Origin of the sequence: Halomonas sp. XH26 (genome assembly GCF_024138895.1) — a bacterium.
Taxonomy (GTDB): Bacteria; Pseudomonadota; Gammaproteobacteria; order Pseudomonadales; family Halomonadaceae; genus Vreelandella; species Vreelandella alkaliphila.
On record NZ_CP071889.1, the window covers coordinates 1,382,658 to 1,440,328 of the forward strand.

Consider the following 57,671-nt stretch of genomic DNA (forward strand, 5'->3'; position numbering starts at 1 on the left):
CGAATTTCACAGCCTTTTTGACAAAGGCGAAGAGTATCTCGTCGAGATGAACCTTAAGGTTCACGACATCTTCAATGCGATTGAAGACCTGCCTTTTCCAACCGTGACGGCCATTAATGGCTTGGCACTGGGTGGCGGCTGCGAAGTACTGTTGACGACCGATTTCCGAGTAATGAGTGAGAAAGCCAAAATTGGCTTGCCTGAAACCAAGCTAGGCATTCTGCCCGGTTGGGGTGGATGTGTACGTTTACCCCGCTTGATTGGTGCGGATAACGCCATTGAGTGGATTGCTGGCGGCACTGAAAATCGTGCTAACGCAGCACTTAAAGTCGGCGCAGTCGATGCTGTCGTTACTCACGAGCTGCTTGAAGAAGCCGCGCTGGACATTCTAGACCGTGCCAATGCCGGTGAGTTGGATTACCAAGCGCGTCGCGAAGAGAAGAAATCACCGCTTAATCTCAACGCCATTGAGCAAATGATGGCGTTTGAAACCGCCAAAGGGTTTGTCGCTGGCAAGGCCGGCCCTCACTACCCCGCGCCGGTAGCATCGATTAAGGTGATTCAGAAAGGCGCTGGCGAGACGCGTGCCCGTGCCCAGGCGATTGAAGCGAAAGCATTTGCCAAGCTAGCACTCAGCAGTGTTGCCTTTAACTTGGTTGGCTTGTTCCTTAACGACCAGGTCGTGAAGAAAAAAGGTAGCAAATACGAGAAGCAGTCGCAGCCCGTTAAGCAGACCGCTGTGCTGGGCGCTGGCATTATGGGTGGTGGTATCGCCTATCAGAGCGCCAGCAAAGGCACGCCCATCATAATGAAAGATATTAACGATGAGGCGATTGAGCTGGGTCTGAAAGAGGCGCGTAAGCTATTTGCTAAGCAGGTAGAGCGTAAAAAGCTGACGACTGAGCAGATGGCTGAAAAACTGACCAACATTCGTCCCACGCTTTCTTACGGTGATTTCGGTAATGTTGATCTAGTGGTTGAAGCTGTCGTTGAAAATCCCAAGGTCAAAGACGCCGTGCTGACCGAAGTGGAAGGCATGGTGAGCGAAAACACCATCCTTACCTCCAACACCTCGACGATTTCTATCAATCGCCTAGCCAAAAACCTTAAGCGTCCAGAAAACTTTTGCGGTATGCACTTTTTTAACCCTGTGCATCGTATGCCGCTGGTGGAAGTTATTCGTGGCGAGAAGACATCAGATGCGGCGGTGGCCGCCACAGTTGCCTACGCTCGTGCAATGGGCAAAACCCCGATTGTTGTGAATGACTGCCCCGGCTTTTTGGTCAACCGCGTATTGTTCCCATATTTCGGTGGCTTTAGCTTCCTGGTAGAGCAGGGCGCTGATTTCCAACGCGTTGACAAAGTGATGGAAAAATTTGGCTGGCCCATGGGTCCTGCTTACCTGTTGGACGTAGTGGGTCTAGATACTGCAGTACACGCTAACGAAGTGATGGCGGAAGGCTTCCCGGATCGCATGGCGCGTGACGGCAAAACAGCTATTCAGGTGATGTACGACAATAAGCGCCTGGGCCAGAAGAACGATAAAGGCTTCTATGCCTATGAAGAAGATAAGAAAGGCAAACCTAAGAAAGTTACTGACGAACAAGCCTACGCACTGGTGAAAGACGTCGTGAAAGAGCAGAAAGAGTTTTCTGATGAAGACATTATCGCTCGCATGATGGTACCGCTTTGTCTGGAAACTGTTCGTTGCCTTGAAGATGGCATCGTGGAAACTCCCGCTGAAGCCGATATGGCATTAATCTACGGCATCGGTTTCCCTCCCTTCCGCGGTGGCGCACTGCGCTACATTGACGCGATGGGTGTTGCCGAATTCGTGAAGCTAGCCGAAAACCTTGCGGAAGAGTTAGGCCCGCTTTACGCGCCCACTGAGAAGCTGCGTCAGATGGCTCAAAATAACGAGCAATTTTATTCTGGCTCTCAGGCCTAACCACCACGCAAAGGAGATATAAGATGAGTTTGAACCCAAGAGATATCGTGGTGGTTGACGGTGTACGTACCGCCATGGCGAAAGCTAAAAATGGTGCATTCCGCAATGTGCGCGCTGAGAACCTGTCAGCAGCCGTCATGCAGGCGCTGTTTGATCGTAACGCGAATTTAGACCCGTCCGAAGTTGATGATGTTATCTGGGGCTGTGTTAACCAGACGCTTGAGCAGTCCATGAACATTGCGCGTAATGCGGCAATCATGACCGGTATTCCGCGCTCGGTGCCTGCGCAAACTGTTAACCGTCTGTGTGGTTCCTCGATGACGGCACTACATATTGCGGCGGCCAACATTAAAGCAGGCATGGGCGACTTTTACGTGATTGGTGGGGTGGAGCACATGGAGCACGTGCCCATGGCTCACGGTGTTGATGTTAACCCCGCTGCTAGCAAGTACGCCGCAAAAGCCGCCATGATGATGGGGTTGACTGCTGAGCTGCTGGGCAAAATGCACGGTATTTCTCGTGAAGACCAGGATAAGTTTGGCGTGCGTTCCCACCAGCGTGCCCAGGCTGCGATGGAAAAAGGCTACTTCGATAACGAAATCATTGGTGTTGAAGGCCACGATCAGCGCGGTTTTAAAATTCTGTTCAAGAACGATGAAGTGATTCGTCCTGAGGCCAGTATCGAGTCAATGGCCAGCCTCAAGCCGGTATTTGATCCTCGTAACGGTACCGTTACTGCGGGCACGTCATCTGCATTGTCGGTAGGGGCTTCGGCGATGGCTGTTATGAGCTACGAGCGCGCTCAGGCGCTGGGGCTTGAGCCGATTGCAAAAGTGCTTTCAACAGGTGTTGCAGGCTGTGATGCCTCTATCATGGGTTACGGCCCAGTGCCTGCGTCTAAAAAAGCGCTGAAAGCCGCTGGCTTGTCGGCAGCCGATATTCAAACGGTTGAGCTTAACGAAGCGTTCGCTGCACAAGGTCTGCCCGTTTTGAAAGATCTGGGCTTCCTAGATGCCATGGATGAAAAAGTAAACCTCAATGGTGGTGCTATTGCGCTAGGCCACCCGCTAGGCTGTTCGGGCTCGCGGATCTGTACGACGCTGCTTAACGTTATGCAGCAGCGCGATACTACTCTCGGCCTTGCCACTATGTGTATCGGCATGGGGCAAGGGGTTGCGACCGTGTTTGAACGACTCAAATAAACACAGCGTTTACCCACAAAACGGCACCCATGCGGTGCCGTTTTTGCGTTCAGAGCGGCATTAAAATAAACCGTTATCCAGTCCCGCTGCCATGTAAAGGCCTAGCTCTTCTACTTGGTCGGCAAAAGTGTCCTGCCATTGACCACGTAACGTTAGTGGTTCCTGAACCCAGCGCCAACGTAGTCCTGTCACAATACTTTCTACTGCCCGCCGGGTGCCGGTGCCGTCGTGTCCAGCGCGAATATAGAGCGCGCATGGAAGCCCTTGTTTCTCTTCCAATATGCTGTAGTAACTGCGATCAAAAAAATCCTTAAGTGCACCGCTCATGTAGCCCAGGTTTTCTGTTGTGCCCAGCAAGATGCCATCGCAGGCGCGAATATCATCAGGGCCAGCCTCGAAAGGCGTTTTTACTATGCAGGCAACCTGCTCAACAACTTTTTGGCTCGCGCCCCGCTGGGCGGCATCACGCAGAGTGCGTGTATTAACTGATGGAGCATGGGCAACGATTAATAGCTGTTTCATTGTAGTGCCCCTGTTAGCTGGAAATTTGCGTAGTAAGCGTAAAGTGTCACACTGCTAAGTACGACTACGATGAGAGCCTATATGCCTGATAATGCCTCTATCAATGTTTTCTACGATGCTGTTTGCCCTATTTGTCGGAAGGATCGACGTCTTTTTGAGCGTTGGGCTGGCAAGCATGGTAACGGGATTAACTGGTGTGATGTGACTGAGCATCAGCGACAATTGCGTGAAAAAGGGGTAACACCAGAAGCTGCTTTACGCTCGCTGCATATCGAAAAAGCTGATGGCACGCTTATCGAAGGTATTGATGCCTACCGTTTGCTGATGATGCGTATTCCTCTACTTGTGCCAATCGCATGGCTGATTGGCCTGCCAGGGATCAAAAAAGCGTTACGCTGGTATTATGATCGCTGGGTGAGAAAGCGCCTAAAGCGGGAAGGGCGTTGGTCTGAATAAGTATGGATATTGATATAGGGAATTTATCATGAAGCAGCGTCTTCAGTGGTTAGCGCCAGCATGCGCAATGTTTACTATGTTAGTGGGGTGCGCTGGTCAGCCAACCTCCTCTCAAGCACCTGATGCCGCCGTTGCTCAGAAGGTTTCACCTGGCGTGGCTCAGGTATCTTCAGGAGCGGCGCAGCCAGGTTACGTAACTAACCGCCAAGTAACCGACTGGGTGCCGCCGCTGTTAACGAGCCCTGAAGAGAAGGCGGCCTACTATGTTAGCCGATTGGCAGACAGGCGGTTTGTCTCGCAGTACGGCGGACAAGACAATCCCCGTACTTGGTATATTGCGGCAGAGCGGTTAGGAGAAATCGGCTTGCCCGCTGTGCCTTTGCTGTTTACGCGCCTCAATACAACCGATGACTATGAGTTGATGTTAGCCCTGTATGCGCTTCAGCTTGCCACCCAAGATCCGCTATTGATGGCAAAAACTCGAGGTGACTATATACAGTTGCCCACCGTGTTAGATGCGACGGCAAATGCTGAAAATGTGCGCATCGCGCGTCAGTGGTGGCAGCAGCATTCAGCACAGTTAGGTGAGTAGTAATGCGCTGTGTTGATAGCGCAAATTGGCGTATCCAACTGGAGTATTGTGCTCAAGCCGTGTAGGCTCCATCGCTTTCTAAGTTCTGTGAATGACTAAGTCCTGTGTATTAGCCTGATGCGTTGGAGCCTATCATGAGTGATCTACCCAATTGTCCTGCCTGTGCCTCTGAGTTTACCTACGATGATGGTATCCAGTATGTCTGCCCGGAATGCGGCAATGAATGGTCAAAAGTAGCAGAAGAGGGCGCTGAAGAAGCTAGCTCTGGTATTCGTGATGCTAACGGCAATATGCTGGCAGATGGTGACAGCGTCACTGTCATAAAAGACCTCAAGGTCAAAGGCAGTTCACTAGTGGTTAAGGTAGGCACTAAAGTTAAAAATATCCGTTTAGTCGATGGTGATCACGATATTGATTGTAAGGTCGACGGTATTGGGCCCATGAAGCTTAAGTCAGAGTTCGTCAAAAAAGCCTAGTACTCAAAGACATAGTACTTAAAGATATAGTACCCAAAGACATAGTACCCAAAGACATAGTACCCAAAGACATAGTACTCAAAGGCATAGTATTCAAAGGCATAGCGCCTTCGCCACAAGGTGCTGCTCTTTAAAAAAAACCTGCGAAATCCTCGCAGGTTTTTTTCGTTTAGCGCGTCGATAGTTTTTTCAAATGATAATGATTGTTGTTTTTGATGCTATCAGAGCCGAACGTGCTGTTATTTTGCACAAATTGATAACGATTTTGCTCTAGGGCTTCACATCAAATTTATACAGGACTAAAATGGTACCCATTAACGGGCAAGCCAACTGTAACGGCGAATGGGAGTCAACATGCTCAAGCTTTCTCGGCTGACAGACTATGCCGCTGTCGTGATGGCACAAATTGCTCGCCATCCACAGGTGTCGCATGCGGCGGCTGATTTAGCAGATGCAGTGCAGTTACCACATCCCACTGTTAGTAAGACGCTAAAGATGCTGGTGAAAGCCGGCCTTCTGGAGTCACAACGCGGTGTCCAGGGTGGTTATCGTCTGGCGCGACCAGCATCACACATTACTGCTGCCGATATTATTGCCGCTATTGAAGGGCCCGTGGCAATGACCGAGTGTAGCCAAGCTGAGGGTGAGTGCGACCTGGCTGCTACCTGCGGTGTCGCTGATAACTGGCAGCGAGTCTCACTGGCGATTCGCACGTTACTGGAAAGCGTTACGCTGGCGCACCTGGCCGATACGACGCCAATCAAGCTACCCGTTCAGCTACCGATTCAAAGCATTAGCCTGGCATCTGCTTAGGCAATGCAACATAGACTAACCCTATTGACGGCGAGCTAGGCTCGCCACCCAACTGCCCGGAGGGTATCACCATGGCAAGCGAAGAAATGGAACAGTTGGTTCGTCGCGAATACAAAGATGGTTTTATAACCGATATTGAAAGCGACACCCTGCCACCTGGCCTTGATGAAAACACCATTGCCTTTATCTCTAATAAGAAAGGCGAGCCGGAATGGATGCTGGAGTGGCGCCTAGATGCATACCGTCAGTGGTTGAAAATGAAAGAGCCGTCCTGGGCGCATCTTGATTATCCACCCATTGATTATCAATCGATCTCTTATTTCAGTGCGCCAAAGCGCCCTGAAGATCGCCCTCAGAGCCTGGATGAAGTCGATCCTAAGCTTCTCGAAACATATGAGAAGCTTGGTATTCCTTTGCATGAGCGTGCGGCGCTTGCCGGTGTGGCCGTCGACGCCGTATTCGATTCTGTTTCCGTGGCAACCACGTTCAAAAAACAGCTAGGCGAAGCGGGCGTTATTTTCTGCTCGATTTCTGAAGCAATTCGCGATTACCCAGACCTCATCAAACAGTATCTCGGTACGGTCGTTCCGGTGGCTGATAACTATTTTGCCGCACTAAACTCGGCTGTATTTACCGATGGGTCGTTTGTGTTTGTTCCTGAAGGCGTGACTTGCCCTATGGAACTGTCGACCTACTTCCGGATTAACGCGGCCAACACCGGCCAGTTCGAGCGCACTCTGATTATCTGCGAGAGCCGGGCTCAGGTGTCTTACTTGGAAGGCTGTACGGCGCCAATGCGTGATGAAAACCAGCTTCACGCGGCAGTTGTAGAACTCGTTGCGCTGGATGATGCCTACATCAAGTATTCCACCGTTCAGAACTGGTATCCCGGTGATGAGAACGGCAAGGGCGGGATTTACAACTTCGTTACCAAACGTGGCGATTGCCGCGGTGAGCGTTCGCGCATCAGTTGGACACAGGTAGAAACCGGTTCGGCGATCACCTGGAAATATCCTTCTTGTGTTTTGCGTGGCAAAGACAGTATCGGCGAGTTCTACTCCGTGGCGGTGACGAACGGCCGTCAGCAAGCGGATACTGGCACCAAAATGATTCACATTGGCGAAGGCACCCGTTCCTATATTGTTGCCAAAGGCATTTCGGCAGGTAAGAGCGATCAATCTTACCGTGGCCTGGTCAAAATTGGCCCTCGTGCCAAAGGGGCACGTAATTTCACTCAGTGTGATTCGTTGTTAATTGGCGACAAGTGCGGTGCCCATACCTTTCCTTACCAAGAAATTGGCAACAGTACCGCCACGATTGAGCACGAAGCCACCACGTCTAAGATCGGCGAAGATCAGCTGTTCTACTGCCAAAGCCGTGGGATTTCTGAAGAAGATGCGGTCAGCATGATTGTGAACGGCTTCTGTAAAGACGTTTTCCAAGAGCTGCCGATGGAATTCGCGGTAGAGGCAGAAGCGCTGCTAAATGTGACGCTTGAAGGCGCAGTGGGTTAACCACTTCGGCCCCGACTTATTTTACGGGAGACGCGCAAGCGTCCCGCAAGAATTTAAAAGGTTATGACTATGTTGCAAGTTAAAGATTTACACGTCACCGTCGACGGCAAAGAAATTTTGAAAGGTTTAACGCTCACCATCAATGCAGGTGAAGTGCATGCCATTATGGGCCCGAACGGCGCGGGTAAATCCACATTGTCGGCAGTTATTGCCGGTAAAGATGGCTACGAAGTGACCCATGGTAGCGTTACCTTTGAGGGGCAGGACGTGCTGGAAATGGAAATTGAAGAGCGCGCTCAAGCGGGCTTGCTACTAGGTTTCCAATACCCAGTGGAAATTCCAGGGGTAAAAAATATTTATCTGCTCAAATCTGCGCTTAATGCACAGCGTGTCGCACGTGGTGAAGCAGAAATGCCCGCTCCTGAGTTTATGAAGCTCGTCAAAGAGAAGCTGGGCTTTATGAAGATGGATGCCAGTTTCCTGCAGCGTGCCGTCAATGAAGGTTTCTCTGGCGGTGAGAAAAAGCGCAACGAAATTCTTCAGATGCTGGTGCTTCAGCCAAAGCTTGCCATGCTTGATGAAATTGACTCTGGTCTCGATATCGACGCGATGAAAGTCGTTGCCGATGGCGTTAACAGCCTGCGGGCTGAAGAGCGAGCCATTCTGCTGGTCACTCACTATCAGCGCCTGCTTGACTATATCGTACCGGATAAAGTGCACGTCTTAGTCGACGGTCGTATTGTGAAGAGCGGCGACGCTGAGCTTGCTAAAGAGCTGGAAGCCAACGGCTATGAAGGCATTGAGGAGTCTGCGGCATGAGCGATACGCAAACGTTTTTGGACACGCTGAAAGCGCGTAGCCAACAGCGCGGAGTTGAGCCAACCTGGATCGCGGCTCGCCGCCAAGCGGGAGCTGCCCGCTTTGAAGCCATGGGGTTTCCTACTCGCCGCGATGAAGAGTGGAAATACACTGACGTACGCACGATTGCCCAGGGCAACTTTGCGCTGGCTGAGACTGCAGACTTTTCCCAGGCACAAGCAGCCGCGCTTACGCTGCCGTTGGATGCGTACCGACTGACCTTTGTGGATGGTGTTTTCTCAGCCGCATTGTCGGACTTAGAAGCACTGCCGAGTAGCGTTCAGGTAATGCCGCTTTCCAAAGCGCTAAGCGATAACCATGAAGCCGTGGGTGGGCCGCTGGGTCGCTTAACGGGAGTAGATTTCTCCCCGTTCGCAGCGCTGAACACCGCGTTTATGGAAGAGGGTGCTGTGGTGCGCATTGCACCGGGTACCGTGGTGGAAAAACCCATCCTACTGCAGTTTCTGTCCCGTGCGGGCGCGCCAGTAATGAGCCATCCGCGCATTTTGGTCGAGGCAGCAGGGCGCAGTGAAGCAACGTTAATTGAGCACTATATCGGTGAAGCCGATGCGGCTAACTTCACCAACGTGGTTGCAGAGCTGATGCTTGATCGCGGTGCGATTTTGAATCACTACAAATTGCAAGAAGCGCCCTTGGGTGATCTGCATGTCGCCAGTATTCATGTTGAACAGGGCCGAGACAGCCGCTACAGCTCCTACAATCTGAATTTGGGCGGTGCGCTGGTACGCAACGACCTTATTAGTGATTTAAACGGCCAAGGCGCAGAAACTAACTTCTATGGCCTGTTCTTTGGTCAAGGTCGCCAGCACGTGGATAACCACACCAAGGTTAATCACAATGCGCCGCTAACGTTCTCGAACGAGAACTACAAAGGCATTTTGGATGACCGTGCCCATGGCGTCTTTAACGGTAAAGTGTACGTTAAGCGCGATAGCCAGAAGATCGAAGGTTTCCAAAGTAACCAAAACTTATTGCTTTCCGATCGCGCGCATATCGATGCCAAGCCTGAGCTTGAGATTTATGCTGATGACGTGAAGTGTTCTCATGGCACCACCACGGGGCAGTTGGATGAAGACGCGATCTACGCGTTGCGTACCCGCGGTATCGACAAAGCGACAGCGCGAGGCTTGTTAACGCTTGCATTTGCTGGCGAGGTGCTTGAACAGGTTGCGCTAGATGTGATTGCTGAGCGGGTAGAGCTAGCGGTAGCGGGCAAGCTGCCGGAACGCTTCAATCTCGCTGGCTTGGTAGAAGCAGCGGCTGCGCTCAACGACTAACGCACTCAACGACTAGCCAAGGAGTCATCGATGCCCCATAGCGTGATTGAGAAACCCTCCGTGCTCGCCCCTGCAGCGTTTGATGTTGAAGCGTTGCGCAACGACTTCCCGATACTAAAACGGGAAGTGCACGGAAAGCCGTTGGTATATCTAGATAATGCCGCGACCAGCCAAACGCCCCAGCAGGTTATTGACGTATTCAGCGACTATTACTCGCGTTATAACGCCAATATCCACCGGGGGCTGCACACCTTGGCAGATGAGGCGACAACAGCGTTTGAAGCCACACGGCATCGCGTTAAGGCGTTTCTCAATGCGGAAGATGCGCGCCAGATTATCTTTACGCGGGGCACGACTGAAGCAATTAATCTAGTGGTTCAAAGTTGGGGGCGCTCCCAGCTTGCTGCGGGCGATGAAGTGCTAATTTCAATGTTGGAGCATCACTCCAATATTGTCCCTTGGCAGCTATTGGCGGCTGAGATCGGCTTTACCATTAAGGTCATTCCCGTTGAGGCTAATGGGGCGCTAGACATGGCTGCGTACCGCGCGCTGCTCAATGAGCGCACTAAACTAGTGGCAGTTAATCATGTCTCTAATGCGTTGGGCACCATTAACCCAGTGAAAGAGATGGCAACGCTTGCCCACCAGCACGGTGCGCTTATTCTGGTCGATGGTGCTCAGGCAACACCGCACCAGCAGGTTGATGTTCAGGATATTGATGCTGATTTCTATGCGTTCTCTGGGCATAAAATTTATGGCCCTACTGGCGTTGGCGTGCTGTACGGTAAGCAGACCTTATTAGAAGCGATGCCGCCTTGGCAGGGTGGTGGCGAGATGATTAAAACGGTCTCTTTTGACGTCGGCACCACCTTTGCGGAACTTCCGCATAAATTCGAAGCTGGCACTCCCGCTATTGCGGAAGTGATCGCTTTGGGGCGCGCTATTGAGTGGTTGGAAGGCGTTGGCGTGGAGGCGATTGGTGCTTGGGAAGCCGTACTGCTGGAACATGCCACTGCAGAGGTGAGCCAAATAGAGGGCCTGCGCATTCTTGGCACAGCGCCACATAAAGCTGGCGTGCTTTCGTTTGTGGTCGAAGGCGCCCATTCCCAGGACATTGGGCTGCTGATTGATCAGCTAGGCGTCGCTATTCGTACCGGGCATCACTGTGCGCAACCATTGCTACATCATTTTGGCGTAGATGCCACGTGTCGTGCATCATTTGCAGCGTATAATACGCTTCAAGAGATAGATACGTTTGTTGCAGCGCTAAAGCGTGTGATTGGAATGGTACGTTAAAGGCCGTCATTTAAGGACCGTTATGGATATTGAGCAAGTGGCCAGCCTTGAACGTGGTCAAAAACTGCCGCTTCAGCGTGATGTTGACGCCATTGCTATTCCGTTTGGCAAAACGGAGACACTGGCCGAAGACAGCGTTGTCAGCGTGATGCAAGCGAAGGGCAGCTCGGTAAGTGTTGGCTTTGAAGGACGGCTTTATCTTATTGAAGGGCGTAATTTGGATGCGTTAGGGCTCGAGCCATTGCCGCGTCCAACACTGCCTGAAAGTGCCAGCGATGTAGAAATTGAACAGTTTGTCTGGGAGCAGTTGCGTACCTGCTTCGATCCCGAAATACCGGTTAATATTGTTGATCTAGGGTTGGTCTATGGTTGCCGTCTTGAGCGCTTGATCAGCGGCGAGCGGATGGTCACTATTCGTATGACGCTGACCGCACCAGGCTGTGGAATGGGCGATGTCATTGCGGCGGATGCGCGGAATAAAATCCTAGGCGCACCTCAGATTAACAAGGTACATACTGAAATTGTCTTCAGCCCGCCCTGGAGCCGTGACATGATGAGCGACGAAGCCAAGCTTGAGCTCGGCATGTTTTAACCCCTGATGGGGAGCTGGATGCACAGCCTGCTATTACGTTACATAAAACGTTTTTTGATGTCGCTAGGAGCACTTATGCTGCTGGCGACATTGCTGTTTATAGTTGGTAATTTTTGGGTGGTTGCCAGTACGGCACGCTATATTGATGACAGCTTTGCGGAGTGTCGCCCAGCCGATGTGGCGATCGTGTTTGGTACCTCTAATTGGACACGCAGCGGCTTTCGCAACCCTCACTTTCAAGCCCGTATGCGAACCTCTGCGCGTCTGATTGCCGATCAGCGGGTCAGCCATTTATTAATCTCTGGGGATAATCGTACTCAAGCCTATAACGAGCCGCGCGCCATGTGGCGTGATCTTTATCGTCGCGGTGTGCCAGCAGACCAGCTCACCATGGATTTTGCTGGGTTCAGTACCTATGACACGCTTGCGCGCGCTAGAGATGTCTTTCAGTTAGATAAGGCGTTGCTGGTTACTCAGAGCTGGCATCTTCCCCGTGCAGTTTTTATTGGTCGCGCATTAGGAATGGATGTAACTGGCTGTGTGGCGGAAGAGAAATCTGCTGCTGGGGAGTGGCGGTTGAAAATGCGCGAATGGGTGGCGCGGGTCGCTACTTTAGGTGATCTATATATTTGGGGAAGAGAGCCTCACTTTCTAGGCTCTCCAGAACCTATCGAATTAAACGCTAGTAGCAACGTCGGCGAAGTGTCTCGCCTCCCTATTGGCCTTGATATTTACCACTACACTGTGAGATCGGCGCAGACGTCACATGAGCAAGCGGCGGTGATCAATAGGGGTGATCAATAGGTTAGCGATGCGTTTTGCGCTTTTGTAAGTTATACAATTCGCGTATTAACTTACGGCAACCTTGCATACACTCTTCCACTACCGGCTCAATGGGATCGGGCAGGGGGTGAGTGAATAGCGTTGAAAGGGCTTGCATCAGTACGCGCTCTTGTTCCAACAGCTCATTGATTAATACCTGGCTATCGTTGCCCACAAAGCTTTTTAAACGGCTCCATAGCCATAAAAAGTCGTCACGCTCAACGTCAGCATCTCGAGGCAGCATTTTTAAGTGCGCACGGGCCAGTTCCTGAAGTTTACGCATCTGATTTAACCGCTCAGTATAGTGCGGTTTCAGTGCATCACGCAGCGTGGGTCTCAGGCGTTCAATATTATCCTGGAAATAATCAATGCTATCGGCCAGCGCTTCCAGCACGCTGTCCATCGCCACTTGGCGATTGTCGAGAAACATGAGCGTCTACCTCCTTCGGTGACGCAGATTGTGGGGGTGGCAGCGCTAATTTGCCACCCCTAATGCGGATTATTTTTGCATTAAGCCTTAGCCTTTAGGCTTGGGTGGCGCTTTACGCACTGGCATGGCATTTTTTTCGATGTGTTCGATGATCATGCTGGCGATATCTTTACCTGTTGCATTCTCAATACCTTGTAATCCAGGTGATGAGTTGACCTCCATAATCACCGGCCCGTGGTTAGAGCGCAGTAAGTCGACACCTGCAACGCGCAGTCCCATGGCTTTTGCCGCTCGAATGGCCGTTGAGCGTTCTTCGGGGGTAATGCGGATGACGCTGGCGGTGCCCCCACGATGCAGGTTTGAACGGAACTCGCCTTCGGCTGCCTGGCGCTTCATCGAAGCGACCACTTTATCGCCAATCACCAGACAGCGAATATCGGCACCGCGCGCCTCTTTAATGTACTCCTGCACCATGATGTTGGTTTTCATGCCCATAAACGCTTGAATAACCGACTCAGCTGCCTGGTTCGTTTCAGCAAGTACAACGCCGATACCTTGTGTACCTTCCAGCAGCTTGATGACCAGTGGAGCACCCTTGACCATGGTAATAAGGTCAGGAATGTCATCAGGAGAGTGGGCGAAACCCGTGATGGGCAAGCCCAGCCCCTTCCTTGAGAGAAGCTGTAGCGAGCGCAACTTATCCCGTGAACGAGTAATGGCAACAGAGTCGTTTATAACGTAGGTGCCCATCATTTCAAATTGACGCAGTACGGCGCAGCCATAAAAGGTAACCGATGCCCCTATACGAGGAATGACGGCATCAAAGGGCTCGATTTCGGCGCCTTTATAATGAATCGACGGATGGTGGGAGGCGATGCTCATATAGCAGCGCAGCGTGTCTACCACGCGAGCGGTGTGCCCACGCTGCTCGGCGGCCTCAATAAGGCGGCGAGTAGAATATAGATTGCGATTGCGCGAAAGCAGGGCAATATGCATGCAGGGCTCCGGGGCCAAAAAGTATGGCTAATAAGTTAGTTTAAGGCTCGCCGTGCAAAAATGCAGCCCCAGGGGCTATAAGCAAGCGTCGCATAGCGCGGCGCCCAAGCAGCATGGGATGGCGCATATTGCTACGGTCAGTCAGGGTTAGTTCAACCGGAAAATTTAGTTCACCCAATTGCATCGGGGTGCGAATAACATAACGCCACTCGCTGTGCCCATTAGAACTGGTAACGCGCCGCCTGTCGTGCAGGTGGAGCTGGTAGCGGTGGGCAGGCGTTTGCGGGCCGCCACTATGGGTAATAAAACTTACCCACAGCTGCCCATCCTCATCTTCATGAGTGTCAATTTCTTCGGCATGCAAAGCAGAGGTGCGCGCGCCAGTATCGGCTTTGCAGCAAAGGTGAAGCCCTAATTCAGGTAACGTCACCATTTCACGGCGGCCGATGACTGCTTTGGCCTGATAGGGTAATTCCTTCACGGCATACTCCTGGCAAATGAAGGTTTGTCATCAAGAAATGAGTCGATCTAGCGTCTCATAAATAAATAGCTAGCTTCTAGCTTGGTTAATCAACGCACTTAGCCTTAGCTGAATCGCGGAATCAGGCGGCGCGTCGCGTAGTGTCAGCATAACCAATAGGCGAAGTCTGGGAATCAGTGCAAGGTCACGTACGACTGCATTAAAGTTAGTGCGTTTGTCTTCTGCTAAACGCTGTAAAAGCAGTGGTAAACGTTCAGCGTCTTCTAACAATAACCACCCGCGGCCAGCAATGGCTGCGATAATATCTGGGCCGCAAGCAACAGGGTCATTTAACAGGCTTGAGTACCATTGGCCGACATCTGCTGATGGAGTGCAGCCCACGGCGCGCACGCAGGCGCACAGGGTTTCTACGTCACCATCAATGGCTGCTTGCTCTCCACGCGCCCGTAATGCACTTACCAGCGGCTCTGCAAGAGACCTATGCTCCAGGCAATAGCACAGCGAGTGAGCGACACTAGTGGGCAACTGGGGAAGGCGCAGCGCTAGCGCTTCTGATGTGGGTAAGTCGAGGCGTACCACATAATCAGCGATGCCTTGTAATCCCAGTGCTTGCCAGTCAATAGTCTGCTGGCCACTAAGATAGGCCTCGACAGGCTCTAAGTGTTGGCTAGCGGCAAGCTCTAATGCATAAGTGGCCTGAGCATTAAGCATTGCTTGAAAAGTAATATCAGGCGAAAAAGCGAGCGGATTATCCTTCATTAGATGATCCACGTCAGCAGTTTCTGCCTGGCCTAGCGGTTTATTTTCTAGCTGCGTAGCATTTCGCCCAAGGGTTTCGAGCAAGCGATTAATAAAACCGTCTCGTTGGGCGGGGGAGAGCTTGCCTTGTTCGTCTAGCGGCAGCGCCAAAAACCAGATGGCTGGTTCAGGCATGTCACCCATGCGAAATACTACGCCAAGGCGTGCCTGCTGTTGCCAGGGTTCCGGCCAGGCTATCTCGCCATTTTCGAATGCACGCAGCGTTTCTCGTGGGCAGTCCGTTACTCGTCGTCCCATATGGTAGAGGGAAACGTCCGCGCCGCTACGTGTAAAAAACTCATCAAGTGTCTGGATTGGTTGCATGACATCCTTCCGCATTTCAAGCCTGCACTCTACCTTGCTGATGTGTCACTGTCAGCCGCAAACGCTGATTAATCCGTGCTTTATTATCAAAATGGTTAAAAATTGCACAACATGGTGTAACCCGCATGAGAGTAGCAGTAGCGACATCTTTCCATAGTTTATCCACAGCCTCTTGCAGGTTTTCTGTGAATCTGTGAATAAGACACAAACTCTGTCAGACGGTTGGCAACTTACCCACAGTGCTGGGATAATAAAGCTTTACTGATTCAAATGGAAAAGGTGCTTATGAGCGTCCATCAACAGCTTCAAACCGCGCTTCTTGAGCTTGAAGCCACTATGAAGGCCGCTAACTTATGGCGTATGCCAACGCCTGATATTTCAGCATTTAATAGCCAGCAACCCTTCTGTATCGACACGATGTCGCTGCCTCAGTGGATTCGATTTGTCTTTATCGCTCGATTAAATGCACTGATTGATGCCCAGGCCGCCATGCCTGCCAAGTGCGATGTAGCGCCAGCAGTGGCTGCTTACCTAATGCAGGAAAAAGTTCGTGCCAGTGACCAGCTACTGGTTGTTCGAGCCGTTGAAAAGATAGATCGGCTAGTTACCGAAAGCTAGGTCGCGCTAATACGAGGAGCTGAAGCCTAGTGTGATGAGGGTGTCAGCAAAGACAATGCCCAGCACCGCAAGCAGCGGGACTGGGCATTTTTCATGCGATTATACGGCTAGCACAGCCGTAGCGGTGTTAGAACCGATAGCTTAAGCCTGCCATAACCACTAAGGGATCAATCTCTACCGTGCCTGCAGCGGCACCGTTAATGGTCGCGTCAGTATCGATGTCGATATACCACGCTGCTGCGTTAAGTGCCCAGTTCTCATCGATAAGTAAATCGATACCCACTTGAGCTGCGGCCCCCCAGGAGTCGTCCAGCTCCAGTTCGCCAATGGCTAGCTCTTCATCAGAGAAAAAGGTGTAGTTAATACCTGCGCCGACATAAGGCTGTACGCGCGCATCAGTGCCACCTAGTGGGTAGTACTGGAGCGTTAGAGTTGGGGGAAGGTGTTTGGTAGAGGCAAGGTTATCACCGTTCAGGGCAATATCGTGCTCAAACGGCAGAGCTGCCAGTAACTCGATGCCCATTTTGTCGTGGAAGCGGTAGCCCAGGGTAAATGCGAAATCGGTTTTGTCCTGAACATCAACCGTGAACGCGCCTCCGGCTAATGAACCGTTGTCGCTTTTTGGCTCCACTTTGGCAACACCCACGCGAGTAAAGAAATCGCCAGCGCCGTAAGCTAAAACTTGGCCGCTTGCCATCAATGTGGCTGCTGCAAGTCCAGTGGTGAGCAGTGTTGAAAGAGAGTTATGGCGCATAGCATCGCTCCTGACCATTAATGTGAGTCTTTGCAGTGAGTGGTTAACGTGAACCGTTGTTCGACATGATCGCGAACCATGCAAAGAGTGTATCGGGTCGAGGAGGGCAGGTTATTGACCTGGGGCAAAGAGTAGAGCTCCGCCGCTAAATAATGGGCTTATAAAAGAGGTCATCAGAAGTGAAAGAGGCCTTCCCGTGGCATGGGAAGGCCTCAATGATCAACTAATTGTTTAATTAAGCTGAGTGTGTAATTGACGCGCGTCTAGCGATCAATATGCTGATATTCACCCGCATCGGCAGTTATGCTACTAACCACCAAGATGGCAATAAAGGCAGCGATGAAGCCAGGGATGATCTCGTACACGCCGGGGCCACCCATAAATTCTCCGTTCCAGCCTAATGCAATCCAAATCATGACGGTAGCAGCGCCCACTACCATGCCTGCAATGGCGCCAGCTCCGTTCGTGCGAGACCACATTAGCGACAGAATGATCAGCGGGCCAAATGCTGCGCCAAAGCCAGCCCAGGCGTTACTTACTAGCCCAAGAACTTGGGAGTCTGGATTTGACGCAATCACAGCGGCCACCAGGCCAACCAGTACGACACAGATTCGACCCACCTTTACGCACTCTTTATCGGTTGCTTCCTTTCTTAGGAACAGGCGATAGAAATCTTCGGTCAATGAAGACGACGATACTAACAATTGGCTGGAAATGGTGCTCATAATCGCAGCAAGCAGTGCCGCATAGAGGAAGCCGGTGACCAGCGGGTGGAATAGCAGGTTCGCCAGAATGATGAAGATCGTTTCTGGATCTTCGATATCCATGCCGTTGCGGATTGCATAAGCCCGGCCAAATAGACCTAGAGAGACTGCGCCAATCAGGGAAATAAGCATCCAGCTCATGCCGATATTACGGGCAGTAGGCACATCTTTCAGTGTCCGAATGGCCATAAAGCGCACAATGATGTGTGGTTGACCGAAATACCCCAGTCCCCAGGTAACCGCAGAGAGCCAGCCAATAAAGGTCAGCCCTGACGTCCAGGATAGCAGGGTGGGGTCGACTTCATTTAGCGTCTGTGATGCTTGGGAGAACCCGCCACCGCCTTCGCCAAATAGCACCACTGCAGGCATGATTACTAGCGCCAGCATCATGATACAGCCTTGCACGAAGTCGGTCATACTCACGGCCAGAAAGCCGCCAACAACGGTATAGACAAGTACCACGCCAAGTGTAATTAGGATGCCTACAGCGTAGTCGCTCATGCCGCCGATGTTAAAAATGCCGGCAAACGCGCTTTCAAACAGTTTGCCCCCAGCGACTAGGCCTGATGCCGTGTAAACCGCGAAAAAGATGACGATAACGATAGCAGACACCGTGCGCAGTGAAAGCGCACGTGTCGGAAATCGGTTTGCCAAAAAGGCTGGAATGGTAATCGCATTACCGTAGTGAACCGTCTGTTCACGCAGTCGGGGGGCGACCAGGGTCCAATTGAAGAACGCACCCACCAGAAGGCCAATGCCGATCCAGGCGGATCCCAAACCGGAAACAAACATTGCGCCGGGCAACCCAAGCAGCAGCCAGCCGCTCATGTCCGAAGCGCCAGCCGACAGAGCTGCTACTTGTGGACTGAGGCCACGTCCCCCCAGCATGTAATCTTCTGATGAAGATGTCGCTTTGCGCATGGCATAAATGCCGATGGCGATCATGAGCGCAAAGTAGGCAAAAAGACTAATCCAAACACCGATAGCCATGAAAGTTCTCCAATTTGTCAGGACGGAGCTAGCTCCGACAGGTTAGCGCGCTTGCCGTGCAGAACCGCTAGTAGCACGCATGTTTAACTCCGCTTCTTATTCGTGTAGCAAGGCGCTACCGCTTGGTCCTCGATATTCCTTGCTAGGGAGGCGCCTGTACTGGCCGCCTTCCGGCAACACGAGGTTATTGTCGTCTAAGTTTAGTTGAGAAGCATGGCGCCGACAAAGCCAGCGGGCCTATTCGGCCGTTGCCAACAAGCTGGCGTTGCCACCCGCTGCGGTCGTATCGATGCACAGATGACGTTCCACCACGTAGCGATCTGGTGAAATGGTCTGAGTCTCGAGCGGCACGATGGCACCGTCGCGCTTAGCGAGTGCTATCCGCAGTTCATGCGTCCAATCACTTTTGCCAGCCGCGGCGACGGCGGCGATCCCTTGGACCTCGCTTAGTGTATCCGCTGTGATGCTACCGTCGAGCCCAATCACGGGCGCGCCAGCGTCGACCAGCGGCTGGACGGCTTGAGCTGCGCCTGGTGCGATCACTACTGCCGTACAGCCCGCGCCAAGCGCCTGTACTGCTTGGGCAGCGGCGATATCCAGCGTTGGCCCAAGGCACAGAACAGCGCCTTTTGGATACATCGCCAAGCGGTTGCTTTCCCCTGTGGGTCCTGGAAGCGTCTGCGGTGTCATGTCGAGGGCCGCTGTCTCGTTAAGGGCCTTGCGGATCACACCGCCTTTGCCGGAGAGTGCCTTGCGGAGTACCTCGATCCGATTAGGTCGTACCGCCCAGTTCCGCGCATCTAGCCCATCTAAAGCCGATTGAAGGTCGCTGAGTGAGATGGTTTTCCCCTCAGGAGCCTTATGGTGCTCGGCGGTGGCAGTGCGGCGGAAGCGAGTGACATAGAGCGGGCCACCGGCCTTGGGCCCGGTGCCCGAAAGGCCTTCGCCCCCGAATGGTTGGGAGCCGACAATGGCGCCGATTTGGTTACGATTAACATAAACGTTGCCGACATGGATGCGCTCGACGATTTGCTGCACACGATCATCGATGCGGGTATGCAGGCCGAAGGTCAGTCCGTAGCCTTTGCCATTGATGTCGTCGACCACGTTGTCGATGTCTCGCGCCTTGAAAGTAGCCACGTGTAGAACCGGGCCGAATATCTCGCGTTCGAGATCTGCAATGCCCCCAACCTCAATGACCGCGGGGGTGACGAAAGTGCCGGTTTCTGGTGCGGACAGTTTCTTCAACACCTTACCTGTCTTCTCGTGCGCTGCTACGTAGTCGCTTATCTCGGCTTGGGCGTCGGCGTCGATCACTGGTGAGACGTCGGTGTCAGTATTCCAAGGATCGCCGATGGTGAGCGAGTCCATGGCGCCATAAAGCATGTTGAGCAACCGGTCGCGCGCCTCTTCCTGCACATACAGCATGCGTAGCGCTGAACAACGCTGCCCAGCCGATTGGAAGGAGGAGATTAAGATATCGCGGACTGCCTGCTCGGTCAGCGCCGTAGAGTCCACAATCATCGAGTTGAGGCCGCCGGTTTCGGCAACCAGTATCGCATCGGGTCCTGCGTTCTGCGCCAGGGCTTTGTGGATAATCTGTGCCACGGGGGTCGAGCCAGTGAAGCAGACACCAGCGATACGTGGATCGCTAGTCAGCGGGCCACCCACCGTGGGCCCATCGCCAGGCAGCAGTTGAAGTGCTGCTTCTGGAAGGCCAGCCTCACGCATCAACTCGACGGCGCGGGCGGCGATCAGCGGCGTTTGCTCGGCGGGTTTGGCAAGTACCGCGTTGCCAGCCACCAAGGCTGCGGCGATCTGCCCGGTGGTGATGGCCAGTGGGAAGTTCCAAGGGCTGATGCAGACGAAGATACCGCGGGCGCTACCGGGTTCTTCCGCTTCCAGCCGCTCACCCTCATTGGCGTAGTAGCGTAGGAAATCCACCGCTTCGCGCACTTCAGCGATGCCATCAAACATCATCTTACCGGCTTCGCGGGTGGTGATCACGGTCAGCTCAGCGATATGTTCTTCATAGAGATCCGCGGTACGACGGAGCACTTCGGCACGCTCGGCCACAGGACGTGCTGACCACTCACGGAAACCTTCCTCTGCAGCGTCGAGAGCGGCCGCTACCTCCTCAGGGGTGGCCTCATGCACCTTGCCGATAATACGCGAGCTGTCGGCGGGAGAGACTGCATCGCGAGCTGGGCCTTGGGGAGCAGGATTTCCCACTAGCATGGGGCCTGCTGTCCAGGTCCTGTCAGCAAAGGTTTCCCGCGAATTAAGCAGAGGCAGGATCGAGGCGGGTTCGTTGATACGATAACCCTTGGAGTTCTTGCGATCTGGCGCAAACAGCTCGCCGGGCTGACGGATTAACGGGCTTGAGATGGCGTCGCCAAGCTGTTTAAACCCTTCAACTGGATCCCTTGATACTTCGCTCGGGGGAATCGAGCTATCCACCACCTGGTTGACGAACGAGGAGTTAGCGCCATTCTCTAGTAGGCGACGCACCAGGTAGGCCAGCAGGTCGCGGTGAGCGCCGACCGGGGCATAGATGCGGCAGTGCGTGCCCTCAGCCTCTTTAACGATGTGGTGCAGCGATTCGCCCATGCCATGCAGGCGCTGAAATTCGTAGCTGTCCTTGTCATCGCCTGCCATGGCCACGACGGCGGCGCAGGTATGGGCATTGTGTGTGGCGAACTGTGGATAGATGCGGTCGCGCCGGTCGAGCAGCATCTGAGCGCAGGCCATGTAGCTGACATCGGTATTGACCTTGCGGGTGAAGACCGGGAAGGTTTTAACGCCCATCTCCTGGGAGAGCTTGATTTCGGAATCCCAGTAGGCACCCTTGACCAAGCGCACCATGATCTTGCGGCCGAACCGCTCGGCAAGTTCGTAAAGTGTCTCTATCACCGGCGCGGCGCGGCGCCCGTAGGCTTGTACAACGACCCCGAAGCCGTCCCATCCATCAAGGCTGGGGTCGGACATCAGTGCCTCGATCACGTCGAGTGACAGATCCAGTCGATCCTGCTCTTCTGCATCGATATTGAAACCGATATTGGCTTTGGCCGCTTGTTTTACCAGTTCCAACGCACGGGGTACGAGCTCTGCCATTACCGTGTCACGGTGGGTGTACTCATAACGCGGATGTAGGGCTGATAGTTTCACCGAGATACCAGGACTCCCACGTACATCGCCCTTGGCTTGTTTGGCGATTGCAGTGATCGCCTTGGCATAAGCCTCATGATAGCGGACGGCATCCTCATCTGTGCGAGCCGCCTCGCCAAGCATGTCGTAAGAGTAGGTGTAGCCCTGTTTCTCAAGCTCGCGGGCATTCTTCATGCCTTCTTCGATGGTCTGGCCGAGTACGAACTGGCGGCCGAGAATCTTCATCGACTGACCAACCGCCTTTCGCACTACCGGCTCGCCCATGCGGCGTACTAGGCCACGTAGCGCCCGGGTTGGGCCCTTGGGATCCTCTTCCAGTACTTTACCGGTTAGCAACAGCGCCCAGGTCGAGGCATTAACCATCGATGAGGACGATTTTCCCAGGTGCGCGCCCCAGTCGGACGGCTCGATTTTATCGTGGATCAGGTCGTCGATGGTTTCCGCATCAGGCACGCGCAGCAGGGCTTCTGCTAGGCACATCAGGCCGACGCCCTCGGTGGTTGAGAGGCCGTACTCAGCGAGGAACGCCTCCATCATCGAGGGAGACCTTTCTTTGCGAACACGCTCCACGTAGTTGGCACCGGCGGCAGCAACTTTGCGTCGGTCATCCTCTGATAGCTTGATGCGTTCGATCAGCTCATGCAGCACCGCTGCTTCATCGGCGTCATAGTTGCTGCGGATGCGTGAGCGAAGATCGCTCACGTCGCTATGCAAATTAAGATTAGCTTTGTTCATGATGGGTCTCTCCTTGCAAGCCGACACATAGCGTAGATGTATCGACTTAGATCTTTTACTTTTAATGGCTCACTAGCGATCAATACCTGAGACTTTTCGTCAGACGCTATTTGCCCCATTCACTCATCGCCTAGTGCCAGAAGCGACGCGTTGCCACCCAGTGCGGCGGTGTTGTTGGTGATCGTTTTTTCAGTCACAAAGCGTTGTAGATAATGCGGGCCACCCGCTTTAGGGCCAGTGCCAGAGAGGCCCTGTCCACCAAAGGGTTGAACACCAACCACCGCGCCGATAATGTTGCGGTTGATATACACGTTGCCCACTCGTATTTTCTGCGCTATTTCAGCGGCAAATGACTCATTGCGGCTGTGCACCCCAAAGGTTAGGCCATATCCGCGACCATTAATGTCATTGATTACGCGGTCAATGTCGCGAGACTTATAACGGACAATGTGCAGAATGGGGCCAAACTGCTCCCGGGTAAGCGAGTCAATGCTGTCGATGACAAAGGCGGTGGGCGCGACGAAGGTGCCATGTTGGGTTTGTTCTGCCGCCATCGGTGTTTCCGCGACTAAGCGATTTTCACTCCTCAGCTTTTCTATATGCGCCATTAGACCTTTACGTGCGTCGTCATCAATCACCGGGCCCACATCGGTGCCTAAATCTCGTGGATCACCAATACGTAGCTCGTTCATAGCGCCTTTTAGAATTTCAATGACGCGGTCGGCAATATCGTCTTGTAAGTAAAGAACTCGGAGCGCGGAACAACGCTGACCGGCACTTTGGAACGCAGATTGAATCACATCGACAACGACCTGTTCAGGCAACGCAGTAGAGTCGACAATCATGGCGTTCATGCCGCCCGTTTCGGCAATTAGCGTTGGCAGCGGTGCATTTTCGCGGGCTGCAAGAGCGCGGTTGATTATCTGCGCTGTATCAGTGCCGCCGGTGAATACAACACCCGTAATGCGTGGGTCAGAGGTTAAGACGCTACCTACTGTGGGGCCGTCGCCAGGCAGTAACTGAACCACATCACGCGGCATGCCCGCTTCGTAAAGCAACTCAATAACGCGGTGAGCAACGATCGAGGTTTGCTCTGCTGGCTTGGCGAGTACGGTGTTGCCAGCAACGGCGGCGGCGACAACCTGACCGCAGAAGATTGCTACTGGGAAGTTCCAAGGGCTGATTGCCGCGAATACCCCCTTACCACTCATCATCAAGCGGTTGGATTCACCGGTAGGGCCTGGCAGTTCAATCGGCTGACCAAAGGCTTCTTCAGCGCGCATGGCATAGTAGCGGCAGAAATCGACAGCTTCCTTGATCTCGTCGACACCATCGGTGAGTAACTTACCGCCTTCTCGTGAACAGAGCGTCATCAGCTCTGCCATGTGCTCTTCCATCAAGTCGGCTAAGCGGCGGAGAATATCAGCGCGCTCGGTTACCGGAGTCGTTTCCCAGCGGGGGAACGCTTGCCAGGCTGCATCGAGTGCTTTGGCGGCCTGCTCCTTGCTAGTCCACTGAATGCTGCCCACGGTTTTGCGACGGTCAAAAGGCGAGGTGACTGGGTGGATATTCGTGGCATCGTCGGCAACATCAAAGGCCAGCAAAGGTTTTGCCAGGTACTGCTTATCCATAAACGAGCCCATCTTGTCCATTAACGGATAGAAGTGGCTGCGAATATTAAGATTGACCCCGCGAGAGTTGCGGCGTTTTGGCCCATAGATATCTTTCGGCAGCGGAATGCGCTTATTGGCAAACGTTTTATGCTGACGAAGCGTTTCAATTGGGTGTTGGCACAATGACTCTACAGGGACTTCTGGATCGACAATTTGGTGAACGAAAGAGGAGTTCGCGCCATTTTCAAGCAGGCGACGTACCAGGTAGGGCAGTAGGTCTTTATGGGCACCAACTGGGGCATAAATTCGGCAGTAAGTGCCTTTTGGCGCGCGTGCTAGGGCTGCGTCATAAAGGGCTTCGCCCATGCCATGTAAGCGCTGGAATTCAAACGGGCGGCTATCTTGATTGGCGAGTTCAAGAATCGTCGTGACGGTGTGGGCGTTGTGCGTTGCGAACTGAGGGAAAATACGCCCACGCGTATCATTGGATAGCAGGAACTGTGCGCAGGCCAAGTAAGCTACGTCTGTACATGCTTTACGGGTAAATACAGGATAACCATCTACCCCCAGCTGTTGGGACTCCTTGATTTCGCTATCCCAATAAGCGCCTTTAACCAAACGTAGCGGAATTTCGTCGCCTTGTTGTTCAGCCAGACGGTTAATGAAGTGAAGTACTGGCAACGCACGTTTCGAGTATGCCTGAACGACAAGGCCAAAGTGCCCCCATCCCTTCACTGCATCACTTTCATATATCGCGCGGAAAACGTCGAGAGAGAGCTCTAGGCGATCCACTTCTTCAGCATCGATTGTCACTGCTACGTCGAGTTCACGAGCCTTAGTGACTAGCTTAATAACCGTGTCGACTAGTTCGGTAAGTACCTGCTCGCGGCGACCAAACTCATAGCGGGGGTGGAGAGCAGATAACTTAATAGATACTGATGGTGCAGGGGTTTTATCACCCAGTGTTTTGCAGGCTTTGCCTACCTGCTCGATTGCGCGAGCATAGTCATTATAGTAGCGCTTGGCGTCGGCACGGGTGCGCGCTGCCTCACCCAACATATCATAGGAGTAGGTATAGCCTTTATTGAAGAGCGGTTTAGAGCGTTTTAGTGCTTCATTAATATCGCGCCCTAACACGAACTGTTTGCCCATGATTTTCATCGCTTCCATCATGGCGCGACGAATAACGGGTTCACCCACTTTATTAACCATGCGGTTGATGAAGTGAGCAGGTTGGCCCTCTTTTGGGTGATCGAGCTTTAACACATGCCCGGTCATCAATAGGCCCCAGGTTGAAGCATTTACCATCCATGATTCGCTTTTACCTAAGTGGGACTTCCAATCGGCAGGGCCAAGTCGGTCTTCAATTAGCGCATCGGCGGTGGCTGTATCTGGGATGCGTAGCATGGCTTCGGCTAAACACATCAGCATTAAGCCTTCATGGGTATCCAAACTGTATTGCTGCAGTAGTTCGTCAATCGTATCGACAGCAGTGTCCATTTTGCGGACATCACGCACCAGCGCCGCTGTATTCGATTCAATTCGTGCAAAATCGTCACTGTCAGCGTTGAGAACCTTGATTAGCTCACTGACGAAGGCATCCTCATCGACAAGATAGTGATCACTGATACGCTCCATAAGCGTATCAAGATCAGTTTGCCAGATGACAGGGTCACGCATTTTCTTGGCATTGAGCATTGAGGCCCCCATAAGTCTAAACAGAAAGCGAAAAGCTGAATCAAATAACCGAAATAAAGCGATGGTAGGGCGCTGTGCCCAAGATAACGGTCGAATGTAGAGCGAGCTGCCATTAGGTGTATGTCGTTTTCATGGCAAAACGTGTCAAATTCTCGGTAAGAAACGCTTTTTAAGACTTTAGTTTAGTCTCTAAACGGCTGCCAACACGCAAAATAGCGAGTCATGTGCCTAAGCTAGCTGCTCCATCACTAGCGAAATGAGAGTGCGCCAGTCTTAACGCTTGCTCCTGAAGAGGGCGCGGAAGATGCTAACGAGGTTGCACCGGATGTTGAAGACGGCGCTAAGTGGGTAGCCGAATCGAGCGGTGTATTGGTTGCGCCTACTCCTTGGCGTAGCTGGCGGGGAGACAAGCCGTAACTACGCCGAAAAGCATGCGAAAGAGCGCTTTGATTTGCAAAGCCTGTTTGAATGGCTATGTCAGTGAGTGGTAGACGGCTTTGTAATACAAGCTGCCGGGCTGCGTGTAAGCGTTGGCGTCGTACATACTGCCAGGGCGATAGGCCCGTTTGGACGCGAAAGCGTTCAGAGAAATGTGCCTCACTGAGGCAGGCCAATTTTGCTAAATCAGCTACTCTCAGCTCATCGGCCAAGTGGTGGCGAATAAATCGATCGATTTGATCAAGGTTGAGCCGCCGTTGTGATGCGCTTTCTGATGCGCCCAGACGAGCCTTTAATGAACCTAACAACGTGGCAGCAAGACGATCTTGCTGGAAAGACATTGCCGACGTGTCAAATCCTTGGGCGAGCTCGCTTTCTACGAAAGCAAGGTAGTGGCGCAATGGATTGTCGAGTGCAAAAAAACGCGGCGCATCAAACAGTGCTACTAATTCGCGGTGTTCGCCCGTTAAGGCAGGTGCATCTTCAGGCAGGTCCAGTATCAGTTGACGATTGTAGCCGTTACCTGAATAGAAGTGTTCATGATTCGCGGGAACAATGCAGCCTGAAAATGCGTTTACCCGGCCACCTAGGCCTTCAATCTCAAATTCTGAAGAGCCGCACAGCGTAATGACTATTTGGTGAAAATCGTGGGAGTGATGCTTTGTGGCACTTTCTAAAGGGATTTGACGAATAGTACTCGGCATGAGGTCTCCTCGGCACTACTGGCCTGTTTACCGCTGGCGCAGCGCTGTGTGTGCCGCTAAATGATCACGTAATGCTTTCAGTTCCGCGTAACCCTCTTGGTTAAGTAACGGTTTGCTTCGAGCAATTTGCCAATGGCGCCCGTGGATGTCCATTAAATGTGATGCACGACGGCGGACATTATCCAGGTACTCATCGTGGCGAATGGGGTAGCCAATGATGGCATTCCACTCCGTTTCGCTGATGCTGCTTTCCAGCGCTTTGTCGAACAAATTGATCAGGTCGTTAGGCTCAGTGCGGTAGCGTGGCGTACCTACGGTCATTAATATTACCAGCACGCCACCTATTACCAGCAAACAGACGCCAAACACTAATAGGTACAGCGCCATACTACACTCCCTGCAAAATCAGTATCAGCATTCGTTTAACAATGCACGACAGTATACGCCTGCTGCTCGTTAAGACGAAAATTTTGCAGTTTTGCGAACTTTTCCCCTGCAAGGTGTCAGAGTGTGTACAGGCAACATCGCGATAGCAGTCGTTAATAGTGTTGTTCTGGCTATTGTTTTCGATCCCTTGCTTCCGCTGCTTATCAAGCAGCGGTTTTTTTTGCTTATCAATCGGTCGTTTTCTGACGTAGTACGGCAATAGATAGTACGGCGATAGGTAGTACGGTGATAGTTAGTGTCGACGAATCGTTAGCAGCGCCATTAAGATGTCGCGGCGCGTGACAATCCCCACTAGGCGTTGCTGCTCCACAACGGGATAAACCTTTGGTTTTGCTCCGAGCATTTCCTGTGCTAAGTCGGTGATACTTTTATTGGGCGTTGTGGTGAGCACGTCTTGGCGCATTAACTCACGTACCAGCGGCGCTTCATCATCGTGGTAGATGCTGTCCAATACGCGACCCATCACATCCTGTTCGGATATAAAACCAATCAGCCGATCAGACGCATCTACCACTGGAGCGCCTGGTAAGCGATGCAATGCCAAACCTTGGGCTAAGTTGGTGATAGAGGTTTGGCCAGTGACGCGGTAGCAGTCCCGTGACATGACATCGCGTACGGTATCGGGGGTTCTATTATTCATCTTGACACTCCTTGACGTAATACGCGCAGTTTCACTCTTAAAGAGAGTAGAGCAATAACCGCTTGTGGCATGAAAGCTATGAATCACAAGAGCTATGAATCACAAGAGCTATGAGTCACAAGAGCCATGAGCCACGAGACCTATAATTCTATTAATGTAGAAGATTTAACTCACCCTGCGTTGTCCTTATTATTGATACATTCAACGCTTTGCTTCATTTCAGAAGCTGCAAGGAGTCAGTATGGACGCACGTGAATACCTCAATCGCAAAGGCGTTGGCATAGAAAGAGACCCTGAACGGCCCAACACATTAGAAGAAAAAGCGTGGGAGAGAGCTCGTGGGGCAGGAAGCCAGCGTCCAAAATCCGGTACACCACATGATTGGGAAGACTGGGAGCGCCATCACGATGATTTGGCAGACGGCGCGGAAACGTTAGAGCAGAAAATTGATAAAGAGGCTCACCAAAAAGCACTAGCTAAAGAGAAGCAGCAAGCTAAGCAAGCGCAAGCGGCGGTAGAGCACTTTACGCCTACCGCGCAAACAAATGAGGCTGATAGTGCGCTTAAGCATCAAGCCCCATCACCCATTGCTTCTGAAGCAGCGCCAGCATCGTCTCAACCGTCATCGGTTCTGTTTGCCTACCGCGCGCTAGCTGTTTTGCTACCGCCTTTGGCCGTTGGGTTAACAGAGGGCGGGGCAAAACGTGTTGCTCTTAGTGTTGTATTGACGTTGTTGGGCTGGCTTCCTGGCGTAGTGCATGCGTTTATATGGTTAAAAAAGCACTAAGCTAGCGATTCTTCGTCTAGCCCATTGGCAGTTGTTGTGAAGCGCGTATAATCCCTGTCAACTTTTCTTTTTGGTGGGGTTTACTATGGGCTACCTTGTTGGCGTGACGGCGCTGTGGGCGTTCTCATTCTCGTTGATTGGTGTATATCTGGCAGGCCAAGTAGACAGCTACTTTGCGGTGCTTGTACGGGTAACGCTCGCCATGCTGGTGTTCCTGCCATTTTTACGGCCCAGCTTGCTGCGTGGAAAACAGCGTTTAGCGTTAATGGCGCTGGGTGCGGTGCAGTTAGGTGTCATGTACACCTTCTTCTATCACTCGTTTTTACTGCTATCGGTTCCTGAGGTTCTGTTATTCACGATTTTCACGCCAGTTTATATTGCACTTCTAGATGACCTAATGTTTAAGCGCTTCACGCCTATTTATTTAGTAACCGCACTATTGGCGGTGATCGGAGCAGGCGTCATTCGTTACGATGGTATTGATAGTGGGTTCTGGATGGGCTTTTTGGTAGTGCAGGGGGCTAATCTCTGTTTTGCGTTAGGTCAGGTTGGCTATCGTCGTCTCGCAGCCGATTTGCCGCCCACCTTGGCGTGGCATAACGTTTTTGGCTGGTTCTTTATCGGCGCAATGCTAGTGGCACTCCCTGCCTTTTTGCTGTTTGGTAATGCGGCAGCGCTGCCCAGTACACCGGTGCAGTGGAGTGTATTGGCATGGCTTGGGCTAGTCGCTTCTGGCGTGGGTTATTTCGCTTGGAACCAAGGAGCCACTAAGGTCGATGCAGGAACGCTGGCAATAATGAACAATGCGCTGGTGCCCGCTGGTTTGGTGGTTAATCTGGTGATTTGGAACCGGGATGCAGATATAGGCAAGCTACTATTGGGCGCCGCTATCATGGCCGCTTCTCTGTGGTTAAATCACTGGTGGTTGCAGCGTCGTCGCGCTATATCTGTCTAACTAATTCAAGCTATTGTTTTTGCCCAGAGTAGCCAGCGGTTTCGCGTTGCGCTGGGCAATTTGCTCGACACCCTCATACTCTCCATAATGTGGGCTGATGCCAGCGAGAGTTGTCCATGTCTAACACCCCATCGTCAGGTTTAGCACCCTTGAGCCAGGCCGAACGCACGCAGCCTTTAGAAGAAGCGCCCCTTAAAAAAGCGACGTCCTCTAAAGCGACGTCCTTTAAAACAATCGGCTTAATCGGCCGTTTAGGCAGTGACAAAGTGGTCGATTCGCTTAAGCGGTTGGTCAGCTATCTAGTTGCCCACGATTATAAAGTTCTGATTGAAGACCGGACCGCAACGGTGTTACCGAACCATGGACTGCCTGAAGCCAGCCGCCGCATGCTGGGGGAGCTGTGCGATTTGGTCATCGTTGTAGGGGGGGATGGTAGCCTTCTCGGGGCTGCCCGCACGCTATGTCTTAGCGGTACGTTGATGTTAGGCGTGAACCGGGGGCGGTTAGGCTTTTTAACGGATATTTCTCCTGATGAACTAGAAAGTCGGGTTGGCGAAGTGCTGGCGGGAGAGTTTGAAGTTGAAGAACGTTTCTTGCTAGATGCCGTGTTGTACCGAAACGGTAAAGCGGTGGGTAGCGGTGCTGCGCTCAATGAAGTGGTGGTTCATCCAGGTAAAGCGGTGCGCATGATTGAGTTCGAACTGTTTATTGATGGGCAGTTTGTGTATAGCCAACGTAGTGACGGCTTAATTATTGCCACGCCCACTGGCTCAACTGCCTATGCACTTTCTGGCGGCGGGCCAATCATGCACCCCAAGCTGGATGTAGTGACGTTGGTGCCCATGTTCCCCCATACGCTGTCGAGTCGTCCTATTGTGATTGACGCTGCCAGTGAAATCCGTGTTCACATTGGTGAAACCAATCAGACCTATCCCCATATCAGCTGCGACGGACAAACTCGTGCCGTGGCTAAACCTGACGATGTGCTCGTTATTCAACGAAAACCAGAGCGCGTTCAGCTCGTGCATCCTATTGGGCATAACTTCTATGAAGTGTTGCGCAGTAAACTCGGCTGGAGCCATCGGCTAGGGGATTAATATGGAGGGCTACGATTTAATCGGGGATGTACATGGCTGTGGTGCAACACTGGCAGCGTTATTAGAGCGGCTTGGCTATCATCAACGGGGTGGGGTGTATCGTCACCCACGACGAAAAGTGATCTTTTTAGGTGATTTAATTGATCGTGGCCCCCGTATTCGTCTAGCGGTTACCATCGCACGCAGAATGGTTGAAGAGGGCGAAGCATATATTGTCATGGGTAATCATGAATATAATGCCCTGGCCTATACGCACCCTGCGCCCCCTGGTAGCAACAAGCGCTGGCTGCGCGAACATACGCCGCGCCATAATCGTATTATTGAAGACACGCTAGCTCAGTACCGCGATTATACAAACGAGTGGGAAGACACCCTGGCGTGGTTTAAGACTATTCCGCTATGTCTGGAGCTGGATGGGATTCGTGTGGTGCATGCCTGCTGGGATGACGAGTTGATTCGACAGCTCAAACAGCGTGCGCCCAACGCCTGCATGGACAACCACTTTCTGGTTGAGTCCACTGACCCCTCTACACAAGCCTTTCGTATACTTGATCGCCTAACCCGTGGGCCTCATATACCGTTACCAAAAGGCATTGCGATACACTCAGGCGATGGCTTTACTAGGCAGAGTTTTCGTGCGCACTTTTGGTCAGCGAACCCCCAGCAGTGGGGGGACGTGGTATTTCAGCCAGATAACCTTCCTGGTGACTTAGAGACCAGAGCGCTGACCGATACTGAACGTCAGCGCCTTAGTTATTACGGCCCTGAACAGCCACCTTTATTTATCGGCCATTACTGGTGCGAGGGTATTCCCGCCTTACCAGCACACAACATTGCCTGCTTGGATTATAGTGCGGTGAAATTTGGCCGTTTAGTGGCTTATCGCTGGAGCGGAGAAGCGCGGCTCAATGCCGATCATTTTGTGTGGATACAGGTGCCGAAAGAGGAGCGTGCACTGCCTAAACCGTGGGAAATAGATTTTGATTAATAGCGATATTTTTCAGCTTTACACACGGTTACATATTTTTTTCAAAATAGCTGAACTAACGGTGTTGTCGGTTATCAGAGTAAGTGTTCCCTTGAATGATCCCTTGCTTTTTGATCCGGCGGCCCCCTCCGCCGGATTTTTTTCGTCTATCCGTTGGTGACGCGGCGTGACGTTACGCCGATTCTTATTGGTTGAAAGGAACCTGCCATGCATCCAGTAATGCTTTTACCCACGGGCGCGGACACAAAAGAGCTGCGTAAAGCGCTATGGCACCACCGCATTGGTCACCGCATTACCGATGAAGCAGATGGCCAGCTGCTATGGGTTGCCGACCCGCGCCAGCATGATGAAATGAGATCGTTGGTGAGTCGCTGGGAGCGAGGTGAGCCTCTGATTACGACGACTGTTCGACCCACCCACCGAAGCGGGATGAATCGTTTGGTGCCGATGTTGCGCCAAGTGCCGGTTACAGCGCTGATGATTGGTATTAGCCTATTTGTTTTTGCCCTAACAGGGGTATTTGGCGACTTACTAATTGTAGGGCTCACTATCGTGCCGGTGGGCGTTTCAGGTGGGCAGCTCGTATATGGCAACCTTAGTGACACAATAATGTCTGGCCAAGTATGGCGCTTACTGTCGCCTGCGTTTTTACACTTTGGCTGGATGCATTTGATCTTCAACCTGATGTGGGTATGGTACTTCGGGCGTCAAATCGAGCAGCTTCAGGGTAGTCGTACCATGCTGCTACTGCTTCTGGTTGCCGGTATTGGCGCTAACATTGCGCAATATGTCACTGGCACAGTGCTGTTTGGCGGTATGTCGGGTGTGGTTTACGCCTTGCTGGCCCATGTGTGGCTGATGTCCTATCGTGCCCCGCAAAGCGGATTTTTCGTCCCCCAGATGCTAGTCGTCTTCATGCTGGGCTGGATGGTGTTCACCATGACCGATATTGCCGGTAGCGTGGGCTTTGGCAACGTAGCGAATGAAGCGCACTTGGGCGGGCTGCTCGTGGGGCTGATCACAGGCTGGTATTATTCTTCCAAACGAAGCAAACATTAAAGGTGCCTACGATGAGTGATATGACCTTCGATAAAATGATTAATCAAATGACGCCCGCCATTTACGAAAGCCTTAAGCAGGCAGTGGCGTTGCGCAAATGGCCCGATGGCCGGTATTTAACGCCAGAACAGACCGAATTGTGCCTGGAAGCGGTGATGCGTTTTGAGGTGGAGAATAACGTTCCTGAAGAGAGCCGTGTCGGCTATCTGGAGCAGCGTACCTGTGGTGCTGGCGCGACCGGTGCCGGTGTTTCCCCTGAAATGGCAGGCCTTGCCCGGGATGCCACGCGTGACTGATGATCTGTTTGCCTCGGTAGCATCCCCGGTGCAAGGATGTTTGCAAAAAATGGCGGCTGACTTACCTAGCCGCCAAGATGATCGGGTGGTGTATCACCTTCGCGCGGGCGACCATCGAATACCACTGAATGAGCGCATCGGCTCACCGATGCGACTTGCCTGGAGCGGGGCTATTGCTTGCACCCACTGCGGGCGGGCAACCAAAAAAAGTTTTGCTCAAGGCTACTGTTACCCCTGCTTTAAGCGTTTAGCCCAGTGTGATACATGCATAATGAAACCCGAGACGTGCCACTATCATCAGGGCACCTGCCGGGACCCCGAGTGGGGCGAAAAACACTGCTTCCAGCCACACATTGTCTACTTAGCGAACTCATCCGGTTTGAAGGTAGGTATCACCCGCAAAACGCAAATGCCAACCCGCTGGCTGGACCAAGGGGCCATTCAGGCATTGCCCATTCTTGAGGTAAATACCCGGCAACAGTCTGGTTTTGTCGAAATGCTCTTTAAAGAGCAGGTGGCCGACCGAACTAACTGGCGTGCCATGCTTAAAGGCGAGGTGAAACCATTGGATTTGTGCGCAGAGCGTGACCGTCTTTTTAACCTGTTAGCCGATGGGTTAGGGCAGTTACGTGACGTGCACGGTGCGGATGCCATTCGTACGCTGGATGAAACGCCGCTGGACTTTCATTATCCCGTGGCGACTTTCCCAAGTAAGGTGACGTCCCATAATTTTGATAAGCAGCCGCTGGTTGAAGGTACTCTTCAAGGTGTAAAAGGGCAGTACCTGATCTTTGATAGCGGGGTTATTAACCTGCGTAAATTCACCGGTTACGAAATCGCTGTGGAGTAGCCTTCGCTATATCTCCTAACGCGGGCTTTTAACTGATGATAACTGCCTATCTTCGCTATCCTGCCTAGCTAGAGTCGCTTTTGTTAACTAAGGTTATCTGGGGTGAATCCCGTTATCGCCTTACGCAACGCAAGGAAGCCTCAATGCCATGGCTAAAACTTCTGCACATCGCCGCGCTAGTTACTTGGTGCGGCGCGCTTCTCTATTTACCCGCTCTGCTTTTGCATGCGCTCCAGCTGCGTAAAGACGCTGGATTCGCTCAAGGCACGCCCCCCATGCCACGTTTCTTCTATAACTCCATTGCAACACCTGCTGCCTTGGTCGCCATCGCGTCGGGCACGCTGCTGTTTCTGCTGCATGGCCTTCTTGGGGGGTGGTTAATTCTAAAGCTAGGTGCCGTGGTGCTAATGGTGGCTGCCCACGGCTGTTTCGGTTGGCTGATTTTGCGGCTGGAAATGGGGATTTTCAAAGGCGTAAAAGTTGCCAGTCTATGCGCCTTAATCCTCGCGTTAACGGGGATATTGGGTGTGCTTGGGTTTGTGCTCTCCAAACCGCTGGCTTGGAGTTAACGCGATGAAGATTATTCTCTTAAGTGCCAACACTACTATTGCCGACATTGCACTGTTAAGGCGACTTCTCAACGTCGACGCCGACAGCATGCTCGTATACCAACTGGCCGCCCAGCCAGCCTGCCAGCGCGATCAGGCAGGCAGTGACCAGCGAAATGGCCAGCCCCCAGGGCAGTACCGCGCCAGGTTCATTAAATCGCAGAAGCCAATTAAGCGACGCCAGGGAAAGCATAACAACGGCCACAATCGCGTGGCTCCAGCCGGTGATCAGGCGGCGGATCCGCGCCACGGTGACCAGGTCAATAATGCCCGCTACCGAAGCAATCCAGCCGCCAAACGCGCCTACCCCCGCCAACCACAAACCGCTGCGCAGCCAGAATGGGTCTTGGGTATACCAGTAAGCCAGGTCGCTGGCGACCAGTGCCATCAGTGCGGCCACAGGAAAGTGAATCATCACTGGGTGAAGCGGATGGCCAGCCAGCGCGGCACGGCTTTTTATCGAGCGTTGGGGAGTATGTGTCATGGTCACTTCCTGTGGTTAGACAAAGCGAAAAAGTCATTCAGACCAACGGCATGCCAGGAAAATTGCAAATGAGGGAGCGTAATAGCGTAACGTCCACCACCATTTCATATTTATCATCACGATGGGTCCGTCGAACAGCATGCTTGCTTGGGACTTTCTTACTGGTGAGCTTAGCGGGCTGCACAGGTGATAGATCTATCTTAGACCCTGCTGGGCCTGCTGCGCGAGACGTGCGGCTAATTTGGTGGATAATGCTCGGATTTGCCACCCTTGTACTGATTGGGGTGACAGCACTTTGGCTTTACGCCTTTAAACCAAGAAATGTGGAACGCACACCTGCCCAGGAGCGCCGTATCGCTCGCCGATGGATTATTGGCGGCGGCATTATGTTGCCTGTGGCCAGCATTACCGCGCTGCTACTGTTTGGTGTTTCCGCCGGCCAGCGGATGCTAACGCTACCCATGAGCGAACCGCCAGAAGTTATCGAGGTGATTGGCCATCAGTGGTGGTGGGAAGTGCGCTATCCCGATGCTGAAGGCGGTGAGGTTGTGACCGCTAATCAACTGGTGATGCCTGCTGGAGAGCCAGTAGATTTTCATGTCAGTGGTGCCGATGTGATTCATGCGTTTTGGGTGCCCCGGCTGGGGGGGAAAATAGATATGTTGCCGGGTCGCGTAAATAAAATTCGTTTACAAGCCGATGAGCCCGCGGTGTTTGGTGCGCAGTGTGCCGAACTTTGCGGCGTGGGCCATGCCCATATGCAATTGCATGTGGAGGCCTTGCCACGCAGCGAGTTCGAGGCATGGTTAACTGCAAGACAAGAGGCGACGCTTAGCGAACTGGCCGTTGCCGATGCTACTTACGACGACGCGCGAGATGCTTTTATGGCGCATTGTGCCCGCTGCCACCAGGTAGAGGGCGTTAGCCAAGGGGGCATTGGGCCAACGCTTTCAGATGTGGGCGGTCGCGCCACGCTAGGCGCGGGGGTGATTGCCATGGAAGAGGGGGCGGTGAGTCGCTGGTTGCAGCATCACCAAACGCTAAAGCCAGGCAATAAGATGCCTACCCACAGTGAAATTGAAACGGACACCTTGGATGCCCTGGGTGCTTGGCTGGAGGCCTTGTCACCATGAAGAGTGTCAATCAAGAAGCCATTGAGCATGACCCGCAGCAATTGCACGAAGACTTGCACACCATTTGGGGGAACCCCAAAGGTCTAAGGTCCTTAACTATCGTCAACCACACCACGCTTGGCCTACGTTTTATGGTCACGGGGATGGTGTTTTTCCTGATTGGCGGCATTTTAGCAATGCTGGTGCGAACCCAGTTAGCGATGCCCGACCAAAACTTTATGTCGCCAGACATTTATAATCAGGTCACCACCATGCATGGCACGGTGATGATGTTTCTGTTCGCCATTCCTATGCTGGAAGGGCTGGCGATTTACCTGATCCCAAAGATGATCGGTGCCCGCGACCTGGTCTGCCCTCGGCTAACATCACTTGGCTATTTCTGCTATTTATTTGGCGGGATTATTCTTACTTCCAGCCTGATTATTGAAATGGCGCCTTCCAGCGGCTGGTTTATGTACACCCCGCTAAGTAGCAAAGAGTTCGCGCCTGATCTGGGCTCGGATTTTTGGCTGTTAGGCATCACGTTTGTGGAAATTTCCGCAGTGTCTGCGGGAGTAGAGCTTGTAGTGTCTATTTTGCGTACTCGCACTCAGGGCATGGCGCTGCATAAAATGCCGTTGTTCGCTTGGTATATCTTGGCCATGGCGCTGATGATCGTGGTGGGGTTTCCACCGTTGATTCTTGGTAGCGTTTTACTGGAACTTGAGCGCGCCGTTGGTATGCCATTTTTCCAGATTGCGGGAGGTGGTGACCCCTTACTGTGGCAGCATCTGTTTTGGCTGTTTGGTCACCCTGAGGTCTACATCATCTTTCTACCTGCCGCGGGCATTGTTTCCACGCTAATACCGGTTTTTGCCGGGCGGCCTATTGTCGGTTATGGGTGGGTGGTAGCTGCCATCGCTATTATGGGCTTTATCAGTTTTGGGCTTTGGGTACACCACATGTTTACAGTGGGTATCCCGCAGCTGGCTCAGGCATTTTTCTCGGCGGCTAGCATGCTGGTGGCGGTACCAACGGCGATTCAGGTGTTCGTTTGGCTGGCTACCCTTTGGCTAGGTAAACCTAAAATGAAACTGCCCATGCTTTGGGTGATGGGCTTTTTGATTATTTTCGTTTGCGGTGGCTTAACCGGGGTGATGTTGGCGCTAGTGCCATTTAACTGGCAGGTGCATGATACCCACTTTGTGGTAGCCCACATGCACTATGTGTTGGTGGGAGGCATGTTCTTCCCACTCATTGCCGGGCTTTACTACTGGTTGCCGCTATTTTCCGGGCGTATGCCATCTGAAAGCCTCGGGCGTTGGGGGTTCTGGCTAACCTTTTTAGGCTTTAACGGTACGTTTCTGATTATGCATTGGACGGGCCTTTTAGGTATGCCCAGGCGTGTTTATACCTATGAGGCTGGCTCTGGGTGGGAGATTTATAACCTGCTCTCATCCGTCAGCAGCTTTGTGCTATCGGCGGGTATTGCCATGGTGTTGCTGGATATCGCGCTGCACTTCCGATTTGGTAAACCCGCCAAACAGAACCCATGGAATGCCGATACGCTGGAATGGGCTAACTCGATGCCCCCTAGCGCTTATAACTTTGTCAGCTTACCTACTGTAGAAACACGGCATCCGTTGTGGGATGACCCGAATTTGCCACATACCATGGCGAAGGGTATGCACGGCTTAGCGGTGGCTTCCCACGGCCGGCGTGAAATGTGGGGCACCGACCCGATTACTGGCAAAGTGCGCGAAATCATTCACCTGCCTGGTAACTCCTGGTGGCCGCTGTTTGCCGCAGCAGCGCTGGCAGTGGTGTGCATTAGTTTATTAACCCGTGTCTATGCGCTAGCGGGCATCTTTGTAGTGATTGCCGGAGTGTTTCTACTGCGCTGGTCGTGGGAGAACGGCGCGCACCCGAATGCAGCCCCTGATGCAGGGGTAAAACCAGGCGATCCGCCGCTTCATTCACGCACGATGGATGGCCCTGGGCTTTGGGCAATGGCGGTGTTTTTAATTGCCAACGGTTCGTTCTTTCTTTCCTATCTGTTTGGCTGGTTTTATCTATGGACTGTTTCGCCTGAGTGGCAAATGCCAGATACACCGCCGCTGTCTCTGCTGATAATGGGCATGGCTGGCGGGGCGGTTATAGCAGGGTGTGTGGTGATGGAGAAGCTGGTACGCGGGCTGCGTCAGCAGCGTGATGCAGGGTTAAGAGCAAGCCTCTATTTAGCCGCTGCGTTAGGCGCACTTCAAGTGGGGCTCGCTGGCTGGGCGCTGTGGCGAGCCGATCTTTCACCGACCCAAACCACCCACGATGCGGTGATGCTGGTGGGGCTTGTTTACGCGCTTTTTCATGGTGGCCTAGCGGTTATTTTAACGGTGTTGCAAGGCATGCGCGTTGGTTATGGCTACGTGGGTGCGCATGCGCCGTTTGAACCCGCCGTAGTGGCACTACTTTGGCGCTATAACGTGGTCACATTCTGGTTGTTAGTCGGGGCGTTGGCGATACTGCCTCGGGTGATAGGAGGATAATGGTGATGGTACGACTACATTTTACTCATCCCATCCACTTAATTATCGGACTAACGCTATGGAGCCTATGGTTTGTGGCGGTTTATAGCGGCCTTTCAGTAGCCTGTGCCGTGGCGCCACCATCGCCAGAAGCGGGAGCGCTTACAGGTCTTAATGCCGCGCTAGGTGGTGTTAGTCTCATTACTGCCGTAGGGCTTGCGGCGCTTGCCTGGGGGAGTTGCCAAGTGGCGAAGCAGCATCAAGGTCGCCAGCGCTTTCATGCCACTGTCTCGGCGTGGCTATATTTGTTTTCCGCTTTCGGTGTGGTGTTTGCGGGTATGCCGATTATCAGTGTGCCGCCTTGCCTATAAGTCATAACGCCCACGTTAGCTCGATGCCAGAAGACGATAAAACATCTAGCCATAACACACCCCTCTATACCCTGCATGGTATGTGGTGTACCAGCTGTGCTCTGGCAGTAGAGGGGGCGCTAGCACGTCTGCCTGGGGTCATTGACGTTAGCGTCCACTACCCCACGGCAACCGTGTGGGTGAAAGGTGCGCGAGAGGCAGTCGATCTGACGGAGCTTGCGCCGGTAGTCAAACGGCTGGGTTATCGGCTCACTGAATTAGAAGCCGTTGATGATGCCCATGATCGTCTTGAGCAGGAGAGCCGCTACCTTACCTTGCGGTTGTTAGTAGGCGCCGTATTCGGTATGTGGACCATGTTGGCATCACTGCTTATTTATGTGGGAGCGCTACCGAGCGCATCGATAGAGCAAGTGGTGGCGTGGATATCGGGTGCCTTTGCGCTACCCGTAGTGGTGTATTCGGGCTTGCCGTTTTACCGAGCAGGCTGGCGCACGTTACTTGCCAAACGCCCAGGGATGGATGTGCTGGTTAGCCTTGGCGCGATCGGTGCAGTGAGTGTGTCGATTGGGTTGTTGTGGCGTGGCTCGGCGGAGGTGTATTTCGATACGGCGGTTATGCTGATTGTGCTGTTGCTCGTTGGGCGACTGGTAGAAACGCTGTGCCGCCACCGTGGACTGAAAGCGCTGGATGCACTGGCGTTGCCAGATGCGGCTATAAGCGCTTGGCAAAAGGGGACCTGGGTCTTACTTCCTATTAATGATGTGGCCGCGGGTACCCGCGTTAAGCTAGCGCCGGGGGAGTTAGTGACGCTAGATGGCACTCTTGATGCTCCCGGTTGGATTGATACCGCCTCACTGACCGGTGAAAGCTTGCCACGTCACTTCAATGCAGGGCAGAGAGTGTATGCCGGCTGCCGCTACCTAGGCACGACGCCACTGATAATGCAGGTCACTGCGGGGGTTGGTAAACGCCGATTGGATCGACTGCGTCATGAAATGCGCCGCTATCAGGCCCAAAAAGGGCAACTGCAGAAACTAGCCGACCGTTTTGCCGCCTGGTTAAGTCCTTTGGCACTTGTGCTCTCGCTAGTGACGCTGCTTGGTGCGCTACTCGTTGGATTGGGCTGGGAGGATGCATTGGTGCGTGCGCTCTCAGTGCTCGTGGTGGCATGCCCCTGTGCCGTTGGGCTGGCGGTGCCTTTGGCTAGTCTTGCAGGTAGCGGTCAGGCTATGCAGCAAGGTATTGCGCTGCGTGACCCCGCCGCGCTAGAAATCTTGGCGCGTATTCGTTCAGTAGCGCTGGATAAAACCGGAACCTTAACGACAGGATGCCATGCGGTACTGCACTGGCAAGCACGGGGTGGAATGGATGAACACACGCTGCAGCACAAGCTCACCAGCGCCGTTGCCGGGAGCGAACACCCGTTGGCGCAAGCATTGGCGCGCTGGTCGGGTGGCCAAGATCAACACAGCTTTCAGTCTTCCATAGAAGACGTTGATGAATTCCCCGGGGAAGGACGCCGTGTTCGCCTTGTAAACGGTGAATGTCTGATGATAGGTAGCGCCGGTTGGCTGACACGACAGCAGGTTGATGTTCCTTCCCAAGCGGAAGAGGCCACGCTGGCTTTTGCTTCCCAAGTAATGCTGGCGGATGAGTCAGGCTGGCTGGCGACGTTCTATCTGACCGATCAACCCGTCGACGATGCGGAGCTAAGCGTGAAGCACCTGCTAGGGTCAGGTTATCTGGTTGCAATGATCAGTGGTGATCGACAGGGCGCGGTTAGTTGGGTAGGCGAGCGTGTTGGTCTGGTGCGCGAGGCTTGCTATGCCCAGCGCTCTCCGGAAGCCAAGGCACGGCTATTACGCGGGTTACCATCGCCAACACTGTTTGTGGGAGATGGCCTAAACGATACGCTAAGCTTGGCGGCAGCAGACGCTGGCATTGCCCCGCTGAGTGCCAGCGAAGCTGCCCGCGAGGGAGCATCCGCCCAACTCATGACGCCAGGGATTGGTGGGGTAGTGAAATTGCTGAGTATCGCCAAGCGTACGCGGCGCGTTATGGAGCAAAATCTTTTCTTTTCGGCGCTTTATAACACCCTGGCACTTGGCGTGGTCGTCGTCATGGCCATACCACCGTTGATCGCAGTGTTCGCCATGGCAATAAGCTCGCTCAGCGTGACGCTTAACGCCGCACGATTAGCATGGTCAGAGCCGGATAGTTAAACGGCAGGTAGCTCTCGTTCAATGCTTAGGGAAGCCGTAAATGAGTAAACAGGCTTTGCATAGCCGGTGACAGTGATGCTTCATCGCGGTAGCACAAGCACAGTTGCCGTTTGGCCCACGGGTCGTTTAGATTCACAACGCTAAGGTCGTAACGCTGTAGCCATTGTTGCGCAATGCCTTTAGGAATAATGGCGATGCCTACTTGGTGGGCTACCAAATTGCACAGCTCACCAAATCCCTTCATGCGTATCCGTAGTGTTAATGAAGCCCCAAGCTGGCGAGCCTGCTCTTCGATTTGAGCTTGCAGCGCACTTTCCTCGCTCAATCCAACCATTGGCAGTCCGACAACTTCGTGAAAGCTAATCCATGATTGGCTAGATAGTGGATGCCCCTTGGCCACCACAACGACTAAATGGTCAGGTACCAAAACGTCGCGTTTTAAGCCCTCTGCGTTAGCCGCATCGGTGATGATTCCCCCCTCAACAATGCCGGCTTGGATCGACTGAATGATTGCTAGGCTGGTTCGCTCCTTAACGTCCATATGCAGCGAAGGGTGGGCTTGTAACCAGGGCGCAAGCTTGCGAGGCAAAAAAGAGGCAAGTGCGGCAGTATTGGCATGCAGTCTAAGCGTTCCTGACAGCCCCTTGGCAAACGCCTTAAGCTCACCGCGCATTTTTTTATGCTGCAGCAACATTTGCCGAGCGTGGTGAGCTAGGGCTTCTCCGGCTTCTGTTGGCATAACACCGCGGGGGTGGCGTTCAAGCAGTTTGACTCCAACATCGGCCTCAATACGGCGCAGGCGTTCACTGGCAGAACCCAAGGCTAGGTGAGCATTGATGGCTCCTTGAGTGATGCTACCTGCTTCGACAATACACAGAAAAAGATGAAGATCTGATAAATCCAAGCGCATAAAAAACTCCTATTCCACCCTAAGGCTGAGCCGAAGCCTGAGAGGAAAATACCTGATTGTGGCGGGGTTCCAGCCGCGCTTCAATGTCGCCATGACAAACGATATTGCTACGTTAATTTGGTTGTTGGGCACATTCCTGTTAGCAGGCTTGGTTAAAGGAGTAACCGGAATGGGGTTGCCTACCGTTGCTATGGCTCTTCTGGGGGCGCTTTACTCACCCGTTGTTGCCGCCGCATTATTGATAGTGCCCTCGTTAATTACCAATATTTGGCAGTTTTTGAAGGGCGGTTATCACTGGCACGTTCTAAGCCGCTTTTTTAGCATGATGCTTGGTATTCCCGTCGGCGCCTTTTTGGGTGCGCCGCTATTGAGCCAGCTTGACGCAGATTGGGCAGCGTTTAGTCTGGGAAGCGCCTTAATGCTTTATTCCATATACTCTTTTTGGGCGCCTGTGATTAATATTCTGCCCAAGTATGAGCCCTGGTTGTCACCCATTATCGGTCTTTTAACTGGATGGATTACAGGGGCAACAGGTGTGTTTGTACTTCCAGCAGTGCCTTATTTGCAGGCACTTGGGATAGAAAGGAACGAACTGATCCAAGCATTGGGGCTCTCGTTTACGGTTTCTACCTTGGCGCTACTCAGCAGCCTAGCGGTGCAACACTCTTTGGAAACCGTGAACCTGATGCTTTCGCTGTACGCGGTACTCCCTGCATTAGCCGGTATGTGGTTGGGGAGCTTAATTAGAAACCGTATATCGACAGGGCAGTTTCGTTGCTGGTTTTTGCTAACGTTGTCGCTGTTGGCCGTAGACCTGATGTCACGACCCTTTCGCTAAGTACTTGTGCGTCAGCAATAGCCAAGTGCCACCTTTAGCCGTTCCGCATGAGTAGCAACCCAGTGAGGATCTATCGCTCCCCAGTCACGTATCTGGTAGTGGCCAATATTATGGCGTTCACCTTCACCTTTCTCGAATACGCACTCGATATCTAGCTCCGCAAGTGAGGCGATAGTGTCCTGCGCGGTACGACGAGGCATACCGGTGGCCTCGATTAACGCTGGTACGCTTGCGACGCCTTGCTCAATTAAATGCGCGACATACAAGCGGCGGTAAAAACTTGATTTGGTCTTGCTAAGCGAGGTCATTGGGTTTCCTTTTGCGGGAAGCTACTACATCAAAAGGCTTAGCTTAAATGAATAAATCCCCTTGCGCCCGTGGTGGTCGAAAGTCGTGGGTGTTCAGGCCCTGTTCGGTGCGTGGCTGCATGTTCCACTGGCGGCTGGCGCGATTAAAGCGCTGGGCGATCAAGTCGGCAAAGACACCTTCACCACGGAAGCGTTTACCAAATTGTGCATCGTAGTTTTGGCCGCTTCGGCATTGGCGAATTAGGCTCATTACCTTAGCGGCTCGCTCGGGGTAGTGGGCTTGTAGCCATGCTTCAAACATTGGTGCGACTTCATGGGGCAGGCGCAGCAGCATCCACGTTGCTGTGCGCGCGCCAGCGCGGCTGGCCGCTTCAAGAATGCGTTCAATTTCGTGGTCAGTAAGGCCAGGAATAATCGGTGAGACCAACGTACCCACTGGAATGCCTGCGGTGTTTAGCTCGCGGATCACTTTTAAGCGCGCCTGAGGCGAGGCCGCCCGGGGTTCCAAGGTACGCTTTAGATTGGCATCCAGACTTGTCAGGCTAACAAACACCCGCACTAACCGATGCTCGGCCATTTCTGCTAGCAGGTCTAAATCCCGCAGTATTAGCGTGCTTTTAGTCACCAAGGTGACCGGATGCCTACATGCCAGTAGCAGCTCTAATAAACGACGAGTTGTTTGGTATTTCGCTTCCAGCGGCTGATAACAGTCAGTGTTACCGGAAAGGTTGATAGGACGACATACATAATGGGGGTGGCTAAGCTCGTCTATTAAGTGCTCAACTAATCCTGTGCGGACGATTAATTTAGTTTCAAAATCGAGCCCCGGTGACAAATCCCAGTAGGCGTGGGAAGGGCGAGCGTAGCAGTAAATGCAGCCATGCTCGCAGCCGCGAAAAGGGTTGAGTGAGCGGTCAAAAGGTAAATCCGGTGAACGGTTCCAGGAAAGCGCGCTCTTGCTGGGTTCCTCGCGTATCTCCGTTGCAAGCGAAGTAGTGGCCCCCTCATGCCACCAGCCATCATCCTCTACCACGCTGCAAGTTGGCGAAAAGCGGTTATGCGGGTCGTAGGTCGCACCACGTCCTTTATACACGGTAGCGCTGGAAGGGGAAGAAGCCATTAGTTGCCACCTCTGCACGGACTAGAGTTGCCATATATGTGTATATATACAGTATATGGCGTTTGGCTCTATGTGCAAGGTACGGCTTGGTGAGGTAGCGAAGTCAGCTGAGCATGTGATTGGGTGTTTTCACTGCTGGCGTTGAGTTTAAACCTAAGCACAACCTCGGTTAACCGTTCAGCCTCATGTTCTAACTGAGTGGCGGAGGTGCTGGCTTGCTCCACCATGGCAGCATTCTGTTGAGTCGTCTGCTCCATTTCGCCAACAGCACTATTTACTTCGTTGATGCCAACACGTTGCTCCTCGCTAGCGACGGCGATCTCATCCATCAAAGTGGTAACACGCTTAACGGATTCCATAATGGCGACCATTGACTCACTGGCTAAATCCGCTTGTTGAGTGCCTGCTTCTATTTGGCTTACTGACGTTGCAATCAATTGACGTATATCCGCTGCGGCATCAGCGCTGCGGGTTGCCAGCAGGCGAACTTCACTGGCTACCACGGCAAATCCTCGACCATGTTCACCTGCTCGGGCTGCTTCAACTGATGCATTGAGCGCTAAAATATTGGTCTGAAAAGCGATTGAGTCAATTAGGCCAATTATGTCAGTAATCTGTTGCGAACTATGACGTATCTCATGCATTTTACTAACCACATGAGTCACGACATCACCACCTTGCTGTGCATTATGCGCAGCTTCTTGAGCAACGCGGCTAGCTTGCGCTGCGTTGTCACTGTTGCGTTCCATGGTGGCCGTCATTTCTTCAATACTGGAGGCAGTTTGTGTTAATGACGCGGACTGACGCTCGGTTCGCGAGGCGAGATCTTGGTTGCCTAACGCAATTCCCCGTGCGCCTGCAAAAACCTCTTCACTGCTATGGCGCACGGTTGCCACCGTTTCCAACAAATCTTTTTGCATGTTGCGTAGCGAGTTGAAGAGAATGCCGATTTCATTTCGGCCATGCACTTCAATTTCTCTAGAAAGATCGCCTTTAGCAATATGTTGAAAGTGCTCGTTGATGCGTTGCATTGGGCGAATTAAGTTGACGCTTACGCCCCAGTAGACAATGGCAGTAATGATTAGCGCGATGATGAATACACTGACAATAGTTGAATTAGCTAAGTTGACTACTGACGAGAAGTTATCCAAACGCTTATTACCTTCGTCTTCTACCGTATGAAAAAAATTAACGGCATCTTGATAAAAAGTGTCATAGGCATCATGGGTACCATTGCGTAGGCGTTGGTAGCCAGTAGTTTCCCCTTGGTAAAGCGAGTCAAGTTGAGGAAGTAGCTGGTGACTCATCATGCTATTGAAGCTACTCTCTATTTCACGAATGAAGTGCTCATGAGAAGGGTTGAATGATAAAGAAAGAAATTCAGCGAACACGTTGTCTGCGCTTTCAAGCAGATTACGCATTTCATCCGCTCGTTGGCGTCTTTCAACGGCAGTAAGAGAAGGGTGCGCCTCTAGCAGCTCTTCGTACAGGCGGCCCATTTGTAAACGTACATTTTGTATCGATGAATTGGTTCTGTTCAGTGTCGATTGTTGATTGACATTGACGTTGGTAAATTGCTCGATGCTTTCCTGACTATGATTGACCGCGTAGAGGCCGGTGCCACTCAGTAGTAGCAGTAATGTCAGAAAAGAGAATAAAACGAGTGACCAGCTCATTCTCATTGTTAGATTGTTTAAGCGGTGCATGTGTCACTCCATTAGTCTCATTATTATGTTCTGCATAGAGAAATAGAACTGCCGGGCTAGCGGCAGTTCTAAAGCGTCGTACATGTTTTAAATGATGCTCTTGTAGCTAATTAACACATCATTATTCGGCATGAACGCTACGTTGGCTAAGGTTATTACCTTGGTTATTGGCTTCGTCTTTCGTGTCTTTATCTTCGTTAGCAATTTTTTCTCTTTCCTTAGCCTCATCTGAAAGAGATTTTTTGGGTAGGACGATATTCAGCGTGAAAGCCGTAATAGCGGCCACAACGATAGGCGCTCCGCCAATCAAGTCTCTTAATACCGCAGGAAACTGCTCAATAGCTGATGGCTCTGCAGCGATGCCTAAGCTTAGTGCTAGGGAAAGGCCGACGATGGTCATATTGCGCGCAGACATCTCATCTTTAACCAGCAACTGGATGCCGGTCATGGTAATCATGCCAAACACGGTAATTGTTGCACCACCTAGAACGGGGTAAGGAATCGTCGTGATCATTGCGCCGAATTTCGGACTGAGCCCCGCCAAAATCATAAAAATACCTGCCAGCGCCAGTACGTATCGGCTAATTACCTTGGTCATGGCTACGATGCCAACATTCTGGCTGAATGTAGAGGTGGGCAGGGCGCCGAAGAAAGAACTGACGGTAGTGGTTAAACCATTGCCGAGTAGGCCGCCGGTAAGCTCTTTTGTTTTTAACTCACGGTTCATGCCGCCAACGGTCGTGGCAGATAAATCCCCAATGGTCTGAACAGAGTTGATAATACAAATGACGACCATCGAAGCGATGGCTGCTGCGTGAAACTCCATTTCAAATGGCATTACTTTGGGAACGGCTACCCAGGATGCATTGGCTACGTTGTCGAAATTAACCAAGCCTAGCGATAGGGAAAGTAAATAGCCCACCACAATGCCCACAATAATGGCAGAGAGCTTAATCACCCCTTTACCAAATTGAGCTGCAATTAAGACAGTGAGCAACGTAACGACAGCGACGATCCAATTAATGGGGTCACCAAAATTGGCAGCATTAACGTTTCCACTGCCCGCCATATAGCGAATAGCGATGTCATATAGCGACAGACCGATTACCAATACCACTGTTCCTGCCACGACAGGGGGGAACAGGTGGCGTATATATTGGATGAAGTAGCCCACCACGACCATGGTCATACCGCCAATCAACTGGGCGCCGAGTATTCCTTCAATCCCGTACTGAGCGCCAACTGCCACAAGCGTCGGTACGTAGGCAAAGCCGACACCAAAGATAGCAGGTAAGCGCGCACCGAATTTCCACACACCGTATAGATGGAACACGGTACAGACACCTGATGCCAGTACCGCTATCTGGATAAGCAGGAGCTTTTCTTCGACGCTCGCGCCAACGACTCCGGCAACGATAATAGGCGGTGTTATCACGCCAGCAATCATGGCCAGTAGGTGCTGAAGAGAAAGCGGCAGCACCTTTAAGAATTTGGGTTTTCCATAAAAATCAAAGAGGGAGGTGCTCTTTCCATCTATTCGCGCTCGCTCTTCCGACGAGGCAATTGCGTCACTCATAAGGGACTCTCCATTGTTGTTGTATTCAATAATTTGAAATTATTGTTCATTTTTGAAGTTAATACTGTACACAAAAAATCTGCTGAAAATAAATAATTTCGCCCTGTTTATGCTCATCTATTTGGCTAATAGCGCTTCTTGATACGAAAAATAGCATGCTGGTTTCTCAGCTACGTCTACCATATTTTTTGTTCAAGCTTTTGATTTTTAATTTATTTTTAAATATCTCTGCCAGGGAGGGGCTTGTGTATAGATGCCTGGTCGTCGCCTAGGAAAGAAAATCTGAGTAGCTAAGGTAGCGTCAAAATTTTGGCGCTGGAAAGGGTGAACAACGCTTCCTAATAAAAATGTATACAAAAATTCTTTGAAATGTGTCGATTTTTTATATAGAAATGTAGTCATTGAGTTTTGGGCTATGCCGCGTCTTACCCACTGTTGAGCTACTTATTGTAAGTAAGGCATTGGGAAAAAACAGGGTAATAGCTCTAATTACATTAATAAAATATTGGAGAAAACAATGGGTTACGTGACAACTCATGTTCTGGATACTGCGCAAGGCTGCCCAGGCGAGGGAGTCAAAATTGATCTGTATCGTGTCGTTAACGGCGAACGCAGCTTCCTCAAAACGGTAACCACCAATGATGATGGCCGCTGTGACCATCCCATATTAGATGGCGACGAGCTACAAGAAGGGGAGTACGAGTTGGCGTTTCATGCAGGCGATTACTTCGCCAGTCAGGCTGGCCGAGTTGCGGATAACGGGCCTGCCTTCTTAAACGTGATACCGCTTCGCTTCGGGGTCAATGACGCCACACAGCACTATCACGTGCCATTGCTGCTATCGCCCTATGCCTACTCTACGTATCGCGGCAGCTAAAGAGACTTAATCAATAGTCCCGATAAAAATAGCCCTGATAAAAAACCTAATGCTGCCGACTAACAACAAACAAATGAGGCGAGGAAGCCGACATGCTGTCCTACTTAATTGATTTTTCTAATTTTATGCTTCGCTGGCTACACGTTATTGCCGCGATTGCCTGGATTGGTGAGTCTATCTACTTTGTCATGCTAGATAACGGCTTAAAATCCCCCAAAGATGAAAACTGCCGCAAAAAAGGCGTGTTTGGTGAGATGTGGGCCGTGCACGGTGGCGGCTTCTATCACAATCAGAAATATGCCACCAGCCCGGAAAAGCTGCCTGATGACCTCCACTGGTCTTTCTGGAAAGCTTATACCACTTGGTTATCTGGTTTCGCTTTATTCATCATTTTGTACATGTTTAATCCTGGCTTTTATTTGGTTAATCCCAATAGTAGTTGGGAGTGGGCTGCCAATATGACCGGCTGGCAGGCCAACGTTTTGGCGCTGACCTTCTTGCTGATGGGGTGGGTGGTCTATAACGAAATGTGTAAGCGCATCAGCCCCAACATGGAGCGCGATGGCCTATTAAGTATTGGTGTTGCGATCATGATGGTGGTAGTCGCGTATCTGAGTACTCACATGTTCTCAGGTCGTGCCGCATTTCTATTGACCGGTGCTGTTATGGCAACGGCGATGTCTGCCAACGTGTTCTTCTGGATCATTCCGGGGCAGCGCCGCATGGTTAAGGCGATGAAAGCTGGCGAAACGCCAAATCCGTTAGACGGCAAACGTGGTAAGCAACGCTCGGTACACAATACGTACTTTACGTTACCCGTTGTCTTATTAATGATCAGTAATCACTACTCCTTTGCATACTCTCACGCCTATGCATGGGTCATCATGGCATTGCTGATTTTTGCGGGTGCATTAATTCGTCAGTACTTCGTGTTGATGCATGCTGGGAAAATACGGCCTGGTTATCCTGCGGCAGGCGTTGCTTTGATTATGGTGGCGTTTTGGATAGGGATGCCAGCAAATCAACAAGCTAATGCTGGTGCAGAGAGTGGGACAGATATTGCTGACGTGCAGGCGGTTATTGAGCAGCGCTGCGTTGCGTGCCATGCCCAATCGCCAACACAGCCTGGTTTTTCTGCTCCTCCTGCAGGCTTTGCCTACGATAACCTTGAGCAAATTTTGCATCACAAAGAGAGCATTCAGCAAGTCGTGGCCAGTGGATACATGCCCCTTGGCAACATGACCAATATGACAGATGAAGAGCGCGCGTTGATTGGAGAGTGGTCTGAGTAACTAGCTCGCTCGTTGTGACGTCAGCAGCTAGCACTTTCTAGCGCTCTAGAGGTGATAGCTGCTGTATTAGCTGAGTTCCTTAACGCATGCTCAATGTTGCTTTAAATCATTAATGGCAATTGGCCAGTGGTAGATTTGCGCAGGCGTTGGGGGGTTTACGTTATCTCGATAATACAAATAACGAAGTGAGTTAACCCGCCATGAGTGATAAGGAAAAAAAACATTTAATTCCCGCGCTTGAACGCGGGCTGACGATTTTAATGGAGCTCAATCGTCATCATCGCGAAATGAGTTTTGCTGAGATCGTCAAACGCGTTGGTTATCCCCAGTCGACGTCGTATCGCGCAGTCCAGACCTTGGAGCATATGGGGTTTCTACGCCATCACCCGGTCACTGGATTGTATTCGCTGGGTGTGAACGTGCTAAAACTGGGCTTTGAATATGTGGCCTCATTGGATGTTGTGCAGGTAGGCCATCCTGTTATTGAGTCGCTATGCGAGCAGACCGGCTGCTCAAGTCATATTGCCGTTCGCGACGGAAGGGATGCCGTTTATGTGGCCCGTGTGGGTGCCACTAACGCCACAATTCGTCGCGTTAGTGTAGGAACACGAATTCCACTGCACTGCACGTCACTAGGGCGACTGCTTCTGACAGATCTCTCAAAAGAGGAATTTGAATCGCTTTATCCTGACGACCAACTACTTAATAAAGAACTCGGTGCCCCCATCCGGCGTGATGTTCTATGGGACTTAGTTCAGGAAGACCGTCAGCGTGGTTATGTCATTGCCGATTCTTACTATCACTTTGGTATTTCATCGATTGCCTACCCGCTCTACAACCATGATGGGGTAGTGGAGGGCGTTGTTAGTATCATGGTGCCTGTGCATGAATTTGCCGAGGATGAGCGAACCAAGCTGCAAGCGCTGGTGCAAGAGGCCGCGAGAACAATCTCCGATATGCTAGGGCACGATCAAGCCCTTGCGAAACGCGATGGCTAGGTATTGCAGACGGCAATAGCACGCTGCGTGCGGGATTAAATCTACACCATTTTCCCCCTGTATGGACTGGATACAAAAGCACCGGTCCGATTGGCATGCCTGTTTTTACCAATACCCAGAGCGTTTCGTTAGTAAAACTTGCGCTCCCTTGTACGTGTTTATACTCAATATAATCCATATTAAATATTTGATTTAAAATGATTTTTATTGCGTCTGCTGAATTTAGTGGAAATATTTTCCATTAAATATTGACAGTGCTTCGGATGGCGCATACTTTGAATATTGTTTCGTATACAAAATTAAATACAAAAATGAATACTAAATGTATTCACTCTTCGAGGAGAAGTTGTGATGGCTAAAATGACAGCTGCAGAAGCCGCCATTCACGTCCTGAAAAAAGAAGGTGTTGATGTTGCCTTTGGTGTGCCAGGTGCTGCTATCAATCCTTTCTACGCTGCGATGCGTAAAGTGGGCGGCGTAGATCACGTGTTAGCACGCCACGTGGAAGGCGCCTCACACATGGCGGAAGGGTATACCCGCACAACCGCTGGCAACATTGGTGTGTGTATCGGTACTTCTGGTCCCGCGGGCACGGATATGATTACGGGCCTGTATTCTGCCAGTGCTGATTCAATTCCGATTCTATGTATCACTGGCCAAGCTCCCCGCGCCAAGATGCATAAAGAAGACTTCCAGGCCGTCGATATTCAGACGATTGCTGGCCCGGTAACCAAATGGTCCGTTACGGTGATGGAACCTGCCCAGGTACCGCGCGCATTCCAGAAAGCCTTTCAGCTTATGCGTTCTAGCCGTCCTGGACCGGTACTGATCGATCTTCCCATCGATGTACAGATGAGCGAAATCGAGTTTGATCCGGACACCTACGAGTCACTTCCGGCTTATAAACCCTCAGCATCTCGTGCCCAAATTGAAAAAGCATTGACGATGCTCAACGAAGCCGATAAGCCGCTGATCGTGGCTGGTGGTGGCATCATCAATGCCGATGCTGCCGAGCAATTAGTTGAATTTGCTGAGCTAACCGGGGTGCCGGTGATCCCGACGCTGATGGGGTGGGGAACGATCCCGGATGACCACCCGTTAATGGCAGGCATGGTAGGGCTGCAAACGTCGCACCGATACGGCAATGCGACCATGTTGGCCTCTGACTTTGTCATGGGGATTGGTAATCGGTGGGCTAACCGACACACTGGCAATGTTGAAACGTATACAAAAGATAGAAAGTTTGTTCACGTTGATATCGAGCCTACGCAAATAGGCCGTATTTTTGGGCCTGACTACGGCATCGTTTCTGACGCTAAGCTTGCCCTAGACCTGTTTATCGACGTCGCTCGTGAAATGAAGGCCAGCGGACAGCTTAAAAACCGTAGTGCCTGGGCACAAGAGTGTCAGGAGCGTAAGCGCACGCTACTGCGCAAAACGCACTTCGATAACGTGCCGGTGAAACCGCAGCGTGTTTACGAAGAGATGAACAAGGTTTTTGGTAAAAATGCACGCTATATCAGCACGATCGGTTTGTCGCAGATTGCCGGCGCTCAGTTCCTGCATGTGTACAAGCCTCGTCACTGGATTAACTGTGGCCAAGCTGGGCCACTAGGCTGGACAGTGCCTGCAGCACTGGGTGTTTGCCGTGCCGACCCTGATGCCGAAGTGGTTGCGCTGTCTGGCGATTACGACTTCCAGTTCATGGTGGAAGAACTAGCGGTTGGGGCACAGTTTAACTTGCCGTATATCCACGTGCTGGTGAATAACTCCTACCTCGGTTTGATTCGTCAGGCCCAGCGTGGCTTCGACATGGACTACTGTGTCCAGCTCTCGTTCAAGAACATTAACTACACCGACGAAGAAGCGGCGCTCGCTGAGTACGGCGTAGATCACGTGTCGGTTGCTGAAGGCCTTGGCTGTAAAGCGCTGCGTGTCACTACACCCGATGAGATTGCACCTGCGTTAGAGAAAGCGCGTGAGCTAATGCGCCAATACCGTGTGCCGGTCGTGGTGGAAATCATTCTCGAGCGCGTTACCAATATCTCGATGGGCACTGACCTTGATGGGGTTAATGAGTTCGAAGCGTTAGCTGAAAACCTTACCGATGCACCGAGTTCTATTGCCAGCCTGACGTAAGGCACCGAGGTGCTTTCAGGCAAGTCGCTGAAGTCGTTATTAAGACGCTAAAACGTTAGGAGAACACTATGGCTAAGTTTGCCGCGAATCTCAGTATGCTGTTCACTGAAGTCGATTTTCTTGATCGCTTTGAGGCCGCCGCAAAGGCGGGCTTTAAAGGGGTTGAGTACCTTTTTCCCTATGACTATGCGGCAGCTGACATCAAGCAGCGCTTGGATGCGAATGGCCTAACCCAAGTGCTGCACAACTTACCTGCGGGAGATTGGGGAGCAGGCGAGCGAGGCATTGCTTGCCATCCCGACCGGGTAGATGAGTTTCGTGCCGGTGTGGATAAAGCGATCGACTATGCCACTGCGCTTGAGTGCAAGCAGGTGAACTGCCTTGCGGGTATTCAGCCTGAGGGCGTTAGTGATGCTGAAGCTCACCGTACCCTGGTCGAAAACCTTCGCTACGCTGCCGAAAAACTCAAAGCAGCCGGCATTTTGCTGCTTGCAGAACCTATCAACACTCGTGACATCCCAGGCTTTTTCCTTAATCGCACCGAGCAGGCGTTGGCACTTTTTGACGAAGTCGGCAGCGATAACTTAAAGCTGCAGTATGACATCTACCACATGCAAATCATGGAGGGTGATCTTGCGCCCACTATTGAAAAGCATTTTGCACGTATCGCTCACGTGCAGTTGGCGGACAACCCGGGACGCCATGAGCCAGGAACGGGTGAGATCAATTATCCCTTCTTATTTAGCCACCTGCAGCAGCTTGGCTATGACGGCTGGATCGGCTGCGAGTACAAGCCCAAGACCACGACGGTAGAAGGTTTAGGTTGGTTAGATAAGGCGCGTTAACCCTGTATGACTTAAAACAGGCAAGTGAGTAAATAGTCGTTAGCTCAGGAAATCTAAATCATTTAGAAACAATAGCTTGGTTTCTAGAAGACGCGAATGGAGAACAATTATGAGTAAGATTGGTTTTATTGGTTTAGGCATTATGGGTCGTCCTATGGCGGGCCACCTGCTCGACGCTGGTCACTCTTTGATGACTGTTAAACGCGGTACCTTGGATGCTGCGCTTGCCGAGAAAGGCATGAGTGAAGTCGCTTCTCCCAAAGCGGTGGCTGAAGCGTCTGACGTCATTATCACCATGGTGCCCGATACGCCCGATGTCGAAAGCGTGTTATTTGGTGAGGAAGGCGTGATTGAAGGCCTGAAGCCCGGCACCCTGGTGATTGATATGAGCTCTATTGCTCCAATGCAGACCCAGGAATTTGCCAAGCGGATTACCGATGCGGGCGGAGAGTTTGTCGATGCGCCGGTTTCTGGTGGTGAAGGTGGTGCAATTAACGCCGCGCTTACCATCATGGTGGGCGCAACAACGGAAGGGTTTGAGCGAGCCAAGCCTTACCTGGACGTTGTTGGGAAGACGATTACCCACATCGGCGGCCATGGTGCAGGTCAGACGTGCAAAGTGGCTAACCAGATTGTGGTTGCGCTAACGATTGAAGCAGTGGCAGAAGGGTTGCTGTTTGCCTCTAAAGCAGGCGCTGATGTCGCTAAAGTGCGTGAATCACTGATGGGCGGTTTAGCTCAATCGAAAATCCTCGATGTTCATGGCGAGCGCATGATCAAGCGCACCTTTGAGCCTGGGTTCCGCGTTCGTCTGCACCAGAAAGATCTCAACTTGGCGTTAGAGGGTGCTAGGACGTTAAACCTGTCATTGCCAGGCACCGCCAATGCACAGCAGTTGTTCCAAGCGTGTGTTGCCAACGGGGGCCAGGATTGGGATCACGCAGGTATTGTGCGCGCTTTAGAAAAGCTGGCAGACCATGAGGTTGGCCAATAACGCGCCTTTGTCAGGCAGGCCAGCGTCTGTTGGCCTGCCATTAAGTTCTTTTTACTAAGTTTTAAGTTCTTTTTACTAAGCTTTCCAAGCTCTTTGTTTACGTTCTTTTCTAAGCTCCTTTCTGAGCCTTTTTCCTGATCCCTGCCCGAGGAGTCTTTTGATGAATTCCCTTGTTCGCTTGGCGCCTTTTACCAGTGAAGAGGCAACCCGCCAGTGGCTGAATCAACTGGCCGAAACGGCCATTGCTGCGGTACATCCCGATAGCTTATTAACTGCCCAGTTGCCTGAAAAACCGCCAGGCCGAACTGTCGTCGTGGGCGCGGGTAAGGCTGCTGCCGCCATGGCGCGTGCATTAGAGTTGGCGTGGGAAAAACGCGCTCGAGAGTCAGGCGAAGAGGTCGACTTAACAGGCGTGGTGGTGACCCGTTATCAGCATGGGGCAGCCTGTCGCTATATCGATGTACTGGAAGCCTCCCACCCGATGCCTGATGCGCTGGGTGAGCAAGCCGCTAAGCGCATGCTTGATGAAGTAAAAGGCCTGGGTGAAGACGATCAAGTGATCGCACTCATCTCCGGCGGCGGCTCCGCGTTAATGACTCTGCCGGCGGACGGCATTTCGCTAGAAGACAAACAGGCTCTGAATAAGGCGCTGCTTCGATGCGGTGCACCGATCCGTGAAATAAACACCGTAAGGCGCCATTTGTCTGCAATTAAAGGCGGGCGGTTGGCCACCGCTGCGCACCCCGCGCAAGTGGTGACGCTACTTATTTCGGATGTTCCTGGTGATGTGCCTTCATTAATTGCCTCAGGCCCGACGCTGCCGGATAACACAACGTCGTTAGATGCCTTGGCAATTTTAAACCGCCATGAGATTGAGGTGCCTGAGCATGTGAAGCGTCATTTAATGGCCGATCATCGTGCGCCTCAGACCTGGAACCAAGGATTTGCACGGGACAAATCGACTATCCTGGCCCGCGCGCGCGACGCATTGAAGGCCGCCCAGCTGAGTGCCGAAGAGAGTGGCCTAGAGGTAAGAGTGTTAGGTGATGATCTTGAGGGGGAAGCAAGAGATTTAGGCATTGCCCAAGGGCGTATGGCGTGCAAGTTGCAGTCTGAAATTACTCGTCCGCTGCTGGTACTGTCAGGCGGCGAAACGAGCGTTACCGTGCGCGGTAATGGTCGAGGAGGGCGTAACGTTGAGTACCTGCTGGGGCTTTTTGATACGCTAAAAGGATGTGATGGCATTTATGCGATTGCCATTGATACCGATGGAATCGATGGCTCTGAAGATAATGCAGGCGCGTTAATTGGGCCTGAGTGCTGGCAGCGGGCTAAGGCATTAACGCTTTCTGCCCAGGATTACCTTGCCCGTAACGATGCGTACAGTTTCTTTGATGCGTTAGATAACCTCGTGGTAACAGGGCCAACCCGAACCAATGTTAACGATTTTCGAGCGATTCTTATTCTACCCAACCCGTCGTAAGGCTGTGGTTGTGCCCTCATATCGACTCGATTACCCGTTAAGGCATTGTTTTGCGTGGTTCTGAGTGGTTGTCCGAGGGGTAAACATGATAAGTTTCGTCGAGGTTCATTAGAGAGTTAGGCCATGACCCTCGGCTGGCATAAGAAAGGTTTTACCAAAACGAAAGAAGGTCGCGTTAGCGATCAAGATATTGTTGAACACATCCGGTCTGCGGTACTGATGCAGCGACTGGCGCCAAATACAAAACTGCCTGAAGTCACCATCGGCGATGTATTTGGCGTCAGCCGTTCAGTGGTGCGTAAAGCGTTAACACGGCTTGATGCTGAACATGTTATCGACCAACGGCCGAACCAGGTTGCCCGCGTCAGAGCGCCTTCGATTGACGAAACGCGAGAGACGTTTTCCGCGCGTAGGTTAGTGGAAGGTGAGATTGTCTCACTGTTGGCGGGTAAGCTGGATGTGGCGACTTACAAGGCGTTAGAGAAGCAGGTCGCCCTTGAAAAGCAGGCGTTTGAAAACGGTGACGAACCGTCACGCATCGAACACTCCCTCAACATTCATCATCTCCTTGCGCAGCATGCCCCTAATCGTATCTTGGGTGCGATGTTGACCGATCTCGTCTTGAGAACGTCAATTGTCATCGCTCTCTATAAGCGTCCGGGCTTGTCTTCTTGCTACTTGGAAGGCGATCATGCGAACTTGCTTGGGCACTTGGCGAGTGGTGATGCGCAGGCGGCTAAGCAGGCGATATACACGCACCTTAATAGCTTAGAGTCTTTGCTGGTGCTGTCGTCTCAAGAGCCAGAAAACGACGACTTGATGACTATTCTAGGCGGTAAATCTGTTAGGGCGTGATTCGCTAGCACTAGGTTTTCGTTAGCCCCGGGTTTTCGCTAACCATCGCTTTTCGCTAACTATAGATTTCAATGCTTCAAACTGATGTCTCAAAAAAGCGGCGCCCTATTGGGCGCCGCTTGTGGCTTACTGTGAGACGATTACAGCAGTAATCGGCGAATATCCGTCAACACATCGGCCAGGAAGGCCGTAAAGCGGGCGGCATCCGCACCGTTAATCGCCCGGTGATCGTAGGAGAGCGATAGCGGCATCATTAAGCGCGGTTGGAAGGCACTGCCATCCCATACCGGTTTCATCTGCGCTTTCGATACCCCCAGGATCGCCACTTCCGGCGCATTAACGATCGGTGTGAACGCGGTTCCACCAATCGAGCCAAGGCTCGAAATGGTGAA

53 protein-coding genes (2 of these 53 cut by a window edge) are annotated in these 57,671 nt (G+C 52.2%); 34 read left to right on the forward strand and 19 right to left on the reverse strand.

Annotated features, from left to right (window positions below):
• A protein-coding gene (fadB, locus tag J4377_RS06375) for a fatty acid oxidation complex subunit alpha FadB (protein WP_253487436.1) crosses the window boundary here: on the forward strand, window positions 1–1,948 show its 3' portion. 227 nt of this gene lie to the left of the window's left edge; 1,948 of the gene's 2,175 nt are visible here — the last part of the coding sequence; its start codon lies beyond the left edge, outside the window; its stop codon occupies window positions 1,946–1,948.
• A 23-nt stretch (window positions 1,949–1,971) separates the two neighbouring features.
• A complete protein-coding gene (gene fadA, locus J4377_RS06380) occupies window positions 1,972–3,150 on the forward strand; it encodes an acetyl-CoA C-acyltransferase FadA (RefSeq protein ID WP_038483059.1) in 1,179 nt (392 codons plus the stop codon).
• Between the two features lie 60 nt (window positions 3,151–3,210).
• On the opposite strand, the gene J4377_RS06385 is transcribed toward fadA, so the two are convergent.
• Window positions 3,211–3,672, reverse strand: coding sequence for a flavodoxin family protein (locus J4377_RS06385; RefSeq protein WP_038483062.1), 462 nt, complete (start codon window positions 3,670–3,672; stop codon window positions 3,211–3,213).
• A gap of 81 nt (window positions 3,673–3,753) precedes the next feature.
• Here J4377_RS06385 and J4377_RS06390 point away from each other — a divergent pair, with 81 nt between their 5' ends.
• The 10 genes from J4377_RS06390 to J4377_RS06435 all read left to right on the forward strand — a co-directional run bounded on the left by J4377_RS06390 (window position 3,754) and on the right by J4377_RS06435 (window position 12,371).
• The gene (locus J4377_RS06390) at window positions 3,754–4,128 is read left to right on the forward strand and encodes a thiol-disulfide oxidoreductase DCC family protein (protein WP_038483065.1); all 375 of its coding nucleotides are present in this window, start codon (window positions 3,754–3,756) and stop codon (window positions 4,126–4,128) included.
• Between the two features lie 28 nt (window positions 4,129–4,156).
• A complete protein-coding gene (locus tag J4377_RS06395) occupies window positions 4,157–4,720 on the forward strand; it encodes a hypothetical protein (RefSeq protein WP_038483069.1) in 564 nt (187 codons plus the stop codon).
• 134 nt (window positions 4,721–4,854) lie between these two features.
• The gene (locus tag J4377_RS06400; RefSeq protein WP_038483071.1) at window positions 4,855–5,196 is read left to right on the forward strand and encodes a zinc ribbon domain-containing protein YjdM; all 342 of its coding nucleotides are present in this window, start codon (window positions 4,855–4,857) and stop codon (window positions 5,194–5,196) included.
• Between the two features lie 354 nt (window positions 5,197–5,550).
• A complete protein-coding gene (locus J4377_RS06405) occupies window positions 5,551–6,009 on the forward strand; it encodes an SUF system Fe-S cluster assembly regulator (RefSeq protein WP_038483075.1) in 459 nt (152 codons plus the stop codon).
• A 71-nt stretch (window positions 6,010–6,080) separates the two neighbouring features.
• On the forward strand, window positions 6,081–7,523 hold the full coding sequence (gene sufB, locus J4377_RS06410) for a Fe-S cluster assembly protein SufB (RefSeq protein WP_038483079.1): 1,443 nt from the start codon (window positions 6,081–6,083) through the stop codon (window positions 7,521–7,523).
• A 69-nt stretch (window positions 7,524–7,592) separates the two neighbouring features.
• Window positions 7,593–8,342 carry a Fe-S cluster assembly ATPase SufC gene (sufC, locus tag J4377_RS06415; protein WP_198350108.1) on the forward strand — a complete coding sequence of 250 codons (750 nt, stop codon included), beginning with the start codon at window positions 7,593–7,595 and terminating at the stop codon, window positions 8,340–8,342.
• The gene (gene sufD, locus J4377_RS06420; RefSeq protein WP_198350109.1) at window positions 8,339–9,679 is read left to right on the forward strand and encodes a Fe-S cluster assembly protein SufD; all 1,341 of its coding nucleotides are present in this window, start codon (window positions 8,339–8,341) and stop codon (window positions 9,677–9,679) included. Before sufC ends, sufD begins: the two co-directional genes overlap by 4 nt.
• A gap of 30 nt (window positions 9,680–9,709) precedes the next feature.
• Window positions 9,710–10,975, forward strand: a complete 1,266-nt coding sequence (locus tag J4377_RS06425; protein WP_253487438.1) for an aminotransferase class V-fold PLP-dependent enzyme — start codon at window positions 9,710–9,712, stop codon at window positions 10,973–10,975.
• Window positions 10,976–10,997: 22 nt separating this feature from the next.
• A complete protein-coding gene (sufT, locus tag J4377_RS06430) occupies window positions 10,998–11,567 on the forward strand; it encodes a putative Fe-S cluster assembly protein SufT (protein ID WP_253487446.1) in 570 nt (189 codons plus the stop codon).
• Window positions 11,568–11,585: 18 nt separating this feature from the next.
• A complete protein-coding gene (locus tag J4377_RS06435; RefSeq protein ID WP_253487448.1) occupies window positions 11,586–12,371 on the forward strand; it encodes a vancomycin high temperature exclusion protein in 786 nt (261 codons plus the stop codon).
• Between the two features lies 1 nt (window position 12,372).
• Here the strand turns inward: J4377_RS06435 and J4377_RS06440 are convergent, their stop codons facing one another.
• The 4 genes from J4377_RS06440 to J4377_RS06455 form a co-directional block, all read right to left on the reverse strand.
• Window positions 12,373–12,819: a hypothetical protein gene (locus J4377_RS06440; protein WP_038483095.1), complete on the reverse strand. Its 447-nt coding sequence runs from the start codon at window positions 12,817–12,819 to the stop codon at window positions 12,373–12,375.
• A gap of 87 nt (window positions 12,820–12,906) precedes the next feature.
• Entirely contained in the window at window positions 12,907–13,815 is a 909-nt protein-coding gene (gene rimK, locus J4377_RS06445) for a 30S ribosomal protein S6--L-glutamate ligase (protein ID WP_038483098.1), read from the reverse strand.
• 40 nt (window positions 13,816–13,855) lie between these two features.
• Window positions 13,856–14,296 carry a RimK/LysX family protein gene (locus J4377_RS06450; protein WP_009724956.1) on the reverse strand — a complete coding sequence of 147 codons (441 nt, stop codon included), beginning with the start codon at window positions 14,294–14,296 and terminating at the stop codon, window positions 13,856–13,858.
• A gap of 69 nt (window positions 14,297–14,365) precedes the next feature.
• The gene (locus J4377_RS06455) at window positions 14,366–15,418 is read right to left on the reverse strand and encodes a DUF3549 family protein (protein WP_253487450.1); all 1,053 of its coding nucleotides are present in this window, start codon (window positions 15,416–15,418) and stop codon (window positions 14,366–14,368) included.
• A 285-nt stretch (window positions 15,419–15,703) separates the two neighbouring features.
• Here J4377_RS06455 and J4377_RS06460 point away from each other — a divergent pair, with 285 nt between their 5' ends.
• Complete coding sequence (locus tag J4377_RS06460; RefSeq protein WP_120387184.1) at window positions 15,704–16,036, forward strand: YqcC family protein; 333 nt, start codon at window positions 15,704–15,706, stop codon at window positions 16,034–16,036.
• A 127-nt stretch (window positions 16,037–16,163) separates the two neighbouring features.
• On the opposite strand, the gene J4377_RS06465 is transcribed toward J4377_RS06460, so the two are convergent.
• From J4377_RS06465 to J4377_RS06495, 7 genes are all read right to left on the reverse strand, one after another.
• The gene (locus tag J4377_RS06465; RefSeq protein ID WP_038483108.1) at window positions 16,164–16,790 is read right to left on the reverse strand and encodes an OmpW family protein; all 627 of its coding nucleotides are present in this window, start codon (window positions 16,788–16,790) and stop codon (window positions 16,164–16,166) included.
• Window positions 16,791–17,053: 263 nt separating this feature from the next.
• Window positions 17,054–18,544 carry a sodium/proline symporter PutP gene (putP, locus tag J4377_RS06470; protein WP_038483111.1) on the reverse strand — a complete coding sequence of 497 codons (1,491 nt, stop codon included), beginning with the start codon at window positions 18,542–18,544 and terminating at the stop codon, window positions 17,054–17,056.
• 237 nt (window positions 18,545–18,781) lie between these two features.
• Window positions 18,782–22,447 (reverse strand): bifunctional proline dehydrogenase/L-glutamate gamma-semialdehyde dehydrogenase PutA, encoded by a 3,666-nt coding sequence (gene putA, locus J4377_RS06475; RefSeq protein ID WP_253487452.1) that lies wholly within the window; start codon window positions 22,445–22,447, stop codon window positions 18,782–18,784.
• A gap of 119 nt (window positions 22,448–22,566) precedes the next feature.
• Complete coding sequence (gene putA, locus J4377_RS06480; RefSeq protein ID WP_253487454.1) at window positions 22,567–25,758, reverse strand: bifunctional proline dehydrogenase/L-glutamate gamma-semialdehyde dehydrogenase PutA; 3,192 nt, start codon at window positions 25,756–25,758, stop codon at window positions 22,567–22,569.
• Between the two features lie 248 nt (window positions 25,759–26,006).
• Window positions 26,007–26,900, reverse strand: a complete 894-nt coding sequence (locus J4377_RS06485) for an AraC family transcriptional regulator (protein WP_038483117.1) — start codon at window positions 26,898–26,900, stop codon at window positions 26,007–26,009.
• A gap of 27 nt (window positions 26,901–26,927) precedes the next feature.
• Window positions 26,928–27,287, reverse strand: coding sequence for a hypothetical protein (locus tag J4377_RS06490; RefSeq protein WP_038483121.1), 360 nt, complete (start codon window positions 27,285–27,287; stop codon window positions 26,928–26,930).
• Window positions 27,288–27,579: 292 nt separating this feature from the next.
• Entirely contained in the window at window positions 27,580–27,987 is a 408-nt protein-coding gene (locus tag J4377_RS06495; protein WP_038483124.1) for a CBS domain-containing protein, read from the reverse strand.
• A gap of 241 nt (window positions 27,988–28,228) precedes the next feature.
• Between J4377_RS06495 and J4377_RS06500 the strand changes: the two genes are divergently transcribed.
• The 8 genes from J4377_RS06500 to J4377_RS06535 all read left to right on the forward strand — a co-directional run bounded on the left by J4377_RS06500 (window position 28,229) and on the right by J4377_RS06535 (window position 34,588).
• Window positions 28,229–28,774 (forward strand): YqaE/Pmp3 family membrane protein, encoded by a 546-nt coding sequence (locus J4377_RS06500; RefSeq protein WP_038483127.1) that lies wholly within the window; start codon window positions 28,229–28,231, stop codon window positions 28,772–28,774.
• An 85-nt stretch (window positions 28,775–28,859) separates the two neighbouring features.
• The gene (locus tag J4377_RS06505; protein WP_038483130.1) at window positions 28,860–29,729 is read left to right on the forward strand and encodes a carboxylate/amino acid/amine transporter; all 870 of its coding nucleotides are present in this window, start codon (window positions 28,860–28,862) and stop codon (window positions 29,727–29,729) included.
• A 116-nt stretch (window positions 29,730–29,845) separates the two neighbouring features.
• On the forward strand, window positions 29,846–30,826 hold the full coding sequence (locus J4377_RS06510; protein ID WP_038483133.1) for an NAD(+) kinase: 981 nt from the start codon (window positions 29,846–29,848) through the stop codon (window positions 30,824–30,826).
• A gap of 1 nt (window position 30,827) precedes the next feature.
• The gene (locus tag J4377_RS06515; RefSeq protein ID WP_038483136.1) at window positions 30,828–31,814 is read left to right on the forward strand and encodes a metallophosphoesterase; all 987 of its coding nucleotides are present in this window, start codon (window positions 30,828–30,830) and stop codon (window positions 31,812–31,814) included.
• Window positions 31,815–32,021: 207 nt separating this feature from the next.
• Window positions 32,022–32,873 (forward strand): rhomboid family intramembrane serine protease, encoded by an 852-nt coding sequence (locus tag J4377_RS06520; RefSeq protein WP_253487456.1) that lies wholly within the window; start codon window positions 32,022–32,024, stop codon window positions 32,871–32,873.
• Between the two features lie 11 nt (window positions 32,874–32,884).
• Complete coding sequence (locus tag J4377_RS06525) at window positions 32,885–33,169, forward strand: YeaC family protein (RefSeq protein WP_038483142.1); 285 nt, start codon at window positions 32,885–32,887, stop codon at window positions 33,167–33,169.
• Window positions 33,153–34,019, forward strand: coding sequence for a DUF2797 domain-containing protein (locus J4377_RS06530; protein WP_253487458.1), 867 nt, complete (start codon window positions 33,153–33,155; stop codon window positions 34,017–34,019). Before J4377_RS06525 ends, J4377_RS06530 begins: the two co-directional genes overlap by 17 nt.
• A 143-nt stretch (window positions 34,020–34,162) precedes the next feature.
• A complete protein-coding gene (locus tag J4377_RS06535; RefSeq protein ID WP_095604605.1) occupies window positions 34,163–34,588 on the forward strand; it encodes a CopD family protein in 426 nt (141 codons plus the stop codon).
• Window positions 34,589–34,643: 55 nt separating this feature from the next.
• Here J4377_RS06535 and J4377_RS06540 read toward each other — a convergent pair whose 3' ends face one another.
• Window positions 34,644–35,111, reverse strand: a complete 468-nt coding sequence (locus J4377_RS06540) for a DUF2231 domain-containing protein (protein ID WP_095604604.1) — start codon at window positions 35,109–35,111, stop codon at window positions 34,644–34,646.
• Between the two features lie 68 nt (window positions 35,112–35,179).
• Here J4377_RS06540 and coxB point away from each other — a divergent pair, with 68 nt between their 5' ends.
• The 4 genes from coxB to J4377_RS06560 are packed head-to-tail and all read left to right on the forward strand — an operon-like array spanning window position 35,180 to window position 41,338.
• Window positions 35,180–36,244, forward strand: a complete 1,065-nt coding sequence (coxB, locus tag J4377_RS06545) for a cytochrome c oxidase subunit II (protein WP_253487460.1) — start codon at window positions 35,180–35,182, stop codon at window positions 36,242–36,244.
• Entirely contained in the window at window positions 36,241–38,766 is a 2,526-nt protein-coding gene (gene ctaD, locus J4377_RS06550) for a cytochrome c oxidase subunit I (RefSeq protein WP_253487462.1), read from the forward strand. The genes coxB and ctaD overlap by 4 nt, the downstream gene beginning before the upstream one ends.
• Window positions 38,767–38,771: 5 nt before the next feature.
• Window positions 38,772–39,116 carry a hypothetical protein gene (locus J4377_RS06555; protein WP_253487464.1) on the forward strand — a complete coding sequence of 115 codons (345 nt, stop codon included), beginning with the start codon at window positions 38,772–38,774 and terminating at the stop codon, window positions 39,114–39,116.
• Between the two features lie 23 nt (window positions 39,117–39,139).
• Complete coding sequence (locus J4377_RS06560; protein WP_253487466.1) at window positions 39,140–41,338, forward strand: cation-translocating P-type ATPase; 2,199 nt, start codon at window positions 39,140–39,142, stop codon at window positions 41,336–41,338.
• A 25-nt stretch (window positions 41,339–41,363) separates the two neighbouring features.
• On the opposite strand, the gene J4377_RS06565 is transcribed toward J4377_RS06560, so the two are convergent.
• Complete coding sequence (locus J4377_RS06565; RefSeq protein WP_253487468.1) at window positions 41,364–42,248, reverse strand: LysR family transcriptional regulator; 885 nt, start codon at window positions 42,246–42,248, stop codon at window positions 41,364–41,366.
• A gap of 58 nt (window positions 42,249–42,306) precedes the next feature.
• Between J4377_RS06565 and J4377_RS06570 the strand changes: the two genes are divergently transcribed.
• On the forward strand, window positions 42,307–43,086 hold the full coding sequence (locus tag J4377_RS06570) for a sulfite exporter TauE/SafE family protein (protein WP_253487474.1): 780 nt from the start codon (window positions 42,307–42,309) through the stop codon (window positions 43,084–43,086).
• An 11-nt stretch (window positions 43,087–43,097) separates the two neighbouring features.
• Here J4377_RS06570 and J4377_RS06575 read toward each other — a convergent pair whose 3' ends face one another.
• The 4 genes from J4377_RS06575 to J4377_RS06590 form a co-directional block, all read right to left on the reverse strand.
• The gene (locus J4377_RS06575) at window positions 43,098–43,394 is read right to left on the reverse strand and encodes a helix-turn-helix domain-containing protein (protein WP_253487476.1); all 297 of its coding nucleotides are present in this window, start codon (window positions 43,392–43,394) and stop codon (window positions 43,098–43,100) included.
• Window positions 43,395–43,437: 43 nt separating this feature from the next.
• Complete coding sequence (locus J4377_RS06580; RefSeq protein ID WP_253487478.1) at window positions 43,438–44,514, reverse strand: PA0069 family radical SAM protein; 1,077 nt, start codon at window positions 44,512–44,514, stop codon at window positions 43,438–43,440.
• Between the two features lie 68 nt (window positions 44,515–44,582).
• Window positions 44,583–46,220, reverse strand: a complete 1,638-nt coding sequence (locus tag J4377_RS06585) for a methyl-accepting chemotaxis protein (RefSeq protein ID WP_253487484.1) — start codon at window positions 46,218–46,220, stop codon at window positions 44,583–44,585.
• A gap of 121 nt (window positions 46,221–46,341) precedes the next feature.
• Window positions 46,342–47,796, reverse strand: coding sequence for a uracil-xanthine permease family protein (locus J4377_RS06590; RefSeq protein ID WP_253487486.1), 1,455 nt, complete (start codon window positions 47,794–47,796; stop codon window positions 46,342–46,344).
• Between the two features lie 517 nt (window positions 47,797–48,313).
• On the opposite strand from J4377_RS06590, the gene uraH reads away from it, so the two are divergent.
• The 8 genes from uraH (at window position 48,314) to J4377_RS06630 (ending at window position 57,279) form a co-directional block, all read left to right on the forward strand.
• Complete coding sequence (gene uraH, locus J4377_RS06595) at window positions 48,314–48,673, forward strand: hydroxyisourate hydrolase (RefSeq protein WP_038483178.1); 360 nt, start codon at window positions 48,314–48,316, stop codon at window positions 48,671–48,673.
• Between the two features lie 92 nt (window positions 48,674–48,765).
• Window positions 48,766–49,965 carry a urate hydroxylase PuuD gene (locus tag J4377_RS06600; protein WP_253487488.1) on the forward strand — a complete coding sequence of 400 codons (1,200 nt, stop codon included), beginning with the start codon at window positions 48,766–48,768 and terminating at the stop codon, window positions 49,963–49,965.
• A 200-nt stretch (window positions 49,966–50,165) separates the two neighbouring features.
• Window positions 50,166–50,963: an IclR family transcriptional regulator gene (locus J4377_RS06605; RefSeq protein WP_009724987.1), complete on the forward strand. Its 798-nt coding sequence runs from the start codon at window positions 50,166–50,168 to the stop codon at window positions 50,961–50,963.
• Between the two features lie 351 nt (window positions 50,964–51,314).
• Window positions 51,315–53,102, forward strand: a complete 1,788-nt coding sequence (gcl, locus tag J4377_RS06610) for a glyoxylate carboligase (protein WP_038483187.1) — start codon at window positions 51,315–51,317, stop codon at window positions 53,100–53,102.
• A gap of 68 nt (window positions 53,103–53,170) precedes the next feature.
• Window positions 53,171–53,947 (forward strand): hydroxypyruvate isomerase, encoded by a 777-nt coding sequence (gene hyi, locus J4377_RS06615; protein ID WP_038483190.1) that lies wholly within the window; start codon window positions 53,171–53,173, stop codon window positions 53,945–53,947.
• A gap of 109 nt (window positions 53,948–54,056) precedes the next feature.
• On the forward strand, window positions 54,057–54,941 hold the full coding sequence (locus tag J4377_RS06620; RefSeq protein WP_038483193.1) for a 2-hydroxy-3-oxopropionate reductase: 885 nt from the start codon (window positions 54,057–54,059) through the stop codon (window positions 54,939–54,941).
• Between the two features lie 160 nt (window positions 54,942–55,101).
• Window positions 55,102–56,424, forward strand: coding sequence for a glycerate kinase (locus J4377_RS06625; protein WP_253487495.1), 1,323 nt, complete (start codon window positions 55,102–55,104; stop codon window positions 56,422–56,424).
• A gap of 123 nt (window positions 56,425–56,547) precedes the next feature.
• The gene (locus J4377_RS06630; protein WP_038483199.1) at window positions 56,548–57,279 is read left to right on the forward strand and encodes a GntR family transcriptional regulator; all 732 of its coding nucleotides are present in this window, start codon (window positions 56,548–56,550) and stop codon (window positions 57,277–57,279) included.
• 140 nt (window positions 57,280–57,419) lie between these two features.
• Here the strand turns inward: J4377_RS06630 and aceF are convergent, their stop codons facing one another.
• Window positions 57,420–57,671, reverse strand: partial view of a dihydrolipoyllysine-residue acetyltransferase gene (gene aceF, locus J4377_RS06635; RefSeq protein ID WP_253487497.1) — the 3' portion only. The gene runs 1,476 nt beyond the window's last position; 252 of the gene's 1,728 nt are visible here — the last part of the coding sequence; its start codon lies off the right edge, out of view; it ends in the stop codon at window positions 57,420–57,422.

Coding starts and splice junctions, on each gene's coding strand:
- rimK (WP_038483098.1), bottom strand. CDS start 13,815: ATGCATATTGCCCTGCTTTCGCGCAATCGCAATCTATATTCTACTCGC.
- sufT (WP_253487446.1), top strand. CDS start 10,998: ATGGATATTGAGCAAGTGGCCAGCCTTGAACGTGGTCAAAAACTGCCG.
- J4377_RS06525 (WP_038483142.1), top strand. CDS start 32,885: ATGAGTGATATGACCTTCGATAAAATGATTAATCAAATGACGCCCGCC.
- J4377_RS06435 (WP_253487448.1), top strand. CDS start 11,586: ATGCACAGCCTGCTATTACGTTACATAAAACGTTTTTTGATGTCGCTA.
- J4377_RS06425 (WP_253487438.1), top strand. CDS start 9,710: ATGCCCCATAGCGTGATTGAGAAACCCTCCGTGCTCGCCCCTGCAGCG.
- putP (WP_038483111.1), bottom strand. CDS start 18,544: ATGGCTATCGGTGTTTGGATTAGTCTTTTTGCCTACTTTGCGCTCATG.
- J4377_RS06530 (WP_253487458.1), top strand. CDS start 33,153: ATGCCACGCGTGACTGATGATCTGTTTGCCTCGGTAGCATCCCCGGTG.
- J4377_RS06500 (WP_038483127.1), top strand. CDS start 28,229: ATGGACGCACGTGAATACCTCAATCGCAAAGGCGTTGGCATAGAAAGA.
- J4377_RS06405 (WP_038483075.1), top strand. CDS start 5,551: ATGCTCAAGCTTTCTCGGCTGACAGACTATGCCGCTGTCGTGATGGCA.
- J4377_RS06535 (WP_095604605.1), top strand. CDS start 34,163: ATGCCATGGCTAAAACTTCTGCACATCGCCGCGCTAGTTACTTGGTGC.
- J4377_RS06465 (WP_038483108.1), bottom strand. CDS start 16,790: ATGCGCCATAACTCTCTTTCAACACTGCTCACCACTGGACTTGCAGCA.
- sufB (WP_038483079.1), top strand. CDS start 6,081: ATGGCAAGCGAAGAAATGGAACAGTTGGTTCGTCGCGAATACAAAGAT.
- J4377_RS06575 (WP_253487476.1), bottom strand. CDS start 43,394: ATGACCTCGCTTAGCAAGACCAAATCAAGTTTTTACCGCCGCTTGTAT.
- J4377_RS06460 (WP_120387184.1), top strand. CDS start 15,704: ATGAGCGTCCATCAACAGCTTCAAACCGCGCTTCTTGAGCTTGAAGCC.
- coxB (WP_253487460.1), top strand. CDS start 35,180: ATGAGGGAGCGTAATAGCGTAACGTCCACCACCATTTCATATTTATCA.
- J4377_RS06485 (WP_038483117.1), bottom strand. CDS start 26,900: ATGCCGAGTACTATTCGTCAAATCCCTTTAGAAAGTGCCACAAAGCAT.
- J4377_RS06585 (WP_253487484.1), bottom strand. CDS start 46,220: ATGCACCGCTTAAACAATCTAACAATGAGAATGAGCTGGTCACTCGTT.
- fadA (WP_038483059.1), top strand. CDS start 1,972: ATGAGTTTGAACCCAAGAGATATCGTGGTGGTTGACGGTGTACGTACC.
- J4377_RS06385 (WP_038483062.1), bottom strand. CDS start 3,672: ATGAAACAGCTATTAATCGTTGCCCATGCTCCATCAGTTAATACACGC.
- J4377_RS06395 (WP_038483069.1), top strand. CDS start 4,157: ATGAAGCAGCGTCTTCAGTGGTTAGCGCCAGCATGCGCAATGTTTACT.
- sufD (WP_198350109.1), top strand. CDS start 8,339: ATGAGCGATACGCAAACGTTTTTGGACACGCTGAAAGCGCGTAGCCAA.
- J4377_RS06440 (WP_038483095.1), bottom strand. CDS start 12,819: ATGTTTCTCGACAATCGCCAAGTGGCGATGGACAGCGTGCTGGAAGCG.
- J4377_RS06620 (WP_038483193.1), top strand. CDS start 54,057: ATGAGTAAGATTGGTTTTATTGGTTTAGGCATTATGGGTCGTCCTATG.
- J4377_RS06600 (WP_253487488.1), top strand. CDS start 48,766: ATGCTGTCCTACTTAATTGATTTTTCTAATTTTATGCTTCGCTGGCTA.
- J4377_RS06400 (WP_038483071.1), top strand. CDS start 4,855: ATGAGTGATCTACCCAATTGTCCTGCCTGTGCCTCTGAGTTTACCTAC.
- J4377_RS06565 (WP_253487468.1), bottom strand. CDS start 42,248: ATGCGCTTGGATTTATCAGATCTTCATCTTTTTCTGTGTATTGTCGAA.
- gcl (WP_038483187.1), top strand. CDS start 51,315: ATGGCTAAAATGACAGCTGCAGAAGCCGCCATTCACGTCCTGAAAAAA.
- J4377_RS06590 (WP_253487486.1), bottom strand. CDS start 47,796: ATGAGTGACGCAATTGCCTCGTCGGAAGAGCGAGCGCGAATAGATGGA.
- ctaD (WP_253487462.1), top strand. CDS start 36,241: ATGAAGAGTGTCAATCAAGAAGCCATTGAGCATGACCCGCAGCAATTG.
- J4377_RS06625 (WP_253487495.1), top strand. CDS start 55,102: ATGAATTCCCTTGTTCGCTTGGCGCCTTTTACCAGTGAAGAGGCAACC.
- J4377_RS06560 (WP_253487466.1), top strand. CDS start 39,140: ATGCCAGAAGACGATAAAACATCTAGCCATAACACACCCCTCTATACC.
- J4377_RS06540 (WP_095604604.1), bottom strand. CDS start 35,111: ATGACACATACTCCCCAACGCTCGATAAAAAGCCGTGCCGCGCTGGCT.
- hyi (WP_038483190.1), top strand. CDS start 53,171: ATGGCTAAGTTTGCCGCGAATCTCAGTATGCTGTTCACTGAAGTCGAT.
- putA (WP_253487452.1), bottom strand. CDS start 22,447: ATGAACAAAGCTAATCTTAATTTGCATAGCGACGTGAGCGATCTTCGC.
- J4377_RS06490 (WP_038483121.1), bottom strand. CDS start 27,287: ATGGCGCTGTACCTATTAGTGTTTGGCGTCTGTTTGCTGGTAATAGGT.
- J4377_RS06630 (WP_038483199.1), top strand. CDS start 56,548: ATGACCCTCGGCTGGCATAAGAAAGGTTTTACCAAAACGAAAGAAGGT.
- J4377_RS06390 (WP_038483065.1), top strand. CDS start 3,754: ATGCCTGATAATGCCTCTATCAATGTTTTCTACGATGCTGTTTGCCCT.
- J4377_RS06505 (WP_038483130.1), top strand. CDS start 28,860: ATGGGCTACCTTGTTGGCGTGACGGCGCTGTGGGCGTTCTCATTCTCG.
- putA (WP_253487454.1), bottom strand. CDS start 25,758: ATGCTCAATGCCAAGAAAATGCGTGACCCTGTCATCTGGCAAACTGAT.
- J4377_RS06510 (WP_038483133.1), top strand. CDS start 29,846: ATGTCTAACACCCCATCGTCAGGTTTAGCACCCTTGAGCCAGGCCGAA.
- J4377_RS06455 (WP_253487450.1), bottom strand. CDS start 15,418: ATGCAACCAATCCAGACACTTGATGAGTTTTTTACACGTAGCGGCGCG.
- J4377_RS06495 (WP_038483124.1), bottom strand. CDS start 27,987: ATGAATAATAGAACCCCCGATACCGTACGCGATGTCATGTCACGGGAC.
- J4377_RS06605 (WP_009724987.1), top strand. CDS start 50,166: ATGAGTGATAAGGAAAAAAAACATTTAATTCCCGCGCTTGAACGCGGG.
- J4377_RS06515 (WP_038483136.1), top strand. CDS start 30,828: ATGGAGGGCTACGATTTAATCGGGGATGTACATGGCTGTGGTGCAACA.
- J4377_RS06520 (WP_253487456.1), top strand. CDS start 32,022: ATGCATCCAGTAATGCTTTTACCCACGGGCGCGGACACAAAAGAGCTG.
- uraH (WP_038483178.1), top strand. CDS start 48,314: ATGGGTTACGTGACAACTCATGTTCTGGATACTGCGCAAGGCTGCCCA.
- sufC (WP_198350108.1), top strand. CDS start 7,593: ATGTTGCAAGTTAAAGATTTACACGTCACCGTCGACGGCAAAGAAATT.
- J4377_RS06555 (WP_253487464.1), top strand. CDS start 38,772: ATGGTACGACTACATTTTACTCATCCCATCCACTTAATTATCGGACTA.
- J4377_RS06580 (WP_253487478.1), bottom strand. CDS start 44,514: ATGGCTTCTTCCCCTTCCAGCGCTACCGTGTATAAAGGACGTGGTGCG.